Source organism: Bradyrhizobium sp. Kon10 (assembly GCF_055807395.1).
On record NZ_JBVVOZ010000026.1, the window covers coordinates 1 to 57671 of the forward strand.

At 58.0% G+C, this 57671-nt stretch carries 49 protein-coding genes and 2 pseudogenes (1 of these 51 running past the window's edge); 12 read left to right on the forward strand and 39 right to left on the reverse strand.

Annotated elements, in window-relative coordinates; all coding sequences use genetic code 11:
• A pseudogene (locus AC0L2O_RS27570) lies at positions 1 to 171 on the forward strand (IS630 family transposase); the annotation flags it as partial.
• Between the two features lie 657 nt (positions 172 to 828).
• Here AC0L2O_RS27570 and dctA read toward each other — a convergent pair.
• The 7 genes from dctA to AC0L2O_RS27605 form a co-directional block, all read right to left on the reverse strand.
• Complete coding sequence (gene dctA, locus AC0L2O_RS27575; protein WP_473371984.1) at positions 829 to 2124, reverse strand: C4-dicarboxylate transporter DctA; 1296 nt, start codon at positions 2122 to 2124, stop codon at positions 829 to 831.
• Between the two features lie 541 nt (positions 2125 to 2665).
• On the reverse strand, positions 2666 to 3880 hold the full coding sequence (locus AC0L2O_RS27580) for a TlpA disulfide reductase family protein (RefSeq protein WP_473371940.1): 1215 nt from the start codon (positions 3878 to 3880) through the stop codon (positions 2666 to 2668).
• Between the two features lie 214 nt (positions 3881 to 4094).
• The gene (locus AC0L2O_RS27585) at positions 4095 to 4733 is read right to left on the reverse strand and encodes a hypothetical protein (protein WP_473371941.1); all 639 of its coding nucleotides are present in this window, start codon (positions 4731 to 4733) and stop codon (positions 4095 to 4097) included.
• 795 nt (positions 4734 to 5528) lie between these two features.
• A complete protein-coding gene (locus AC0L2O_RS27590) occupies positions 5529 to 6536 on the reverse strand; it encodes an alpha/beta hydrolase (RefSeq protein ID WP_473371942.1) in 1008 nt (335 codons plus the stop codon).
• A gap of 348 nt (positions 6537 to 6884) precedes the next feature.
• Positions 6885 to 8039 (reverse strand): S1 family peptidase, encoded by a 1155-nt coding sequence (locus AC0L2O_RS27595; RefSeq protein ID WP_473371943.1) that lies wholly within the window; start codon positions 8037 to 8039, stop codon positions 6885 to 6887.
• A 20-nt stretch (positions 8040 to 8059) separates the two neighbouring features.
• Positions 8060 to 8734, reverse strand: a complete 675-nt coding sequence (locus tag AC0L2O_RS27600; protein ID WP_473371944.1) for a M12 family metallopeptidase — start codon at positions 8732 to 8734, stop codon at positions 8060 to 8062.
• A 4-nt stretch (positions 8735 to 8738) separates the two neighbouring features.
• Positions 8739 to 9821, reverse strand: coding sequence for a hypothetical protein (locus AC0L2O_RS27605; RefSeq protein ID WP_473371945.1), 1083 nt, complete (start codon positions 9819 to 9821; stop codon positions 8739 to 8741).
• Positions 9822 to 10072: 251 nt separating this feature from the next.
• On the opposite strand from AC0L2O_RS27605, the gene AC0L2O_RS27610 reads away from it, so the two are divergent.
• From AC0L2O_RS27610 to AC0L2O_RS27620, 3 genes are all read left to right on the forward strand, one after another.
• Positions 10073 to 11434 (forward strand): carbon-nitrogen hydrolase family protein, encoded by a 1362-nt coding sequence (locus AC0L2O_RS27610; RefSeq protein ID WP_473371946.1) that lies wholly within the window; start codon positions 10073 to 10075, stop codon positions 11432 to 11434.
• A 75-nt stretch (positions 11435 to 11509) separates the two neighbouring features.
• Complete coding sequence (locus AC0L2O_RS27615; RefSeq protein ID WP_473371947.1) at positions 11510 to 12475, forward strand: hypothetical protein; 966 nt, start codon at positions 11510 to 11512, stop codon at positions 12473 to 12475.
• The gene (locus tag AC0L2O_RS27620) at positions 12465 to 12908 is read left to right on the forward strand and encodes a hypothetical protein (RefSeq protein ID WP_409190645.1); all 444 of its coding nucleotides are present in this window, start codon (positions 12465 to 12467) and stop codon (positions 12906 to 12908) included. Before AC0L2O_RS27615 ends, AC0L2O_RS27620 begins: the two co-directional genes overlap by 11 nt.
• 267 nt (positions 12909 to 13175) lie before the next feature.
• Here AC0L2O_RS27620 and AC0L2O_RS27625 read toward each other — a convergent pair whose 3' ends face one another.
• On the reverse strand, positions 13176 to 14042 hold the full coding sequence (locus AC0L2O_RS27625; protein WP_473371948.1) for a response regulator transcription factor: 867 nt from the start codon (positions 14040 to 14042) through the stop codon (positions 13176 to 13178).
• Positions 14043 to 15599: 1557 nt separating this feature from the next.
• On the opposite strand from AC0L2O_RS27625, the gene AC0L2O_RS27630 reads away from it, so the two are divergent.
• The gene (locus AC0L2O_RS27630; protein WP_473371949.1) at positions 15600 to 16463 is read left to right on the forward strand and encodes a radical SAM/SPASM domain-containing protein; all 864 of its coding nucleotides are present in this window, start codon (positions 15600 to 15602) and stop codon (positions 16461 to 16463) included.
• 118 nt (positions 16464 to 16581) lie between these two features.
• The gene (gene sugE / locus AC0L2O_RS27635; protein WP_369726359.1) at positions 16582 to 16896 is read left to right on the forward strand and encodes a quaternary ammonium compound efflux SMR transporter SugE; all 315 of its coding nucleotides are present in this window, start codon (positions 16582 to 16584) and stop codon (positions 16894 to 16896) included.
• A 1661-nt stretch (positions 16897 to 18557) separates the two neighbouring features.
• On the opposite strand, the gene AC0L2O_RS27640 is transcribed toward sugE, so the two are convergent.
• Together AC0L2O_RS27640 and AC0L2O_RS27645 are read right to left on the reverse strand one after the other, a co-directional pair.
• The gene (locus tag AC0L2O_RS27640; RefSeq protein WP_409190649.1) at positions 18558 to 19079 is read right to left on the reverse strand and encodes a thermonuclease family protein; all 522 of its coding nucleotides are present in this window, start codon (positions 19077 to 19079) and stop codon (positions 18558 to 18560) included.
• A 396-nt stretch (positions 19080 to 19475) separates the two neighbouring features.
• Positions 19476 to 20219 carry an energy-coupling factor ABC transporter permease gene (locus tag AC0L2O_RS27645; protein WP_473371950.1) on the reverse strand — a complete coding sequence of 248 codons (744 nt, stop codon included), beginning with the start codon at positions 20217 to 20219 and terminating at the stop codon, positions 19476 to 19478.
• 723 nt (positions 20220 to 20942) lie between these two features.
• Between AC0L2O_RS27645 and AC0L2O_RS27650 the strand changes: the two genes are divergently transcribed.
• On the forward strand, positions 20943 to 21782 hold the full coding sequence (locus tag AC0L2O_RS27650) for an RMD1 family protein (RefSeq protein ID WP_409193009.1): 840 nt from the start codon (positions 20943 to 20945) through the stop codon (positions 21780 to 21782).
• A gap of 1024 nt (positions 21783 to 22806) precedes the next feature.
• Here AC0L2O_RS27650 and AC0L2O_RS27655 read toward each other — a convergent pair.
• The 8 genes from AC0L2O_RS27655 to nifH all read right to left on the reverse strand — a co-directional run bounded on the left by AC0L2O_RS27655 (position 22807) and on the right by nifH (position 30586).
• A complete protein-coding gene (locus AC0L2O_RS27655) occupies positions 22807 to 23337 on the reverse strand; it encodes a hypothetical protein (RefSeq protein WP_473371951.1) in 531 nt (176 codons plus the stop codon).
• Positions 23338 to 23995: 658 nt separating this feature from the next.
• Positions 23996 to 24292, reverse strand: a complete 297-nt coding sequence (locus AC0L2O_RS27660; protein WP_473371952.1) for a ferredoxin family protein — start codon at positions 24290 to 24292, stop codon at positions 23996 to 23998.
• A 39-nt stretch (positions 24293 to 24331) separates the two neighbouring features.
• A complete protein-coding gene (locus AC0L2O_RS27665; RefSeq protein ID WP_473371953.1) occupies positions 24332 to 25639 on the reverse strand; it encodes an FAD-dependent oxidoreductase in 1308 nt (435 codons plus the stop codon).
• 11 nt (positions 25640 to 25650) lie between these two features.
• Positions 25651 to 26766 (reverse strand): electron transfer flavoprotein subunit alpha/FixB family protein, encoded by a 1116-nt coding sequence (locus AC0L2O_RS27670; RefSeq protein ID WP_473371954.1) that lies wholly within the window; start codon positions 26764 to 26766, stop codon positions 25651 to 25653.
• Between the two features lie 296 nt (positions 26767 to 27062).
• Entirely contained in the window at positions 27063 to 27401 is a 339-nt protein-coding gene (locus AC0L2O_RS27675) for a hypothetical protein (RefSeq protein WP_473371955.1), read from the reverse strand.
• 504 nt (positions 27402 to 27905) lie between these two features.
• On the reverse strand, positions 27906 to 28238 hold the full coding sequence (nifW, locus tag AC0L2O_RS27680) for a nitrogenase stabilizing/protective protein NifW (protein WP_409193010.1): 333 nt from the start codon (positions 28236 to 28238) through the stop codon (positions 27906 to 27908).
• Positions 28239 to 28916: 678 nt separating this feature from the next.
• Positions 28917 to 29624 carry a nitrogen fixation protein NifQ gene (locus AC0L2O_RS27685; protein ID WP_473371956.1) on the reverse strand — a complete coding sequence of 236 codons (708 nt, stop codon included), beginning with the start codon at positions 29622 to 29624 and terminating at the stop codon, positions 28917 to 28919.
• A gap of 71 nt (positions 29625 to 29695) precedes the next feature.
• Positions 29696 to 30586, reverse strand: a complete 891-nt coding sequence (gene nifH / locus AC0L2O_RS27690; RefSeq protein ID WP_409190657.1) for a nitrogenase iron protein — start codon at positions 30584 to 30586, stop codon at positions 29696 to 29698.
• A gap of 534 nt (positions 30587 to 31120) precedes the next feature.
• Between nifH and AC0L2O_RS27695 the strand changes: the two genes are divergently transcribed.
• Positions 31121 to 31675 (forward strand): peroxiredoxin, encoded by a 555-nt coding sequence (locus tag AC0L2O_RS27695; RefSeq protein ID WP_409190658.1) that lies wholly within the window; start codon positions 31121 to 31123, stop codon positions 31673 to 31675.
• A gap of 1814 nt (positions 31676 to 33489) precedes the next feature.
• On the opposite strand, the gene AC0L2O_RS27700 is transcribed toward AC0L2O_RS27695, so the two are convergent.
• The 10 genes from AC0L2O_RS27700 to AC0L2O_RS27745 all read right to left on the reverse strand — a co-directional run bounded on the left by AC0L2O_RS27700 (position 33490) and on the right by AC0L2O_RS27745 (position 40526).
• Positions 33490 to 33756 (reverse strand): hypothetical protein, encoded by a 267-nt coding sequence (locus tag AC0L2O_RS27700; RefSeq protein ID WP_409190659.1) that lies wholly within the window; start codon positions 33754 to 33756, stop codon positions 33490 to 33492.
• A gap of 11 nt (positions 33757 to 33767) precedes the next feature.
• Entirely contained in the window at positions 33768 to 34127 is a 360-nt protein-coding gene (locus AC0L2O_RS27705; protein WP_409190660.1) for a DUF3024 domain-containing protein, read from the reverse strand.
• An 11-nt stretch (positions 34128 to 34138) separates the two neighbouring features.
• Positions 34139 to 34378, reverse strand: coding sequence for a nitrogen fixation protein NifZ (locus AC0L2O_RS27710; RefSeq protein ID WP_369726371.1), 240 nt, complete (start codon positions 34376 to 34378; stop codon positions 34139 to 34141).
• Positions 34375 to 34695, reverse strand: coding sequence for a nitrogen fixation protein NifZ (locus AC0L2O_RS27715; protein WP_369726372.1), 321 nt, complete (start codon positions 34693 to 34695; stop codon positions 34375 to 34377). The genes AC0L2O_RS27710 and AC0L2O_RS27715 overlap by 4 nt, the downstream gene beginning before the upstream one ends.
• A gap of 1104 nt (positions 34696 to 35799) precedes the next feature.
• On the reverse strand, positions 35800 to 36024 hold the full coding sequence (locus AC0L2O_RS27720) for a 4Fe-4S binding protein (protein ID WP_473322524.1): 225 nt from the start codon (positions 36022 to 36024) through the stop codon (positions 35800 to 35802).
• A gap of 16 nt (positions 36025 to 36040) precedes the next feature.
• The gene (gene nifB / locus AC0L2O_RS27725) at positions 36041 to 37594 is read right to left on the reverse strand and encodes a nitrogenase cofactor biosynthesis protein NifB (protein ID WP_473371957.1); all 1554 of its coding nucleotides are present in this window, start codon (positions 37592 to 37594) and stop codon (positions 36041 to 36043) included.
• A gap of 848 nt (positions 37595 to 38442) precedes the next feature.
• On the reverse strand, positions 38443 to 38667 hold the full coding sequence (nifT, locus tag AC0L2O_RS27730; protein WP_473371958.1) for a putative nitrogen fixation protein NifT: 225 nt from the start codon (positions 38665 to 38667) through the stop codon (positions 38443 to 38445).
• Entirely contained in the window at positions 38664 to 39875 is a 1212-nt protein-coding gene (nifS, locus tag AC0L2O_RS27735) for a cysteine desulfurase NifS (RefSeq protein ID WP_473322529.1), read from the reverse strand. The genes nifT and nifS overlap by 4 nt, the downstream gene beginning before the upstream one ends.
• An 8-nt stretch (positions 39876 to 39883) precedes the next feature.
• The gene (locus AC0L2O_RS27740) at positions 39884 to 40045 is read right to left on the reverse strand and encodes a NifU family protein (protein ID WP_473322531.1); all 162 of its coding nucleotides are present in this window, start codon (positions 40043 to 40045) and stop codon (positions 39884 to 39886) included.
• Between the two features lie 160 nt (positions 40046 to 40205).
• Complete coding sequence (locus AC0L2O_RS27745) at positions 40206 to 40526, reverse strand: iron-sulfur cluster assembly accessory protein (protein WP_473371959.1); 321 nt, start codon at positions 40524 to 40526, stop codon at positions 40206 to 40208.
• A gap of 325 nt (positions 40527 to 40851) precedes the next feature.
• On the opposite strand from AC0L2O_RS27745, the gene AC0L2O_RS27750 reads away from it, so the two are divergent.
• Both AC0L2O_RS27750 and AC0L2O_RS27755 read left to right on the forward strand, forming a co-directional pair.
• Positions 40852 to 41442, forward strand: a complete 591-nt coding sequence (locus AC0L2O_RS27750) for a hypothetical protein (RefSeq protein WP_473371960.1) — start codon at positions 40852 to 40854, stop codon at positions 41440 to 41442.
• Between the two features lie 376 nt (positions 41443 to 41818).
• Positions 41819 to 41959: a hypothetical protein gene (locus tag AC0L2O_RS27755; RefSeq protein ID WP_473371961.1), complete on the forward strand. Its 141-nt coding sequence runs from the start codon at positions 41819 to 41821 to the stop codon at positions 41957 to 41959.
• A gap of 212 nt (positions 41960 to 42171) precedes the next feature.
• Here the strand turns inward: AC0L2O_RS27755 and AC0L2O_RS27760 are convergent.
• From AC0L2O_RS27760 to nifD, 10 genes and pseudogenes are all read right to left on the reverse strand, one after another.
• Positions 42172 to 42784 (reverse strand): annotated as a pseudogene (locus tag AC0L2O_RS27760) (Asd/ArgC dimerization domain-containing protein); the annotation flags it as partial.
• Positions 42785 to 43261: 477 nt separating this feature from the next.
• Complete coding sequence (locus AC0L2O_RS27765) at positions 43262 to 44437, reverse strand: TlpA disulfide reductase family protein (protein WP_473371962.1); 1176 nt, start codon at positions 44435 to 44437, stop codon at positions 43262 to 43264.
• A 975-nt stretch (positions 44438 to 45412) separates the two neighbouring features.
• A complete protein-coding gene (fdxB, locus tag AC0L2O_RS27770) occupies positions 45413 to 45694 on the reverse strand; it encodes a ferredoxin III, nif-specific (RefSeq protein ID WP_473371963.1) in 282 nt (93 codons plus the stop codon).
• 13 nt (positions 45695 to 45707) lie between these two features.
• Complete coding sequence (locus AC0L2O_RS27775) at positions 45708 to 45908, reverse strand: CCE_0567 family metalloprotein (protein WP_473371964.1); 201 nt, start codon at positions 45906 to 45908, stop codon at positions 45708 to 45710.
• A gap of 7 nt (positions 45909 to 45915) precedes the next feature.
• Complete coding sequence (locus AC0L2O_RS27780; RefSeq protein ID WP_473371965.1) at positions 45916 to 46386, reverse strand: NifX-associated nitrogen fixation protein; 471 nt, start codon at positions 46384 to 46386, stop codon at positions 45916 to 45918.
• Between the two features lie 10 nt (positions 46387 to 46396).
• Positions 46397 to 46792, reverse strand: coding sequence for a nitrogen fixation protein NifX (gene nifX / locus AC0L2O_RS27785; protein WP_473322586.1), 396 nt, complete (start codon positions 46790 to 46792; stop codon positions 46397 to 46399).
• A gap of 22 nt (positions 46793 to 46814) precedes the next feature.
• A complete protein-coding gene (gene nifN, locus AC0L2O_RS27790) occupies positions 46815 to 48197 on the reverse strand; it encodes a nitrogenase iron-molybdenum cofactor biosynthesis protein NifN (protein WP_369726384.1) in 1383 nt (460 codons plus the stop codon).
• A gap of 5 nt (positions 48198 to 48202) precedes the next feature.
• Positions 48203 to 49846 (reverse strand): nitrogenase iron-molybdenum cofactor biosynthesis protein NifE, encoded by a 1644-nt coding sequence (nifE, locus tag AC0L2O_RS27795; protein ID WP_473371966.1) that lies wholly within the window; start codon positions 49844 to 49846, stop codon positions 48203 to 48205.
• Positions 49847 to 49961: 115 nt separating this feature from the next.
• Entirely contained in the window at positions 49962 to 51521 is a 1560-nt protein-coding gene (gene nifK / locus AC0L2O_RS27800; RefSeq protein ID WP_473371967.1) for a nitrogenase molybdenum-iron protein subunit beta, read from the reverse strand.
• 82 nt (positions 51522 to 51603) lie between these two features.
• On the reverse strand, positions 51604 to 53106 hold the full coding sequence (gene nifD / locus AC0L2O_RS27805; protein ID WP_473371968.1) for a nitrogenase molybdenum-iron protein alpha chain: 1503 nt from the start codon (positions 53104 to 53106) through the stop codon (positions 51604 to 51606).
• 606 nt (positions 53107 to 53712) lie between these two features.
• Between nifD and AC0L2O_RS27810 the strand changes: the two genes are divergently transcribed.
• Positions 53713 to 53955 (forward strand): hypothetical protein, encoded by a 243-nt coding sequence (locus tag AC0L2O_RS27810; RefSeq protein ID WP_473371969.1) that lies wholly within the window; start codon positions 53713 to 53715, stop codon positions 53953 to 53955.
• 231 nt (positions 53956 to 54186) lie between these two features.
• Here AC0L2O_RS27810 and AC0L2O_RS27815 read toward each other — a convergent pair whose 3' ends face one another.
• Positions 54187 to 54492: a helix-turn-helix domain-containing protein gene (locus AC0L2O_RS27815; protein WP_473371970.1), complete on the reverse strand. Its 306-nt coding sequence runs from the start codon at positions 54490 to 54492 to the stop codon at positions 54187 to 54189.
• A gap of 2572 nt (positions 54493 to 57064) precedes the next feature.
• On the opposite strand from AC0L2O_RS27815, the gene AC0L2O_RS27820 reads away from it, so the two are divergent.
• Positions 57065 to 57671, forward strand: partial view of a cytochrome-c peroxidase gene (locus AC0L2O_RS27820; protein WP_473371971.1) — the 5' portion only. 461 nt of this gene lie beyond the right edge of the window; the window shows 607 of its 1068 coding nt (coding positions 1-607); it begins with the start codon at positions 57065 to 57067; its stop codon lies off the right edge, out of view.

Sequence of the window (57671 nt, forward strand, 5' to 3'; positions counted from 1 at the left end):
TCCTGCAAGGGCAGTCGCTCAGCGGCGCTTCCTTCACAAGCCTGACGCAGCTCCAGGAGCACATCGATGCCTACATTTGACGCATACAACGAAAGCGCCAAGCCCTTCGTGTGGACCAAGAAAAAAGTTCGGCAGCGCAGATTCAAAGGCCACCGTATCACTCAGCTCTGATTCCGGGTACTAGTCGCGGGCGCGTAGAGAAGCTGGCGCCACCTCGACGGTCATAACCAGTTCTCAAAACCCGTTCTCGTTGTAACATTCAACGACGGGATCGAGGTCATCGACAAGTCACCGACCGCCAGCCCACAACCGCCGCCGCCTAACCGGCTCAGGCCGTCACCAAAATTTGGCGATAGCTCTCTCCCAAGCGCAGCGTCATCGACGTCTACAGCGGTGTTCCGGTGTTCTCAAGGACGTTCGCTTTGATGACAACGATAGCCCACGCGCGCTGCAACCTCTCCTAACCATGTGATCGGCAGCGATGTCGTAGTTCGTAAACTGATGGACTGTGACCTTCGCCACAGGGTTCTCCCGCGGCCTAATCCTCGGATTTTAGTCCACGATGAGTTCGCAATGCATCACCATCACCCGATCGGGCGATCCTGGCTACTACGCCTAGATTATGCGTGATCTAAATGATGCTCATAAGGGAACGGTCGAGCCGGCTCGCTTCGAAATCGAAAGGTTAAGGGGAACCATTGGTCTGTGTGGCACTTTGGAATAAAACAAATGTCTCCACCGGATGCTCGCCTGCGACCAATCAGGACTGAACGGTACGGCTTTGTTGGCCCGCGGCATTCGTCAGCGATGTAGGCTGAGCTCGCACATTTATTTTAACTGCGCATGTAGCGAAACATTATCGAGTTCGCCTTCCCACCAGGACACAAACACCGCGGCAATACCGTTCCCGATGATGTTGGTAAGCGCACGCACCTCGCTCATGAACTTATCGATCGAGAATACGATCGCAATGCCAGGGACAAGTTCAGGACTGACCACAGTCAAGGTCGCGGCCAGGGTGACAAAGCCGGCACCGGTAACACCGCTTGCACCTTTCGAGGTGAGCATCGCCACAATGAGTATCGTGAGCTGCTGGCCGAAATTGAGATCGACCCCGAGCGCTTGCGCGATGAACAAGGTCGCCAACGTCATGTAAATGTTCGTCCCATCCAAATTGAAAGAGTATCCTGTCGGCACCACCAGGCCAACGACCGCCCTCGAACAGCCGAGCCGTTCCAGTTTTTCCATCAACTGCGGCAGCGCGCTTTCGGACGACGATGTTCCGAGCACGATCAGCAGCTCATCCTTGATGTACCTGATGAACTTTAGAATAGAAAAGCCTACCAAGCGCGCGATCAGGCCAAGCACAATGATCACGAAGAGCCCGGCTGTCACATAAAACAGGGCAACCAATCCGAGGAGTTTACCGAGCGCGGACGGTCCGAATTCGCCGATCGTGTAGGCCATGGCGCCGAACGCCCCGATTGGCGCTGCCTTCATTACGATCCTAATGACTCCAAACACCGCTTGTGCAGCATCGTCAACCAGACCGCGCATCCGCTCACCCCCGTCCCCAAGCGCCATCAGCGAGAACCCGAACAGGATGGCAAACAGTAGCACCTGGAGCACGTCACCTCGGGCCAAGGCGCCAACTACACTATCCGGAATGATATTGAGGAGGAAATCGACCGTCTTCTGCGCTTCCGCCGTCTTGACGTAGTTGGCTACGGCCGCGGCATCCCCCTTGGGAGCGAGCCCATGACCGACCTGAGCGAGATTGCCCATCAAAAGACCCAGGATGAGCGCGAAGGTTGATACGATCTCGAAGTAAAGTAGCGCCTTGACGCCGACTCGGCCGACCTTTCGCGCATCCTGAACATGCGAAATTCCGGACACAACAGTGCAGAAGATGATAGGCGCGATCACCATCTTGATTAGCTTGATGAAGCCATCTCCAAGCGCTTTGACCCAGCTACTCGTCCCCACAGCGGGCCATAGCCAGCCAACGAGAATGCCAATCAGGATCGCTATGAGTACCTGGACATAAAGAACTTTGTACCAGGGCCCAGATTTCCGGAACAGGGCGGCGGCTTTGACATAGCGGCGCTGGCGCTGATTGTACATCATGCGCGGCCCGGCGCCGTGCTAGCAAAGAGGGCGCTCAATGAAGGTAGAGCTTCGCTCAGTTTTCCTTCACTGAGGGGCGCAGGGGAATCTGACGGCTCCGAACAGCACAGTCCAGAGCCACGGACTGGCGCCTCTCCCGAATCGGCTTGCTGTCCAAGCGGAACGAAGTTCTGAACCGCTTCCGAGGGAAGCGATAGAAGGTTGAGAAAGCTTCCTTGAGAGCTGGAAAGCATCAGCGTCACCACCCATTTCTATCTTTTTGGTTGTTCGAAAATGCCATCCAGCATCTTCTAGGAGGCCAACTTTAGCAGCCGGCGACCACTCTCCCTTCAGCAGGCATTCTCGCCGCTGTCGCGTCGGAGCGCGACCAAGCTCGAGGAAACATTCGCGATAAAGAAGTTATGGTGGTGCGGCCTCGCCTGCGTTCACCGACTCGCTCCTCCTGTCCTCACTTCATGTGAATGCCCCGACATTCCCAAGAGGCTTCGATTTCGATCGCAAAACCACAACACCGAAAAGACATGCCAAGCAGCATTGCTCACGCTGCCTCCCTTGGCGATCTCGGTTCCGGCTTTTCGGGAGCCGCATTCTGCGGGGCTGAACAGCACTCCTTGTAAGAGAGTTTCTCACTCCTGTAGCTCGCCAAAGCCTGGAGAGAGCACTGCACGAGGTCGCGTTTCGCTACATCCGAGGCGGGCGCTGCATCCAGCCACTTCAGCGCCACCTCGACCAATTCGATCGCGCGGTCCCTCTTACCCGTCTCGTAATAGTACTGAGCGACCGCCCCGTACGACAGGAACTTCGCGCCCTCGCTGCCTCGGGGCGGATTCGCGGCCAGGATGTGTTCGGAGAGGTCCTTGCCCATGTCAAAGCGCTCTGCATGTGGAAAATCGGAGTAGTCTTTCGCGGAGTCGAACAGTTGGCGGATCGCCACGCTCATCCAAACCACGGATTTCTTCTCGATCGCGTCGCGAACTAATTGGCGCAACACCGGCAGGCCAGCCCGCATGTCGCGTAGTTTGTGAAGCAACAATTCCGCATGAAGCCCACGGAAAGTGACCTCGTCCGGCATCGCAGCGAGGGCCTCCTCAATAGCTGAAAGGGCTGTCGGCCAATCCTTTCGTTTCATGGCGGGCTCAAGTCTGGCAAAGATCGGCTCCACCAACGCTCGCTTCTGCGATAGTTCACGCTTTCTGCGTCGACCCTTGTTTATCCTTTCCGCATCCAGCGCTTTGGCTTCATCGCTCATTGCCCAGGATCCGTTCAGAACTTTGGGCAAGGCATTATCGAGCTGCGTCGGATGGCCAATAAAGGCGATGCGGCCGTCACGGTCGACGACGAATGACGTGGGAATCCCGACAGAAAGGCTGGGATCCATCCAAAGCTTCTTCATTTCGCCGGCGTAGTCGAATGCGATCGCGTAGTTCAGATTTGGCAAGCTCTTCGTCAACCAGGCGTCTAAGCTGGCTCGCGCTTCATTTTCCGTCGAAGCTTGTTCGTGAGCCGCGATGCCCACCACCTCAACCCCATTGTTCCTGTATTTGTCTTGCAGGACCACCAAATTTGGCATCGAGGCGATACATGGTCCGCACCACATCGCCCAAAATTCGAGGATGTATACTTTCCCAGGTTCGAACTTTCTAACCGGCTGGCCGCGTAGCCACTTCTCCACTTTGATCGAGGGGGCCCGCGAACCGACGCTCAGCACGTTCGCCGCATCGACTTGACTTGCGCTCTCAGTCAGAGTGGTCATTGCTCAAATCCGCTTTACTTGGCTTTGCGGAGAAAAATTGCAACTCGCGTGCCAACCAACGCTCATTGATATCGCGCACTTTTCGTATCATTCCTGTCGACCTTGCGACGCATGTCGCATATCCGACCAGCTGTTTGGGGCTTCTCAGGCAATCAGTCGGCCGGACGTTCTTGACGCGCCTGTAGGCGGGAAGTCGGGCAGCGCAAAGCCGAGTTCACCACTCCACATCCTGATCGGTTTCCAGGATGACCATTTCGGCCCTCGGGATCACGACCTGAACCGACCTGCTTTGGCCCTTCGACAGGGCGATCTCAGTTTCCAATTCGACTCTTTGAGCCAAGGGGCGATGAACCAAACCGGGGCGGCCAGCTGCAGCACAACATTGATGCTGAACGCCGTCTGATACGCGATTGAGGGGTAGTGTCCGTCCTTGGCCGGCCATTGCTCGAGAATTAACCCTGTGCCGTACTGGACGAGGAAGGCCCACCCGAAATGCAGAACGTTGAGCACGCCGCTTGCGCGGGCGATCAATTCGGCCGGAAAGTAATCTCCGATGATCGCCCAGCTGAGGCCGATTGCGGATCCCACCACCGCTACAATGATCCATGACCGTAGCGACAGGAAAGGTGGATTCACCGACCAGCGCGAGTGCGGCTGCAATGAACACAGAAGCTATGATCGCGAGCAACGTTTCAATGTTCTTGCCGTGTCGACGCAACGATTCGGCGACCACACCGAGCAACAATGCGCCGTTGCTTCGTGCTATCGCCATGAAGAGCAATTTTGTGACAAGGCTCGTTCCAGCCAACCCGTCCACATCGCTCAGCCAAGACGCTGCCCACAAAGACTGCAAGGCCCACGCCGACCCGATACATGTTGAAGAAATCGGCGCAATTCTCCAGACCCCCCATCCGTACTGGCGGGCGGCTGGATCACGCAGCTCGCGATGGGTGCAGAGGTCGCGCTCGTGTGCCCGTCCTCGCCAGCACGGGATTCATCGGTCCCCCGCACTACCAGCATCGCTTCCACATTCGATGGAGGACGGCCAGTGAATTGCGCTGCCGACGGCGAGCTTGGTTCCGCCAGATGGGCTGCTACGGGCTCCTCGCGGAACATTCTGCGACGGGGCCACGCTGCTCGCCCGCCTTGACGTCGGAGCTGTCGATGTACTGAAGTGCAATCCTGGTAGCGTTGTAGTGGGGGCACATCATGTATGTCGAGTTCTACAGGAGCTCTGCATAGCGGGGCCGCGCTCCAGCCGATAAGGCCGACCCGTTCACGCGAAAGCGGCTTCTGGTGCTGGCCGAGAGATACGATGCCAAGTTCTGCAAGCCGTCGCCGGCCAGCCGCAACATTCAACGCATTCTGCCGCTTCCCCCGCACCGTGCCAGCCGTCAGCTCCGCCTGCAATGCTGGCGAGGCTTGACATCGCCAACACCAGACGTGAGCCGAACCAATTGCGCGCCGCCAGTAACTGCCGCCCGTTGTTTTGGTGGGCGTACCAGACTCGAACCTGGGACCCGCTGATTAAGAGACCCCTTCGCCCTGCAATCAATCAGTTTTCGCCTCGGCTCCTTAAATTTCCGCGCTGAACGCGCCCGCATCTGCCAGTTTTGTGGCCGCCCACAATTCCGCCGAAGAGCGATACTTAATAGGGATACATCCAATAAGTCGTATTCGAATCATCGGGCATCGATCGCAGGGTCGGGGTCCGCTGCGGGGGTTTAAGATGCGTCGAAGACGAGATGATCCGGCCTATGTCATCGAGAACCGCGCGGCTGGTTGAGTACGTACTGTGATTTAGAGCAAACATTTCGCTTCCCACAGCAGAAACATCGACCGTTTCGATACCGGGCACGAGAGTTGGCCCGCTCTTGGTTACGAACCCCATTCGCGACGTGGATTGCGCTTTCTCCATGGAGGCGAGCAACGCGAGATCCGTCGAGGACGCGTATAGCGTCACCGCGCCCGCCGCTGCCTTGATTTGGCTCGCGCGCTGTAGATAAATGTCGCGATCCACGTCCGGGGCCGCAAAAATCAATTCAGTAATCCCGAGCGCCGTCTGGCTCAGCGCGGCTTGCTGCAAGGCGCCCAAAACCACCTGGCTGCCCAGACTATGCGCAATCACGATAATCCGAGAGACTTTGCCCGCCGTTTTAATGAGCTGGAGGAGATCGAACAAGCCATCCGGAGCGTACAAAGCACTCTCCCGATCGTAGTCATAGTCCTCCACTCCGCCCTTGGACGGCCACGAGTACATCATGACACGGCCTTTGTAGTTCGCGTCGAAAGCGATTTGAGCCGCCTTGAAGGCTGCGTCCGAAAAGGCAACGTTGTAGCCGTGCACAAAGAGCATCAGGCTGTCGGCCGGTTTTGCGATGGCGGAAGCAAACTCCTCACGGGAAAGACGGTCGAGCTTCTGGATTCGGAAATGCTTTCCGTCGTCCTCTGCCTCCTTGCGTATCCCAAACCATTTCTTCGGCGTTTCGACTTCTTCCATCTTGTGAACGATGGGAATGCTAACCGCAAAATTGGCACTTGTCCCGCCCTTGGTGTCGCGCAACCCTTTCCAAGGGGTTAAGGTCCACAGCAATCCACAAACCACACCGTCTTCATACAAAGAGCTTTTGTGCCGACCTCGAACAACTATTTCCATCTTCACCTCGTCTGGAATTGACCCAGATCGCAGCCAAATGTGTTGGTGGCCGCACGACCATAGGACTCCGTCGCCATGGCCGATAGCCATGATGGTGCCGGAATTGGTGATAGTACCCAGGACCATAGCGATAGCCGTATTTCTTGAACGCGCTCTCATGTTTCTGGGGCGCCGTCTGTATATGCCGGTTGGCCTGCTGCGAGGCCGGACCCTGGTGGGCGCAACCGGTTGCGAGCGCGCAAAAGGAGACGATGAGCACTGTTCGAAGCTGCTGGAAGGCGTGGCCGAGCCGATGCAACCGGTTCGAACCAAGAATTGGCAAGACGAGCATGACCATCGATCAGCTACCTACTTCGCAAGGGTTTGGGAAACGTTGACCGTAGCGCCCAGCCATCCGCGATACCTGTCGACAGCAGGTCCGCTGGTAAGTTTGTAGGTGAAGCGAACCTCCGCCCCGCCTCCGTTGATCGCGCAACCGATATTGCTGGCACCATTGGCGGTCTCGACGTGCCACGTGCACCCTGTGATGCGGTAGCCGGGCTCAGCAGGGAAAGTCTCGGCATAGTCCGCCGAATGCTCCGCAAATACGACCGGGTGATCGTCCTTAGTTTTGTCCACCGTATACGACCGCTCGATCAACTTCGGGTCGACGAGCCGCGATACCGGGACGTTCGCGATGAGGCGGCGGTCTTCGGGCAGAAGCGTATGGATCGCTCCGGCGAGGATTTCGGGGATCTTCACGCCGGCATTGGCTTGCGTCTGCACATGCGTGGAATTCAGCTTGCTCCAGTTCTCAAACGAGATCGTTGTCTCGACCCACTTCGTCCAGCAAACAGATGGCTGCGGAATGGCCGCGATCATGCTGTACAGCGGGCTTGCGGTAATCACAGTGGCGGGAATGATGAAGTTGACGCCAGAAACATCCGCGTCGTTCCACTTGATGATGCCGCCAACTGCGATCCCCAGCAGGGCGCCGAACTCGTTGAATGCGGGGCCACCGCTGTTGCCGACGTTCATGACCGTGTTCGTTTGCCAGCGACCGTTCGGGCTAGTCTGGTTGCTTATCAGACCGCTCGATATGCTCAGATCCAGATCGAGCGGATAACCGAGCAGATAAAGCTGAGTCCCCATCGGGGCTTGCTGGTTGTCATCGATCACGGGCATCGGACAACGAGAGGCGCCTCCACTGTTTCCAGCGGGCTGCGACAGCTCGAGAAGAGCCAGGTCCCTGGCATCGTCGCGATGAACCGCAGCGACCTTGATCGGGTTCGCATTGCGCGACCCAAGACGGGCATTGACTTCGAAGCTCTTGTAGTTCTCCTCGCGTCCGATCACGTGGCTGTTGGTCAGCACGAGGCTGTCGCCGATGAGCAGCCCGGAGCCGCCGCCGACGTCCTGCTTATCATTGTACATGACGCCAACGAACTGGACGTGAACCGTCCTGACGTTGTAACGCGCAGCAATTTGCACCGCCGCGCGATCCGCCTGCGCGGGAGCGCTCATGGATACGAAAAGTCCGAGTGTCAGGAGGGATAGAATGTCCTGACAGCGGCGATATCGAGTGGGCTGAGCTGTCCGTTTCCGTTCCATGCTGCATTACAATAGTTCATTATGGAATTGGGGTCGTACTTGGTGACTTTATAATCGCCGACCGAGCCAGAAGCTTTCTCGTTGCGGCACTGCTCTGGCGCATCGTCGCGATTCTGTTCGTGGGTGAAACCAAGAGCATGTCCGAACTCGTGGACTGCAACCGCACGAATGCAGAACTCGCGTCTATCTCGACAGCCTTTACTCCAATGATCGAAACTGAAATTGAGAGTCATGCCCGATGGCTTGCGGTCGAGATACTTGCCAACGACGTCGGTGTGGGCACCCACATCAGCGACCCGCACGTGCACACCCGGCGCGCCGTCGGTACAGGACGGCCAGGTCTTCGAAAACCACACGCCACCTTGCGCCGCAGTCTCCCACGTTTCCGCAACGGCTTTTCGAACCAGATCGGCATACTTTTGATCCTTCGGCTGCAGGTTTTCCCAGCAGACGGGTATCTCTTTGATGTCCCATTTCGAGCCGCGAATGACCGTGCCGTACAATTCCATTTCGGAGACTCCCGAAGGAAGCGCAGGCTGGGCGTTCGCATTCCAGCAGAACAAGAAGACGAGCAACAGAACGAGTCTGGGCAGCCACAGGCGAAACATTTTCCTACTGCGTCGGTGTAGGGGTCGGCGGGAACACAGGCACCGGCGCCACAATGAAACCATTTGTCCGAGGCCCAGCACCCGTACGGCGCCCGGTGGACCCGGCTCCTCCCGGGAATTCCTGCGACTTTTCCCCTCCCGGCGAGGGTGCCGTGTAAATTGGATTGTCCTTTGATCCAAGCGGCGGCGTTTTGTCCGCATAGCCGGCGGACCCGGATTTGGCTCCGTTAGCAAGGACGGCATTCGGACCGTTGATGTAGATTCCGAGATTACTGAACTGCTGAGCGGAGGCCGATGCCTGAACTGCGGCAGGCGTCCAGCGCGACGAAGTGAGGGAGTATTTTGCCTCGACGCCGCCAGTAACCTGGACTGAAAATGTGTACGTCATTTGCGCGGGCTCCGCACTTTCCGAAGGCATAGCCGGCGTGAGATTGTTGGCGGCTATGAGGATCGCGTTGTCCCGTAACCAAGCTGCGAGTGGCTTGGATGCATCGACAATGATGCGCTTGTAGGCGGTGCGGTCCGGATACTTATGCTCGGCGAGTCCTTCGAGCTCGATCAGGTCCGCAGGCGCTCCTCGGTAGCAGCCACGCTCATACCTTGCCGGATCCGCCGACGCCGGCACCGTATCGGACGCAAGCTGGGCGTTCTGCTTCATCAGAAATGACCAGATCAGGTCATAGGTATCCTGGGCTGAAGCAGTGGGGCCGATATGGGTCGCGTCATTACTGCTCACGCTCAGAATCCGTTTGTAGTCGAATGCCGTACCGGATCCAAGCCCGCCGGTATCGGTCACCTTCAACTCCAGCAAGAATGTGCCGTACAGGAAGGGGTCGATGTCGAAATGAGCGTACCTGTCGAACGCCTCTTCAGGCCGCCTCTTGTAGATCTTCAGGTATTCCTTTCGCCTCTCGCGTTCGACCTGGTAGAAAGTCACGACCTCACACCTGATCGACTTGAGAAAGTACGGCAGCTCACCCGCCGTGATCACACCTGTCTGCGGGTCATGAATATGATACAGGCTAGTGCACCCGCCCATGGCAAGGCAGATGCCAATGCCAGCCGCGGCTCGGCTGAATATCCACATATGAACGCCCCCGTCCGCGTGCCCCTGAGCACCCGCGGATCCCCCGTCCATATTGAAAAAGAGTCCGCATAGGTTCGTCAATAGCATCGCGACAACAATGCAGCTTTTCGTTGTTTCCACTAGGTTTTGCGCAGATTTTCGCCGGGGTCGTACACTTCTGCGAAAGCGGGTCGTTGTGGCGGCTCGGCATCGGCGATGAAGTGTGAGCAACTGGTGGAGCCGATTGCAAAATCGTCGGCGCACGCCTATGGATGGAATATATTGGTGGTGTGATTTGGACGAAAATTTTGCCTGGGCGCGTGGACAACCGAGCCGAAACGTCAGTTTTTGATGCCTGGAAGAAAGAGGCGCGGGAGCTTGCCGGACGCCAGGAGCTAATCACGAATGCCAGTCGGGATGATCTCAGGAAAGCTCTGATTGAGCTCGACGCGCTGTTTCGGAATGCTCCCGGAAGCGTGCACAAGGCCTACCGAAATCTAACAGAAAAGCGAATCGAGGACGCTCGAGAGAGCTTCACCGGTTCAATAGGAGATGGCCATCTCTCGTGGTCGCTATCCGATGAGACGGCTGAACTCGCAGCCGTAAGAATAGGCGGCCTGATACGGGAACTCGACCGCGCGCTTGCTGATCGGCGGTCTCATTGGCCGATCGTGCCGAGTGAGTGGCACGTCGAGCAGCTTAGATGCTGGTTCATTCCGCGGCAGGGCGTGAGCGCATTGCGTCCGGCTCGACGGCTGCAAGCCTACTCGAAACGGGGCCTGCTCTTTCATCGGATCCTGCCCTCAGTGATACAGGGCTACCCGGTCCAGGTCGTGGATACTCGCACATTGCATAGTACCGCACCGGATGCGAGTGAATGGAAGATGGGCGCTTGCCTGTTCAATGCACTAGAGCTCGAGCCAGAGTTCTATTCAACAGAGGGCGATAAGCGCTTCATCATCTCTGGCATTGACGCGCCGTCAGCTGAGGACACCATTTCTCAGCAGATCGATCAGGCTCTGAAGGAGAACTGCATCGCGATTGTGTGGCCCGAGTTAACCGTCTCGCCGGAATTGCGCGAGAACATCCTCAAGCTCGTTCGAGATCGCGACATTACGGATGAGCTGGAAGCTCCCGAAATTCTGATTCCAGGGACCTGGCACGAGACAACCGACCATGGGATCGTGAACCGAGCCCGGATCTACAACGGCTATGGAGAGGAGCGCCTGATCTACGACAAGATAGCCCCATACGCGGACGATGGTTGGGGAACGGAAAACATCACTGCGGGTGACCGCGTATGTGTCCTGGCCACCGAAGGTGCTTTGATCGGGGTCGCCATTTGCCTGGATTTCTGTGACGTCTGCGAAACTCCCTTCAGCGAGCTCGACCTCGACGTGATGCTTGTCCCCTCGATGGGGAACGACCGCACGATGCAGGGCCACCAAATCACTGCGGCTCAGGTTGAGGTCCGGTTCGGCACTCGTAGCTTCGTGGTGCAGCATCCAACCCAAACGGCGTTCAGAGATCACAGATTAGGTAACATCTTACCCCTTTTGAAAGAACCGAACGCGGTGTCAGTCGCGGAACTCGGTCAAAAAAGCGTTTGGGCTGCCTACAAATGGAGCCCTTGACACCTAGATTCGGAGACCAAAATCAGAGTAAAGCGTTGTAAAACGTTCTTAATGGTTGTGGTGTAGGGCTAGCCCATGTCGGACGTAGCATTGGAAAAGATAGAGACAGGCGAAGCGGCGGCGAGCGAGGCAAGGCGTGTCATTTCGGACCTCCTCAAAGAGGGCTCCGAAAAAAGCTTGGAGCGTCTCTATGCAACACTGGGGGCGTGGGTTTGGAACGCCCTTGAAAGCCGTCGGCGTGATCCTGAGCTGCGGGAATGGTTCGATATCTTGCGTCGGATGAGCGCAACGCTCGCACCAAGGAATGCTGCCTATGCGGAGCGCTTCAGAGCATTCTATGACCTTCTGCAGATGTCGATCAATACCTCGAAGCTCGCGCGTCCGAACGAGGTCATGCATCGTCAGCACGTTGTCGCAATACTGGCGTTACTCCGCGACTCTCCGTCGGGCCAGATGGAGAAGGCGGCGATCGCAAAGAGGCTGTCTCTGAGAGATGCCAATCTCAGCCGCATTCTCCGCCTCATGACGAATGCGCGTTTCCTGGAGCGAACAACGCAGGGCAAATTCGCTCATTTCGCGCTGACGCGTGACGGCTTACTTGCGCTAGAACGGCGCGAAAGGCGCGAAGCGAAGGAGCGTGGCGGGTCAACCCATCTCGTTCGAGACAATTTTCCGGCAGCCGCCCACCCGCTCCACCTAGCGGCAGATGCAGACACGGTTCTTCGTACCTTTATTGATCTGGCGATGAAGGGCTCATCGCACGCCAACACAGCTGGGACGCTGAACGCGAGCGCTGGCGGCGTCCGGCAAGCCATGGAGGACTATCTGCTCCATTTTCATGGGCCGGCACCTGCCGCGCCCGGATATATGAAGGCGAGGACGAAAAGCTCCTATCAAGCCCTTACCGTCGCTGTCGTACAGGCAAAAAAGGCCGAAGCGCACGGCTCCTACACGATAGAGTCGATGAACAGCCCCAAAGCCGTCTCATTCCCGGTGGGGATCCTGCATCTGCAGGGAGAGGAGACCGAACATGTCGAATGAAGATCTTAGTGCTTCGAAGCCGGATGAGGTGCAAAGCGATCCCGACGCCGTCATGTTGTATGGAAGCGCTCTGGTCGACCGGCTTACATATATTTCGGCGACATTCAGCTCGCTGGTCATGAGTATGGGCAGAGCTGCGCGTGACGATCGCGATGTCCTAGTCCCACTCGTTGAGGTGAAGTTCGACGGGCCGGCCGGCCAAGACGACACTGTACCCAAGACTTTTTTTTCGGGGCTAGTGCCGCTCGAAAATATAGCTTTCGTTCTCGAGGATATTTCGAACGATCTCACGACTGTTTGCCATCACCTGAGCGCGGTGGGTGCCGGCCCGGTGAAACCTGACTTCAAGAGACTGGGCGAGACGAAGAGGCTGTTGAGCGAAGCCAAAGATAACCTCGAAAAGTGTCTGGCCGATTTGGAAAGGATCGGCTGACGCTCGCGAAAGCGAGGGCTTGAGGTGGTCGGCCCAAAACCACTTACTTCTTCGAATGTGGAACGAGAGTGGCGGCACGTCAGCGATCTAAACTTTAAGCAAGATGACGCCGCTTTCCTGTTCATCCCTGAGGAGTCTCATGGAGCGGCTCGGATCTTCTTTGATGACGCCGAGCGGGAATATATCGGAGCCAACTACAAGCGCCCTTCATCCGTCCGTATTGGCATCTTCAAAAAGTGAAAACTACACTCAAGGCGCCATAGCAAACTAGAAAGAGAACACTTCTTCAACGTCCAAGAGCTTGTAAATCCCCGTTCGCCCTTGAGGAACCAAGTCGATCATGTTGTTCAACTTGGCGCGAAGCCTTGGCACGAAGACGTCCAGTCGAACGTGCTTATCACCTTTCTCTCTGCGCAGCACCTCGATGTTGAAGACTTCGCTATCGATAACATGCCCCTCCACCGCACAGAGATGGCGCAGGAAAATGTGTTCGGTTATCGAAAGCCGCTTGGAGATCCCCAAATGGCCGGTAATCCGACGATCACCGATGGTGAACATCCAATTCCCGATCCGAAACCTCCGGCCGGAATGCGACTGCTTGGAACGCCTCTCCGTGTGCGTTCTTCGCCAGACCGACATTGCCCGGGGTGCGATTGCCATGAAGCCATAGGACTTTTCGACGTAATCATCTGCCCCATACTCGATGAGAGGTGGCGCCTCCTCGTCAATTGGCAGATTGGAACATACGATGATGCCAGCGTTCGTCTTGTTGATTACAGCTTTCACGAAAGCTTTTCCCGTTTCCTTGTCGGTCGGCTTTCCCCAGAATTCCGAGATATCAAGATCAAGAAAATACAAGTCGATATCGTCTTTCTCGAGATATTGGCGAGCGCTTGCTACGTCGTTGACCCACTCTATCTTGCAATCAAGCTGCCCAATCTTCGTCAGGGGATTTTTCAACGCCGTTCCAATGCGATCTGCATCGGCCTTATCGTCATCGACGATTAGGATCCGCGGAGCGCGCATCACATCGGCTGGACCGGAAGGACTCCTGTCCGCGCCACCGCTAGGCTTTTTGTTCGAAGCCATCACTCGGTCAGCCGTCCCCGGATCAACATCGAGAACAGAAAGCACGGCATGATCGCGATCTCCGGCCTGTGCCCTGCGTGAAGCAAAACCGTGGACAGCGTGATTACCGTCAAGAAGCGATCAACATCTTCCAAGATGGCTCGTCCGCACTCATAGCGACCTCCACAATTGGGGCACATAGCCCACATACCCTACATAACGCACAATTTCTTACCCGAGACTGGTAAACGAAACACTAAGCTGCCGGCCTCCCGGCGCATCGCAGACGTGACTAAGCGCCAGCGTGCGGCAATCGAAGGCGGCTGAGGATCTGGTTGTAGGTGTTTTCATCATCATAGCTATCGAAGTAGATCCTCGGAGTCGCAGCCAAATTGCGGTTCCACCTCGAGTTTGGTCCGATTAACACCGCGATGAGCTTGTGACTGATCCCCCGTGATATCGACAATGGGCGAACCGCGCCCGAGCCAAGCGTCAGACTGTTCATCGGCACACCCTAGATGGAGGTGAAGTCGCCGTGCCCGTTGATCTTCAGACTTTACCAACAGGAGCGTCGCGTCCCCGCATGACCTCGAAAACACTCCAACATGAGCGACAGATCCCGAGGATCCCAGCGCTCGATCGCATCGCGAAGACGTTCGGCAAAGACACGTATTCGAGAGAGTCATCCATTCCTTGATCGGTAGCATTCATGTTCAGGAGCTTCAGGCCACAGACCGGCAATCAAGTGTCCCCGTATACCGGAATCGCGAGATCCGTTGCACGATCATCACCCAGGGCATTCCCGACGGAGCTTCGCATCGAAGCAGGCGTCTACTAACGCCGCGGACTTGCTCCAGCGGTTTCGAAAAAGTCGGAAGCCAGTAGGGCGGAACATTCGTACGCAACGGCCAGGGCGGCACCACTCCTGTTCCGCGTCCATTATCGAGAAGACGCCTCGCAAGTCCGACCGTAGCGCTCGCGCCCGGATGCTTATCTAGCCACCTCCCGAACATCGAAGAACACGACGACGCCGACGCCTTGCAGAGCGTTTTCAACTATTGAAATTCACCTTGCTGCATGAAGTCGTGGTGAACACCGTCGACTGCGGCAAAGGTCCCAATCGGCACTTCGCGCAGCCGCTCCCGATGCACGTCGATCATCATGATGACATGGCACTTGGGGCGGCGGCAACGCTCTCACATTTCATGGGAAAGCTGCCATTCAACCCATTTTCGAGAGAGCTTGAATCGTACGTAGCGTCATATTGTACACTATCGATCGCAGTTGCGCCTCCCTTGTGCCATTGCGCAGACAATTATCGGGATGTGTCGGGTTATGGACAATACAGCCAGTGGCATGAGTGATGCTTGTTGGGACAAGAGAGAGGTTAGATCAACGCCATCGATGCATCTGCACTCGGCAGCCACCGGATCCTGCTGAACTGGAGCTAAGGTGAGTGAGCCGTCGGCGCTGTATTGATCCATCGCGGCCGCGGCTTGCGACCGCGCCATGTCGCGGTGATGGGCGACGAACCGAGAATGGTGCATGAGCGAACCGACATGAGGAATGCAACGCGAGGGTGCCCCCTCAAGATCTCCTTGTTCCCAATGGCGGAGCGCGGACGTGGATAACATACAGTCGATGACTGCTCAGGAGCTGCGCTCTGCAATCAGTGGCGGCAGGGTCTTGGAGGTAACCACGACAACGGGCTGTGTCGTCGGATGTTCTTATTGCCCGCAGGACAAATTCGCCAAACGGCAAAGAGCTATATCCGACGTGAAGCATCTTTCTTTGCAAGATTTCAAGCGATGCCTGGCGCGCGTACCAGCAACTGTGGACATCAGCTTTTCCGGGTATTCGGAGCCTTGGCTCAATCCGGCTTGCACCGAAATGGTTGAGCATGCCTACGCGTGTGGCCACGGAATCCGGATTTTCACAACCCTCGTGGGAATGAATGGGCGGGATCTAAGACGCTTGCGCGCGTTGCAGTTCCGCGGCTTCCTGGTGCACGTTTTCGACGACGGCACGCATATGGACAGTGGTCTCGTCAGGCGCAACTATGTCGACTTGATGCGCCAACTTGTTGATGCCGGCATTTCATCGCTGCTCTTCATAGTCATGGGCGAGGTTCATCCCGAACTTGTCGACATAGTTCCTGAGGAAGCGCTGGTCCGCTCGCGTCCGCCGCGCAGCAGGGCTGGCAGCGGCGAGCTTGAGATGGTCGAAGCACGACAGCCAATCATTGGAGCACTGACATGTCCTGACGAACGACAATATCGTAATGTTCTTCTCCCAAACGGCGATGTGACTTTCTGCTGCTTGGATTTTGAGCGACGACACGTGTTGGGCAACCTTCTCCGCGACAGGTACAAGGATCTCTTTGACGGGGCGACTTTTTGCAAGATTGCCGATCGCATGAACGGAGCGGACGGCTTTCTGCTTTGTCGATCGTGTGAATTCGCCGAACGATTAACGTCGGAAAGCTGATCTTTGAGAGCAGTTATTCCTGCCTTGATCGAAGCGAATCGCTGCCTCGCGAAGACGGCCTTGCAGCTCATTATCACATAAGCTGCGGGGACGACCCTGCCGCGAACGGAGGGGCGCCATGGCCTGGAGCATTTTGTTGGTCGCCGGCCTGCTGGAGGTGGCCTGGGCAATCGGCCTCAAATACACTGAGGGCTTCACCAAGCTCGTTCCGTCCGCGCTCACGCTCGCGGCCATGGCCGGCAGCGTGATCCTGCTTGGACTTGCTCTGAAGACGCTGCCCATTGGAACTGCCTATGCGGTCTGGACCGGCATCGGTGCGGTCGGCACCGCAGCGCTCGGCATCGTCCTGTTCGGGGAGCCGGCCGCCGCGTTTCGCCTTGCCAGCATCGGACTGATCGTCGCCGGCATTGTCGGGCTGAAGCTCGTGTCCTGACGAAGACATCGAAAGCATTGACCCCCGCCAGGTCAGCGCCGCAACGATCGCCGACGCCGGCACCATGATTGTTCAGACATAGACGAGCGAGCTGGCCGCGTTCCAGCGCACGGCCGATGGCCACGGCATCGAGAATGGCGGGGGGATGGTCTGGCCGAGGAACCTCCCCGTGAACCACGATGCCGATGCAGGCCCTCTGGGCCAAGACCTGCTGCCCGCGACCCTCAGTCGCAATGCGAAGCCTTATTGCGGACGATACGCCAGCCCCCATCAGCGCCCCCCGCCACGCGTTTGGCACGACCCAGAACGGCACGAACAATTCGCTGCCGAGATCACCGTGCGAATAGAACAGCAATGGACCCCAATCTATCCGGCTGATCTCCGGGCGGCGCCCAAGGAAGATCGCTTCCCGGAGTCTTGCGACCGTGGTCTGCGGAGCAGTAGGAAGAAGATGCATCAACAGAACGATTTGATTGGCGGATCGTGTTCGTTTGCTCCGCACAGGTTCCAGCCATCCCGTGTTGGTACGATCACGGATGCCGACCAGTTCAACTCTTACATCGGATCAGTCCGGTGAGCTTGCGATCTCTGAATCAGCTCAGCTCCGAGCCTCGAACAGGGTGCGGCTTCATTGTGTCGGTCCTAAACAAGCTGGAGCACCTAATCTGTTTCACAGAAATCATCGACCTGAGCTCCGGCGCGCTTCATGCGATAGGTGTTCGACTTCAGATCGGGCGCTTGTTTGAACAATGACCGTTCTTGTCGATAGACGACATCGCGATTGAAAAAGCCCGGGACCTTGCATCGCATCCGTCGGCACAGACTCTGCACACCAGGACGGCGTGGGAGCGACGCTGCGAGTTCAGGGGCGAAAGCTTCATTGTGGAAGGCGCGCACGAGCTGTTAAGCGATCTGGCGTTCTTGTTCGGACTGCAGCACCGGTTACGCTCGTGACATGCGGTGTTGCTTATTCTGCGGCTCTCGACCCAGGGGTGAGCGGACCATGCTGTTTGCAGTATGCGGCCTTCCCGCGGCAAAGACCCCAATTCGATCACCATCGTTTTCGATGGCACCTCGGAGCCGGGGTTGAGCAAGCGCTCGCACCTGCTTGGTCCGTCAGATTTGAGTGCGAGTATAAACTTTGGGGGACAGCATCTGACAGCCTGTGGGAATCAAGCTGCGAGTTCTGGGAATGCCAAAGCCTGACAGTTACAGTCGAATGGAGTGGAGGTAGGCTGCATCCCAAGCCAAATTGGTGTTGCACTACCTTGCCCAGTGGTGCCTCGAACACCACTGGGCTTCTTTCTTTGCGCTCAACCTCTACTCGGCTGGATCCGATTGTGTCCGTGCCACGCCTTTGTCTTTTTAGACCACAGAGAACCCCGTCCTTCTTCCGCGCAATGCGCTCTCCCTCGAGCTCAAAAGGCGGTGCCTTGGCAGACAGCGAGTCCATGGTTCCCAAGAATCAACACGGCCGATGTGGGTCGTTCCTGTTGTTTCTTGCGCCGTTCGCGCTTACGAGAGTTTGAGACCATCTTACTCCTTTGAGCGTGGTCGAGAGGTAGTGGTGAGCTCGTCTCACTTCTGATCGACGCCAGCTCGCGCGTGGCTATCACCTCGCAGCGGACCCGAAATCGCATACTTTGGTGTGGAAAATGCCCTCAAGGATGTGCATTCGCATCATCGGAACAGCCGGCTGGCCCACCACCTAATCGAATGCATGCTCGATATAACCGAGGTACGGCAAAGCTGCCCGCCCATAAGCCCAGTCCGGCACGATCGGCCTCGCTTTGCGCAGCCTGGTATCGTCCGCTCGAATATCGCGTCCAATCGAGCACCAGACCCTTGCGCACCAACCATTCTCCGAGATCGCTGCCATCAGCTGAACAGGTCGCCATCGTCCGTCCACACTCATCCTCCAGGATTGACAGGCAACTGACTTCGCGATCTTCAATGAAGTCTTCAAGTTCGCTCGCGGTCCTGAGGCCACATAGATATAGACCGCCGCTGATATCTCGGCACATTTGAGTCTCGTCCGGCGCATCGATGCCCCAGAGCCGAACGCGTGTCCCTTGAATCTCAAGGGTGTCGGTGCTGATGACCTTTGCCGGCCCCCTCAACTCGCCGGCCAACACGATGCTGCACAGTACTAGCATGGTCAACATCACGACCAATCCATACATGGCGATCTTCTTTGTCGAACTGCGAACATTCGGGCCGAGTGCAGCAGAGCATGGGAAATCGCGGAACAGCGCTCCATCGCAACTGCGCATAGAAGGACACTAAGTTGCATGGGTATTGGACGAACGAATTCCAGTGTATCCGCAGCGCAAGTCGCCCCTCGGGGGTAACCTCGACCGCATGGTCTGCGACCAAGCTGCTGCGGTGACCGCATTCCGCCATTCCTCCACGTAGTTGCGGCAGTTCGCCTTGACCGCATCACGCACCAGCAGGTCGAACACGGTAGTGTGCGTCCGCTCATTGGCGAGCGGGCGGGCGCAGACGGCCGGCCGCAAGTCGGCGAGATATGCGGATAGCAGCGAGCGCGAGCCGCCGCGGATCGCTGCAGCCGGTTGCTATCAGGGAAAGCGTATGCATCGCTTGAGCAAAACGGACGACCCGGCGGCCATCGTTGTTATCGACGGCAACATGTCTTCTACAGGCCGTTGGCGAGAACTCCGCCGGCAACCACGCCGCCAAATTTGTTTCGCGAGCGCCAGTACAACCAGATCAGCCTCCGCTTGGACCAAGGCCACAAGTGCATAGGAAACTGTGAACCACGCGATGTTATAGAGGTTGGCAACCCCGAAGCCCGCGCCATAGAAGGCCCAAAACGCGACCCAGACAACGATACCAGACTGATATGCAGTCGAGAGCGCAAGAGCCTTACTGTACTGCAGATCGGGATAGGCGGTGTTGGATGGAACGAGCCGCTTGGCGAGCGCCTGGATCGCAAACAGCGGCACTAGAAGCGTCGTGACATTCATACCATACTGCGGCAGGTCGGTCGGAACAAACAGGACGCCTTGCAGCAAGAGGCCGACCGCAAGACCGGAGGCAGCCGGTGCCGCGCCGAACAACAGGAACAGCGTCGATCCGAGGATGAAGTGCACCTCGGAGACTCCAACGGCGAAGTGCGGCAGGATCTCGAAAAACGTGAACACAAGCCCCGAAGCGGCCATGGCTCGCACAGCGAATGACAGGGCGCCCTGCTCGCGCATAGTTTCGACCACAAGCTTGGCGGCGAAGCAGCCCGTCGCAAGGCCTGTCGCGTAGCTCAACACGAGCTTGGCGCCTGTTACTATTCCCGGTTCGATATGCATGGTCTCAGGTCCTTGCTGCCGTTATGCTCACGGCCTTGGTTCAAGAATTTGTCGGGCCGTCTTTTGGCCGAGGTTGGAAACGGCACTTCACCTTCCCCACCGTCGGTCAACCGGTCAACGTCCTGTCTTCGTCAATCCGATTGGGTGTGCATTGAGCCTTCGCTCGGCCTTCGATAGCAACAGCTATGCCAGCGCCGCCACCGCGCGGTTAAGGTTCTGATTTCGCCGTGAAAAGTTCCGCGGCGCGCAACATTCGAGGTGTTCTGTAGCTGACATGTTCTGGATGGAATCGAACACACATGGCGCCGCTGTGTTTTGCTCAACCTGTGCCGTTTCGAAAAATCATTCTCGCTCGCCCATTGAAGCGGAAATCCTCAGGCCGCTAGCGCGAAGCCACCGGTTCGGCATCAATCTTGCTCGACCTTGTTCGAGGACGGCGCCTTGAGCGCGGCCAAATGTTTGGCGGCTCATCGACTCGGAAGACCTCTCGTTATCTCCAAGGGCTTGCTGGGTCGTCCGATTGATCTGCGGCCAAGCACGCACGAACATGGAAATAGCGACGATCCGTTCAAACTTTGGAGCCGGCATTTGCTGGATCGTAGCATCATCTCTCAGCCACGCGCCCGCAAATTCCGCCGCACCATTGCCACGAAGTTCTGGACGTGTTTGACGGTCCCCGGGGAACGCCTATCGCGTCGCAGTGGCGGCAAACCGGATGTTAAAGTGAACATGGATCAACTTACGCCCGGTAAGCCTGCCGCGTCGGGACAGACGGCGGCCGCCTCGATGCTGCGCATTCGCGCAGTCATGCTGGGCGATCGTATCAACGCTTCGGCTGTCGAAATCGGAACGCTGGTGTCCTCGACGCCGGTCGCTTGCCGCATACATGCGGGCCTTGTCGTGATCTTCCGCTATGGGGTTGTGGTGCTCATCGGGTTGTCGCCCTCGGAGGAAACCGCTCTGATCGATACCTTGAGGTCGGGGGTCATCGGTGAACTTAGCTCCTATGAGGAGGAGAGCGCACACGTGCAGCTCTGCAATGACCAGGGCGCGGAGGTCATCCTGCCGGGCGGTCGGATTTGTCTCAGCGAGTTTACCGACGACCGGCTGCTGCTGATCGCCGATACGCTGGCCAAGAGCACGGCGCTGGAGCGAGATGAGCGCCGTGTCGCCGCAGTGTTCGACGTGATCGAACCCTTTGCACGTGAACTAGCCGAGCGCGGCCGGACGCCGCGGGGCCGCAAGGGCATTCTCCAACTGATCGGCAATGCGCTCCTGGTCCAGCAGCGCGTCGCGGGCCGCGTCGCCATTGCCGAAAAGCCCGACGCACTCTGGGACAAGCCGGAGCTCGAGCGGCTCTATTCGCGTCTGAAAGACGAGTACGAATTGAAGGAGCGTCTTGAGATGATCGAGCGCAAGCTGTCGGCCATCTCCGGAACAGCCAACGCACTGACGGACATCATCGACACCCGCCGGTCGCTGCGTCTGGAGTGGGTTATAGCCGTGCTGATCGTGATGGAAGTTGCGATCGGATGCTTTCAGATTATTGCGGTAGCTCACTGAAGTGCGGCTACCCGCAGCACGCGAGGCGCCTTCGTGGGCTTGAGCGGGCTGACTAACCGATCAGACCGGCATTTGCGGGAGACGCGCCGTTCGGCCGCACTCAGCCGCGGGACTTCGGCCATGTCTTTGCCGTGTTCGCGCTCGCGAGGTAAATCCCGGTGCGGCTCGCGAACGGAGCAATAAACGAGGCGACTTCCGGCGCATTTCCCTGGTTGTCGAAAGGATATGGGTGCATGGCATACGCGCGCGGAGCGTTTATCTCGACAGGGAAAGAAGACTCTTTTGCCCAATGTGCAGGGGACCGGCACTGAGCTTGTCTGCTATTCTCCATGGGATCGCAGAATACTTTGCCGCGCCTCTCCCGCCGTTCACCAGCGCGCACCCGCGACTACCGGCACAAGGACGCCGAGTTCGACCAAAGCGCCTCGATGAGTTGGGCGACCGCCTTTCGCTGCTCTGGGTGCATCGCCGCGGCTCGGTGGACCTCTCCTGCCGTGATTTCCCTTTCTTGAGAATTAGTGAAGAGTTCCATGAACCGCAGCATTTTCAGCGCAAGGAGCGTGCTGCAACTGAAGATGAACCTCAGAAGTGCGGACCTCGTACTCACCAACAGGGAAGTCGCCGAGCTTGGGACTGCGACCTGAAGCGCAACTGGGGATCGCACCGATCCGCTTTCTTTCGATGCGGAGATTCCACCTTGTCCGTCGCGACTACCCGCGGACCAGCCCGGCGCCGCTTGCGGGGCTGCCGGGAGACTGCTGACCTGTCCAAGCAGCCAGAACGAAACGCCACTTTCATCGGCGCGGGAAACCTGGGGAGCTCGGATCAGCGGCGCACCGATTGCGCGGTTGTGCCTGCAATAGCGGCTCCGCGTCGACGATAAACGCCAAACGGATGAAAAGGACTGCGGCAGCCAATTTCGACGCGGTTTTGACCTCGCAAGCAGGCGCCGAGATTTCCTGATGTCCCCGGTTCCGATTGGACGTTCCATCTAGAGGGACTTCCCTCAAGGCGCTCTGGACACTCACGTGCCGCCGGCAGCTCCCCTTAAATCCGCTTCCGAACGGATCCCGGCATGGCGGTCCTTCGCTGGTTCGTTCAGCAGCCCGGCGAGCCGGAGGCCTTCAAGGACCCCTTCCAGCCGCTGTACGCGAACTATGGCGGCGAGCAGCGAAACGGCCTCCTCCCGGTGGACGCTGAAGCGAATGTCGGGCGCTCGCTGAACCAAGACGTCCAGCAAAGTCGGAAGGTCAGCAAGGTGGTGGCGTAAGGTCGAGACCACATCACTCGCAAGATAGGTCGCCAAATCAGCTTTCGGCGGCGGATCAAAGTCCAACGCGACCTCGGCGCGCTTCTCGATCGCTTGTCGTATCAACTCGGCCTGCCGTCTTGCATTGACCGAGAGCATGAACACTGCATCCGCGAGCTTCTCGCGCGGCAAGCTTCTCAGTTCGGCTATGCGGGCCTGGATGTCGTCAACCGAACCCTCACGGCGTGCCTGTGCTCGCCGCGCGTTGGCGGCTGCTTCGCTCTTTTGTCCTCGAACCATCGTCATACTCTCCGCCTGACGATATATCCTGCCAATTCAGTCGAATGAAAGTGCAAAATTATGTGCTGCATGCGCGCAGCCCGGCTGACGAACACGGAACCGGCGGTCCCGAAGGAGTCAGAAGGCGCTAATTTCGTGATCTGCTTTTGCTTGGTGGCTGCGAGATCTTGGCCTGGAGCACTGGAAAGCGCCGCTTCAGGTCCGTGGCACCGCTTTCGGCACCATGTCTCGTCTCGAACTCAGTGTTCATACAGCCGCTTCGATGGCAGCCACTGGTCGGGAGATCTCGCGCTGCATTCCGCAGGCCAAGGTCTATTTCCAAGAATTGGGTCCGGTATTGTTGCGGAGCCACTCGTCTTTGATGAGATCGGTCGACCGGGCCTCGAACTCATCATTCGACGCGAGCTGAGCAGTAGATTGCAAAGTGAGTTCGAATATAGACCGTTGGCATCAAGATTGCGCTTACCGGGCTCTGCCCAGTCGTCCGTGAAGAAAGCTGATTTGACGCTGAGTTCGTCAGAGGGCCGGGGGAGAGTGCTGTCAGGAACAGACGCGCCAAGAGCCTGAGCCAGCGCATGAGGCGGCCAAGTTGTAGCCGGCGGCGGCGTTGACGGCGTTGCCGCGCCCCGCCGCATCTACCAAGGTCAGGCCGTCCCCTGAACTTTCAACCAAACTTGAATAGCACGCCGTAACCGCCGCGCGGGTAACTCCACTCGATATCACCATTTTCTTCGCACATCACCCGGCAGGTGCCGCACTCGATACATCCATCGACTGTCACCTCAACATGACCTTTATCGTTGAGCTCGTAGCACCGTGCAGGGCAGGCCTTCAGCATCGACAAGAGCCGCGAGGATGGCGTGGTGTGCGGACGCACCTTGATGTGGGCGCGGCCGGAATCAACAAGATAACGGTTGTAGAATAGTTTGTCCTCGACACGTTGGGATGGATTGCTCGGCATTGTTTCTGGCTCCGTCGTATGCGTTGTCTTAGGTTTGGATCACCGCCAGGCCCGGGCGATGCGCAGGGCATCGCTAAACAGCCCAGTCCAAGACCGCGCCTTGATGAACGAGCTCAGCATCAGCTTCTCTTTCTCGAGCTTTGGTGTGCCGTCGACGCGCACATAATCCTGCATCGCCTTGGAGAAGAGCTGCGGATATGTGAGAAAGAAGTTCTGCGAGTGGGTATGCATCAGTGCCGGCATATCCTTGTACTTCTTCAGGTCCTTGATCACGAAAGACTCAGTTAGCATTTTCTTGTAAAGTGAAAGATTTTTGGCCGTCATCGGATCTTTTCGCGATCTGATAAGGCAGATCGCTTCCGCCGCAATACGGCCCGACGTCATCGCCAAATTGGACCCCTCGCGATGGATGGCGTTGTTAAGCTGGGCGGCGTCTCCGACGACCACCCAGCCCTCCCCGCAAAGCTGCGGGATTGCCCTGTACCCTCCTTCAGGGATCAAGTGCGCGGAATATTCCTTGACTTCCGAACCTTCGATGAGCGGCGCGACGGAGGGGTGACGCTTGAAACCTTCGAGCAGGCCGTAAGGCGTCTCGCCGGTACGCTGGAAGTCGGCAACAAGACAGCCAATACCGAGCGAGATGCATTCCTTATTGGAATAGATGAAGCCCATACCGGTCATGCCGCGGGAGATGGTTCCGGCCGCTTCGATGACGAGCCCCTCGTCGCCTTTGAGATTGAAGCGAGCGTCGATTGTCTCGCGCGACAAAAAATGCATCTCCTTAACCGCGAGTGCGACCTTGTCCGGTTTTGGTCGCCCTCTTAAGCCCGCACTCGTCCCGAGCACTCCGTTCACCCCCTCGGCCAGCACGACGACATCTGCATGGATTTCACCCCCATCGCGGTCTGTGCGCACCCCGACGACCCTGCCATGGGAATCCTGGAGGAGCTCGGTCACCGTGGTCTCGCACAGCACCGTAGCGCCGGCCTCGCGGACCTTCTGCGAGAACCATTTATCGAACTGGGCGCGGATGATGGTGTAGCGGTTCGGCTTCTCCTCGTTGAAATCATCGGATCGATAGTGAATTCCGGTGTGCGAACGCTCGTCCACCATCCAGAAGCGTTGCTCGACGAGATGCCGCTCAAGCGGCGCATCTTCTCGGAAATTCGGGATCAGCTTCTCGAGCATATCGGCATAAAGGATGGCCCCTTGCACGTTCTTCGACCCGGAATACTCGCCGCGTTCCAGCTGCAGCACTTTCAGTCCCCGCTCGGCCATTGTAAGCGCCGCTGCGTTCCCGCCCATGCCAGCACCGACGACGATGGCGTCGAATCTTTCCTCAATCATAACAAGCTCCCCTAGCCAGCGATGCGGTCGTGTGAGTGCGGCGATAGCTGCGCGCGGAATGCAGAGGTCAATGCCGGCAACAGTCGAATGGCGTCGGTGACGATGCCGATATGGGCGAAGTCGAAGATCGGAGCGTTCTTGTCGGTGTTGATGGCAACGATGAGGTCGCTCCCCTCCACGCCGACGCGATGCTGGATAGCGCCGGAAATGCCGGCCGCGATATAGAGCTTTGGCCGGATGGTTTTCCCGGTCTGGCCGATTTGTCGGTCCGAGGTGGCCCAGCCCTTCTGGACCAGCGGCCGCGAGCAGCCATATTCGGCGCCAAGCACGTCCGCGAGTTGGTGTACCAGTTGGAAATTTTCAGGCGATCCCAGACCGAGCCCTGCAGCGACGACCACGTCGGCATAGGCAAGGTTGGACTTTGTAGAATCGCGGTCTGGCAGGAAGGACAGGACCTTTGTGACGACATCTTCTTCTACAAGCCCGAGCGGATGCGAGATGACGCGCGAGACGGCGCCTGTCACGCGCTCGGGCATCGGCATCACGCGAGGACGGACGGTTGCCATCTGTGGACGATAGTTGAGTGTGTAGATCGTGCACAACAGTGAGCCGCCAAACGTCGGCCGGGTCGCCGCAAGCGAGCCGTCGGCATCGACATCGAGCTCGGTACAGTCGGCAGTTAGGCCGGTGAGCAGTGTGGTGGCCACTGAGCCGGCGAGATCGCGGCCGAGTGTTGTTGCCCCTAGGAGTAGGATTTCCGGCTTGTAAGTGTTGACCAGCTCTGACAGGGCCTTGGTATAGGACTGGTTGCGATAATCGGCCAAGAGATTGTCCGCGACGATATAGGCGAGGTCGGCGCCGTAGCAGAAGGATTCGGCGACCGCCTGCTGCGTTGTCTCCCCGACCGGACCGATGACAACCGCGGCGAGGTCAACATTGAGCTTATCGGCGAGCCGCCGCCCGGCACCCATCAGCTCCCAGGAGACGGGGTGCACAACCCCGCGTTCCTGCTCGATGAAGACCCAGACGTGCTTATACGCCCTAAATCGTTCGGGCAGCTCCCTCTTGGTCGCCGCGCGACCACCAGCCGCGGCCGGAGCTGCACTTTTCGGTGCGGTGCTCATCATCTGTACTCCCATTCGCATTCAGTAGCGGCTGCGGAGCATGCTCCGCCTCCAGGTTGAAATTCGCGTTTGAAGATTGCTTCAGTTAAAACTTGGGCCGGGTGCCCGCCGCCATTGTGTCAGCACCGCTTGGCAGCAGCGCGGGGTCGAGACACCCGTTGCTGGACCTTTTGTCGACGAGCCCGGAAGCACGGACTTCTGGTTCGTTCCGGATGCGGCATTCTGGGGCGACCGTTTGGTTGCGGGCACTGGTAAGGCACCAACCGGGCCGGTCAGGCGTGCCGAGCGATTGGTCTTCCTCATTTTAGAGATGCAGCCGAGGTGCAACAGATCGAGAAGTTGCGAGAGGCTCGGCTGGTACGATTGTCGAGCGCGTGCTTGCCGTTGGAAACGCGATCCCATTGGTCCGAATGCCCTCGATTCTTGCCGATCACAGCGACACGTCCGCAACTCCGGGCGAGGACACGAGGGCCGGCGCCGCTCAAGGCGCCCGTCAACAGCGCCGCGCGGCCGGCGCTGTTGAGCAACGGCTCGCCCCGCGAAGCCTCCGCCAGGGATGGGCCAACGGGGGTGCACGGATCAAACGCACCATTCAGCTCAGCCAGGTATGCGACCATCGCTTTGGCGTCGCGACGCATTATGGTTCCGGCAGGCAGCGCGCGCGAACCTGCGCGGCGTCAAAAACAAAATCGATGCGGACCAAGATGTGCATGCGCTTCTCCAGACTAGCTGAGCATCAGTCAGCAATTGTCGTACCAATTGCGCAAGCCATGAAAATTGACCGCCAATACAAAATCTTACTGAAGAAAATCGGATTGGCGGCCACTCACGAGCATCGGGCTATTCGATACCGTGCTGACCTGTGTCGGGAATGCGACAGAAGACAGTCATCCCAAACTTGGTGCGCTTTCCTCGCCAAATCTGCGCTCCCGCGCTGCCAGCGTACATTGCAGCAGATAGGTGCGCACCGGCTTGGAACGATGGAAACACCAAGGCTGAGTCGGGCTTGGTATTAAGCAGCCGAGTGTTGACGCTGCGGATCGGCGAGGCCGCAACTGCAACTTCGGTTTGAATTCAAAGCCATGGATGGCTGTCAGGCTCTCCGAACCCTCACGATGCAGAGCCCGACATATAAACTCAATTCACTCCAAGGAACCGAGCTGGACCAATGCTGGATGCTTTTTCGCTTGTGGTGCGGCCGCATCCTTCAGCACCTTGAATACGCGCTGTTCGATCGGGGAGGACGTGACGAAGTCGGCATAGGCGCGCTCAAGCGTGGCCTTGCAACGCGCGGCGATCTCAGGATCAGATGCACCGGTCAACTCCTCGCCTGCGAGATATTGGCCCATGCGACGAAGAATGTGAAGCCGTGCCACATCGACGATTTTCGCATCGTACTCGACGCCGAGCAATGCAAAAAAATCCTCTGCGGCCGAGGCCTTGTTCAATCGCGCAAGGATCCCATCCATCGTCATTCTCAACCTCCATCTCGATCCGCGCCCAGAAACGACCAGGCGGGAATGTTTCAACCCGATCGCGCGACGCGCGTGGCTGATTCGCTGTTGACGCCCGAGCTCTCGTGAATGTCGAGCCAGCTCGCCAACACCGTTTCCTGCGCAACCAGACTTGGTGCTCGATGGCATGCTTGCAGACGGGCCGGGGATGGTCGCTTTGCTCCGCGCCGAAAGAAAGCTGCACGACGGCAGCAAGTGATCGCGGCAAGCCCTGAATGCTTGCAGATCACAATGCCGTGGGAGGAGCAGCTCCGGGTCTAGCCCTTCGTAGGTGCGCCGGCTCCTTTAACAGCCCGTGGACGTGGATGCCGGATTCATCGGTAAAGACATGCTCGTCTCGCCTTGTTGAGCAGGATGGTACGGGACGCAGCGGCTGCAACGGCGCCTCGCCTTTTTGCAGTTCGGATAGCAGCACGCCGGTATCGTCGCAACAGAGCTGTCTGAGTGCGACGGCAGCTTCCTTCAGCGGCGCATTGTCGGCTCCGCCAGGTATCAACTCGATTATCAGACGCCGCGTCGGCCCTAGGTGGGGCCGCGCAAGCGTTTGCCCTGGCCTGTTTTCACCCCCAATGCGACAGGTGGCAGAAAGCTCGTCGGATATACCCGCAATGGCGCCAAGGAGGGGTATCAATAGTGAACTCAGCCTCTCAAGCTTGGGACGGCTTGGACGGAGTCATCGAGACGACCCAGATGATCTCGCCGGCGTCCGGCCATCCGGCTCTCGCCGCTCTCTTCGCCGAAGCAAAGATCAAAGTCATTGCATTCCGTGCAGACCGGCGTGGTACACATCACCAGACCGTCGTCTTCGCATAGCATGCGATAGAAGAAGCGCTTCCAGCGCATGTTCTTCGTGTTGCGAGCCGCCAGCGGCCCGAAATGGCGCATCAGAAGGCGGGACAATTCGTCCCGCTTCCGTAGACCGAGATCCTCCCACAAGTGATTAGGCTCCATGGCGCGCCGCGCGATCATCGTCGCCAACCAGCCGCCGACCTCGCCAAAGGTGGAACGTTGCGCAAGTAGGAGGTCGCGCACCATATTTGTCTCGTCATCAGCCGGTAACGCGGACTGTTCGCGCCAGATACAGCTCCTGATCGGGCTGGATGGGAAGTATTGCACCAAAAGAGCATTGAGCTCCTGGTTGGTCAAGCCAGCCCGTTCGGGAAGTTGGCCGCCATCCATGGCGGATGCGGCGAGAACGCAAGCGAGCACATGCCGATCGAAATCGTCATTGTCGCTGATGTCAACTTCTGTTGGGTGGCGCCCGGTCAGGAGGCCGTAGAGCTTATTCACATCGCGCTGCTCGGCGACGTGAGCTGCCGGCACGGAAGCTGAGATCGTATCGGCCAATTTCTTTGTCTGCCAATCATGAAGGGTGGACGATGTCGGCCTTCCCGGATCGAGAAGGCCGACAACATGAACTATGCGGAAATAGCGGCAAGCTCGGCAGCAGTTTTGCCGACCAGGGTCTCGTCGACAGGCTTGATGATGCCGTGCTCCATGAGCATATCCTCGAGCTCGTCCATGCTGATTGGCGTCGGGATAGCGCCTTTTCCCGCATTGTTGTGGATCTTGGTCGCGAGATTGCGATAGTGATCCGCCTGCTTCGAGTCCGGCGCGTATTCCAGCACAGTCATACGCCGCAGCTCCGCGTGCTGCACGACGTTGTCGCGCGGCACGAAGTAGATCAGCCGGCTGCCAAGCTTCTTGGCAAGAGCATCTGCAAGCTCCAGCTCCTTGTCGGTCTGCCGCTCGTTGCAGATCAGGCCGCCGAGGCGGACGCCGCCGGAATTCGCATACTTCAGAATACCCTTGGAGATGTTGTTGGCGGCATACATTGCCATCATCTCGCCGGACATCACGATGTAGATTTCCTGTGCCTTATTCTCGCGAATAGGCATCGCGAAGCCACCGCAGACGACGTCGCCGAGCACGTCGTAAGAGACGTAGTCAATGTCCTCATAAGCGCCGTTCTCTTCCAGAAAGTTGATGGAAGTGATCACGCCCCGTCCGGCGCAGCCGACCCCCGGCTCCGGACCACCGGACTCGACGCATCGAATGTCCCTGTAGCCGAGCTTGATGACGTCCTCGATTTCGAGGTCCTCGACGCTGCCGGCATTCGCCGCCAGGCTCAGAATGGTGTCTTGCGCTTTGGCGTGCAGAATGAGGCGAGTCGAATCCGCTTTGGGATCGCAGCCGACGATCAGAATCCTTTGGCCCAGCTCAGCAAGGGCCGCCAGCGTATTTTGCGAGGTTGTCGATTTGCCGATGCCGCCCTTGCCATAAAACGCGATTTGTCTCAGCGCAGACATGTTGCTCTCCATCACCGATTTGCCAATTTTTCGCGCCGAATGCGCGATCCTGTTTCTGTCGTAGAAACCATGGGCACACGAGTGTCGGGAAGGAGGCCATCGCTCGCCATCAGCGTCGGCGTGCCCTCAGCCCTCACTCGTTGTTGCTGCATCCAGGTAGCAACTGGCGTGCCATTTCCTTCGCACCCGCATTAAGCCTCTGATCACCCTCAACTAACAGCGTGGCCTCGGACACCGGCGTGTTGTGGCGGACCGGACAGCCGCGAGGGCTCTGACAGAAACCCGACAAAGCCTCGGCTCGAATTCCACCACGAGCGCCGGCCAAGGAGCACAAACGGGAAATCCCGCGCCTTACGCCCGGGACGATTGAGGAGATCACATGTTGCAGATCGGACTCGAGGACATCGCCACCATCAAAGGCGAATGTTCCACGAGGGTCCTGGCGGGCACTTGTCGCCAGATCGGGTGGCATATTGCTTGCTCAGTCAGTCGCGGAACGCTGTTCCGTGTGACTCGATGTTGTGAGGACAATACATGCTTGGAATTGGAAGTAAGTTGCCGCCGTTCGACATCATAGGCGTGAAGCCCGGCTTTCACCTGCAGGAGGAGGACGGGCAGAGCGCTTTCGAGACGCTGAGTGAGAGAAGCTTCCCCGGCAAATGGAAAGTCATCTTCTTTTACCCGAAGGATTTCACATTCGTCTGCCCGACCGAAATCGCCGAGTTTGCCCGCCTGTCGAAGGATTTCGCCGAACGCGACGCAATCGTGCTTGGTGGGTCGACCGATAACGAGTTTTGCAAGCTCGCCTGGCGGCGTGACCACAAGGACCTGCACCGTCTATCGATCTGGCAGTTTGCCGACACCAAGGGCGCACTTGTCGATGGCCTTGGAGTGCGCTCGCGTGATGGCATCGCACATCGCTATACCTTCATCGTCGATCCTGAGAATACGATCCAGCATGTCTATGCGACTAGCCTCAATGTCGGCCGCAGCCCCACGGACACGTTACGCGTTCTGGATGCGATACAGACTGATGAGCTCTGCCCTTGCAACCGCGAAATCGGCGGCGACACGCTTAAAATTGCCTGAGTCAACATAACGATCGTACAGTTGCACGAGCGGTTCCGGCCGCAGGACGCCAGACGCAATCGTTCTTCGATGATTTCAGGTGAGACGATGCTACCGCAAACACCGCAAGCGAGTGCGACCCGCAATTCAGTTCTCTTTACCGGTCATGAACTCTGACGCCGCCGTCGCGATATTCGCGCGGCACTCGCGGCGGCGATATCGACGGTCTCGATCACGGTGATGAACAGCGTTCACCCGCCGCTTTGCTCACCTCACATCATCCCGAACACAAGGGGATGACGGCGCGGCCCATGAACATACAAATGCTTGTACACTTCTGCGCCTGCTGGACGCACATCTCTCGCCGGAGTTCCTTATATTTCGTCGTAGGCCGGACCGCGGTTCTCCTTTGCCTGCGGCTTACCGGCATGCAACTTCAAGGGGACGATCCAGCGCCCACGGGGTCGGAAACCGTGTACCAATCTCTCCCTCTTGGGGCATTCTAGGTTCCAGTCGCCGCCTCGAGAAGCGTGGACGCAGCGGCAGATGGCTCACCATCGAATGACGTGTGCCCAACGAGTTGATGATCCGCCGCCGCGCTCGCACACCGTATTTTCCGAGCTCACCAATCTATATTCAGCGCCTAAGCAGCACGATGCGACGAGCGATTCGCTTGAGTCGCTGATTGAACACGACAATCGGTCGGGTTTAGGTCAAGTGACCGGATCGACGGAGAAGCCGGTCAGCTCGTTCGCCGCGAGACCTAACCGTCGGCGCCGAGCCTGAGACGACCAACTAGCCAGCAATCGCAAGCCGCCTGACGGCCTCGATCATCACGCCGGTCGATTTCCGAAACTGAATCACATCTCAGCGCTGGTGACCCAAGCCAATCCCCAAGGTAGACGCTTTCTGCCTTAGGGAGCCTTCGGAGCGCTTCATAAGCTTTGAAACCCTAGCTACAGGGGTGCGGGCCCTTGAGTGCGCCTTGAGCAGCTTGACCTCGTCCTTACTATATTCTTTGCGCTTGGTGCTTTTTGCCACGTGACGTTCTCCGATTTCGCTTTGCACATTTATCTGCAGCGCCTTGTTTTTGAAAAACGACGCAACTGCTTCCCATTACCATATCAATGACCATCGGCAACTATTCAAGCGGGCTTTTATCTTCCAGATAAGAACATGAACTACACGCGAATTTGTTCTCTGTCCTTCTGTATCTTTATCCGCGTGACAAACCCGATTCCCGACGCACGCCAGGCGGTTCAACATGGAAGCAAGCTATCGAGACAGGGATGTCTCGATTCGGTCCTTCAAAAAAACAACTCGAAAGCGCTTCTTGCTTAAATACATCAACTTCACTCACCAAGACGTTTCGTAGAGCAATATTCTGGCGCCGGTATTGATGGAGTAGCGCTGGATCGGCCAGGACAATCGTGGTGCTCCCGCGCATGATGAACCGGCCTTCACGAGTGTACGGCGTTACCGCGCGAAGAATAAACGTTCTTTCATACTTGCTGGGCTTCTGCGGACCTAGGTCGAGTACTCACAAATACGAATCCTGCGACGGCTGAGGTTTGCTTCGTCAACTGATCGAGCACGGCTTGCTCTTTCTTATTTGACAGCCGCAGTATCCTTGATCGAAGAGGCCACGTAGAGATAGCCAGGCAATTCCATCCTCAGCGAACAAGATGCCAGACCATCGCCTGCCCCGTGTCATGGACCCGGTGAACGAGCGAGCGATCTGATCGTGACATTTCGCTAGGCCCGGCACGACGGCATGGCAAACAACCCGCGGGCTTAGCGCCCTGTGAGCCTGGCACCGGCAGGCGATTGCTTGATCATGACATGGCAGAGCGCTTGGCCAGCACGATGCCGGTGGCGCGCTCCGGATCATTCGTGATCTGTGCACATTGAGCTCCACTGTCGAGCAGATGCAGGTCAAACTGTCCAAAACGGCGGAACGGAGTGTGTGTCATGTCGGAGGCGTCGCAACAAATCCAGGCAAGATGTGGAAATTTCTGCCGGAGCGTCGGGCAAGGCTCAGAGGCTGCATCAATAGAGGTGAGCGTCTGCCCGATGTTCGTCAACTCGCCTTCGAGCACCATTTCCAGAATCCTTATTGCCAAAACAAACGTTCAGGGTCGGCGTTCAGAACCGCTGTCGCCAAGCCAAGCCGTTGATGGGTCGAATGCCACTCCCAGACGCCCTTGCGGTGATCTTTGCGGAACAGCTGCCATGCCGCCCCAGTCGTATCGTGGTGCAGCAGCGCAACCTCGACGAGGCCGCGCTCCGCATTGATATTGCCTGAGCAACACGGGCTCTCGACCAGATAGCCGCCAGGAACCGCAGTCACCTCTGGCGAGACATATCGGTAGCGCTCGCGCTTCGTGAGTGCGCGCACGATTCGCCATCGGTCGAGCTCGTTGGGATGGGCAGGCAAGCCGGAATGATGTCTTCTGATGATTGCCGCGTTCATTGCGCAATCTCCTAGACTGCAGAGATTTCTGCCTCGATGCAGCCAACCACCAACTGCTTGCCGAAGTCGACCATATAAATGAATAGGTTCGCTTCCGTATGGCAACCGATCTGGACGATCTCACCAATGTGCCCGACGCTGACCAAACACTCTTCCGGCGACGCGTCCGGAAAGGAACCGTCGTTGAGCAGATCTATCGCCGCCTTGACACGTTGGCCTGACTGGTATCTTGGCAGTCTTGGTTCGATCATCGGGCTGCCGCTCCTGGCAAGGAAGGCCCCTCGCCTTCGTGGCTTCGCCTGACTAGATCGAGCTCCTTGCCTTTCATGCCGACGCGATGGCCGGAGCCGAGGAATTCAACCCCATAGATATAAAATTGTTGTAGGAACGTGCCGATCGAGACGACATAGCCAAGCTCACCTTTCTTGACCAGAACCTCACCAATCTCCTTGCCCACATAGGTGCCGTCGTTGCGGATGGTGCGGTTGGCCCGCACCTTGTCGCCATAATCAAACAAGGGGCTGTCCGTCAGCTCGACGATCTCACTATCGCGGGCGATGTTGCTCATGCTATCGTCCCCGTTCCACAGTTCGATACAACGTCTCGCCAACGCCCTGCCTCACCGACCGCCCTATCATTATCCCCGATCAGCCGCGTCGATCCCCGCACGGCGGCGCGGTTTGCGATCACGGCTTGCATGAGCCTTTCGAGCCGGTGCAGCGCAACGCCCGCAACTGAAATCCAGATGCTCGAGATAACTATCCATGAGCCCATGGTTGATGTTGAACAAGCCCTCGATGCGGCACGCGCGTCCGTCATCGACGGAGGCATGGTTGAGCCGGCGGCGCGGCGAGCCGCGTGTTTCAGCGCCGGATGCGCACAGCCGGCGGAGTCGGCCTGATTACCCCGGCAACTGAGGGCATTGTGGACGTCACCATTCACGGTCCTGCCCATAGGCTCAAGCGCCCCATAATAACACCTCGGCGCCGATCTTGTGCGTGGTAGCGAGCCCCACCAGTCTCTGGACAGCTGCGTCGGTTGTCGGGTTGCCCGTAACGCAAGCAGGCGCAAGAGCATTGAACGAGAACAGGACGGCGCACGCCAGGGCCATTGCGGCCAAACTCGGGCTTGCTGGCGCCGAGAGCGCCACTCGGCAGGAAATCGTCTGCGCATCACGTGATCGGGTGCGAACGCGTTGGCTTGACGCAGGTAGATTTTCGGCAGGCTGATAGGATTACCCTGCCGCCCTGAGATGATGCTAGGTCGGCTCGACACCGCACGACCAACGCAGGAGTCGGTGAGGACACCCTCGTTTCTCTCGGATGGCGGACTGAAGAACGACCTGGACATGAATGTCGCCCGTTCAAGGATGGCTGCAGGGGAATGGATCGATGTCCCGGAACACGCGTCCGCTCTTCGTGGGCCCATCAGCGAATTCGATCCGCGACGCTCAAGACAGCGGGATTCGGGCGGACCGGAATCGTTTGACGCAGTCCCGCCGACGCCCGCGTCGCCAGAATATGGCTCGGTAGCTGGCGAATAGCTTGGCGACGAGGGCGAGCCTTCCATCCGGTTTGAGAAGGCGACAGCCGCGGTCGCCGCCGTTCAATGCGGAGCATCAACCGCCCGAGTTTCTGAACGGCTAGTGTCGTCATGACATCCATCGTGGCCCTCAAGCAGGCTCCTGCTGACGCGGCAGCGCCGCGTCGAGCACGCATGTATTGTCAACGGGGCAAACCGCCACGCATTGTGGCTCGTCAAAGTAGCCGGCGCACTCGGTGCATTTCTCAGGATCAATCAGGAAAACGCCGGCTCGCTCGGAAATAGCGAGGTTCGGGCATTGCGTTTCGCACGCCGAACAGCCCGTGCATTGCGACACGATGATCTTGAATGGCATTATCTCGAACCCATCCTCAGGCGGCGGAAGTCAGCGAGTTGGAGCAGGCCGCCGCATCGACCCTTTCAACGTGATTGATCTTCCCCTCATTGACTTTATCGAGATAGAGTTGGAACCAGGCGGTGACCGAGCCATCGATGAACTCGCAGGCGTACCGATCGACCGGCTCTATGCCGGCCTTGATCAATTCGGCCTTCGGGCAGCCGCCGATCTTTGACACGAATATGGCGTGGCAATCCTTGATGGCGCCGATGGCGATTTCGAGCTTGCTGTCCTCGCCGTGACCACCTTGGCAATAGGAATGGATTGCTCGATGACCAACGTATTTTGCGCCTGAAGTCGAGAGCTCGTAGACCTGGAACTCCTTGGCATGACCGAAGTGCTGGTTGATCAATCCCGAGCCCTTGGTTGCAACCGCCACCAGCACCTTGATTTCGCTGGACGCGCTGGCGAGCCGCGCAAGCGCCTCCTGCTTGGCCACAAGGTTCGCGGTGCGCGCCTTCTCAACCTTAGCCTGATACTCCTTCCGGGCCTGCTCGTCGTATTTGATGTCCATCGCCATGATTTTCTCCATGGTGAACTCCGCGCCACGGTCCTCCCCGAGCAGTCCGACGGCGTCGGCCCGGCACTGGCGACAGTGACGCATCATGTTCATCTCGCTTTCGCAGCTATCCTGCAATGCTGTCACTTCCTGTGCAGTCGGGCCGCGTTGCCCCCTGAGGCCGAAGACGGTCCCATGCTCCGGCGACGATATCAGCGGCATCACATTATGCAGGAAGGCGCCGCGCGACTTCACGGCCTTGTTAACCTCGACCAGATGCTGATCGTTAATCCCGGGGATCATCACCGAGTTGACCTTGCACAGGACGCCGCGCGCGGTGAGCATCTCCAGCCCTTGGAGCTGTCGATTGCTGAGTATTCTCGCGGCTTCGATGCCGGTGTAACGCTTGTGGCCGTAAAAGATCCAGGGATGGATCTTTGCACCAATTTCTGGATCGATCATGTTGATCGTGATCGTCACGTGGTCGACCTTGAGTCTCGCAATCGTGTCGACATGATCGGGTAGCGCAAGACCGTTCGTCGAGAGGCACAGCTTGATATCTGGCGCGAGCTTATTGACGAGCTCGAACGTCCTGAATGTCTTGTCCGGGTTCGCGAGCGGATCGCCAGGACCCGCAACGCCGACCACGCTCATCTGAGGGATCGCGGAAGCGACCGCCAGCACCTTCTTGGCGGCCTGCTCCGGCGTCAACTTTTCGCTGACAATGCCAGGACGCGATTCATTCGCGCAATCGTACTTGCGATTGCAGTAATTGCATTGGATATTGCAGGCGGGTGCGACCGCGACATGCATGCGGGCATAATGGTGGTGCGCCTCCTCGCTGTAACAGGGATGGTTCTTCACTTTTTCCCAGATCTCAATTGGCAGATTAGCGATGCCAGCCTGAGATCCGCAGCTTGCCTTACCGCTGCCACCGATCGTACCGCAGCCCTTGTGCTTCACCATGACTTGCATGGTCTCGCTGATCTTGCCGCTGCAGGATACCTGGTGTTGCGCTGAAGTACTCATTATTCCAATTCTTTTCGCAAGCCGAACCCTTTCGGTTTCTGAAAAGCCAAAAGCAAATGGCGTGCCATTCCGGCCACAATGATTTTTACAGTTCGCTTCAAGCAGTTAGCTAATGCCTGGTCGAATGTCAGATTTATCAAGTCATGTTGGAAAGCTGACAGGGATTGCGATCACAACAGCGCTGACACCATTGTTTTGAGGAGCGGTAGGCTGCTTCAGCGTATAGCTTCGGCGAACCGCATGCGGGCGTCGCTTGAAAGTTGATCTTCCGTCAGAATGTGACGCCTAGGCAAAGCACAATGCGCAAAAGACGTTCCGGACGCTTTGAAGGACACCTTGATAAGGCGAGCCCTCCTAGAAGCAGAGAAAACGCAGTCCAGTGACTGACCTATGCCATGGAAGATCACGCGGACCCCTGCGTGATGTTCGGAAGGGCATTGTCAACGAGCTGAAGAGAAACGCCCCCTCGCCAGGGTCGGGGATCATCACGAAGGTTGATACTTCTGAGCCTGCGATCTGGGCCGGCGCGCGACTCAACTATTCAAAGCTGAACCTTATGGAGTCCAGCCATTGGCCTGACGCTGTTAAGACGCGTGGAATGCAACGAGCGGCCTGGCGGTCGCCGAAAAGGGGGAGGTCGCGAAGGCCTCCCATCAACGCTATCGCGCTGGCCGGATGCCTCGATGCTGCGCCCCGGCCAAGATACTGCCTTTGGCATCGTGCGGCAGCACGATCTTGGTTCCGAACAAGGCTGCAAGGACTGTCGCGTTGACCGGTATGCCCGCACCGCGCCCGCCAAGACTTCCCTGGACATCGCCTGTTTGACGACGTCTGTAGACTCGGAGCGTTCATTTTTCGGTTGCTTCGCCGCCGCGCTTCTTGGCGTTTATGGTGATTGGTAGGGTGGTGTCGCTCGCCATCGCCGGTAGGTCGAGCACCCAGCCGTTTGCGATTTTAATCCAACCACCCCACAGCGTCTCGTGCTCCCAGTCGACGATCGGCTCCTCAAGATCTTTCTTGGGTACATAAATCGAAAGGCCTCTCTCGGGTGAACGACGAATCATGACTTTCACAGGGGCTCTGCAGGTTGCGAACTCTCGCCCGCACGCTCCTGACACGCACGCCACAAGGCTCTCTGTTTGGAAGTAATGTGCGCCAGGACTTGCAGCACACGATCGATCTCATCCGTCGCCGTCTCTCGCGAGAGCGAGAAGCGAACCGCACCCCGCAAAAAGGCCGGTGCTACTCTCATCGCGCGCAGGACATGGGACGGCTCCATCGAGCCGCACGCGCAGGCTGAACCGAGTGAGGTGGCAATTCCGTCACGATTCAGGTGGTGGACGATGGCCTCCGCTTCGAGATGCTCGAAGGCAATATTAGAGGTATTTGGCAGGCGGTTTTTGATATCACCAAGCGCGATGCATCCGCCGAGAGCGAGAATGCCTCGCTCCAGCCGGTCGCGAAGGGCGCAAATCTGGATCTGATCTTGTATGAGGTGTGCCGCCGCGAGTTCCGCCGCCTTGCCGAGCCCAACAATGCCTGGGACATTTTCGGTGCCAGCGCGGCGACGCCGCTCTTGCACGCCGCCGAAGATCAGCGGCCGGAACTTAATGTCCTTGCGCACATACAGCGCGCCGACGCCCTTCGGACCATGGAGCTTGTGGCCGGAGAGCGACAGCATATCGATGTCCGTCGTCTTCAGGTCAATGGGAATCCGACCGACGGCCTGGACTGCATCGGTGTGAAAGAGCGCGCCGACTGAGCGCGCCATCTTGGCGAGGGACTTCACCGGAAAGATCGTACCGGTCTCATTATTAGCCCACATAATCGAGGCGACTGACGTACGCTCCGACAAGACGTTGCCATAGCTCTCGATGTCCAATCGACCGCTTGCATCGACCGGAATGACGTGGATCTTGAATCCTCGTCGGCCCAGCTCCTCGGCAAGAGACAGCACGGCCGAATGCTCAACTGCGGTTGTGACGATCTCGTCGCGTCCTTCCTGCACGGCGAGCGCGGACAGGATCGCAGTGTTGTCAGATTCCGTCGCGCCGGAGGTGAAAACGATCTCGTGATCGAATGCCGCGCCAATGAGAGCCTGCACATTTCGGCGCGCCTGCGTCAATGCGGGTGCAACCTCAATGCCGAATGCATGCCCGGACGACGCATTGCCGAATTGCTCAGAGAAGAACGGCAGCATCGCGGCGACCACCAAGGGATGTGCAGGGGTCGTGGCGTTATTGTCCAGGTAAATCGACCGCACGGAGAGTTCGCTCTGCATTTAAGCCCTCACTTTGGCAGCTCCGGGGAACGGATCAGGCGGACAAACTTTCCGAGCCGCTCGATCAGGCGCGCCTGAATGGCGGCGAGCGTCGTGCCCGCAAGCTTGCATACCATGCAAGCGCCGGTTAGCCCGACCATGATCTTGTTGCCGTCTATCGATGAGGTCACAATGTCCCCGATCGCGCCTGAGGCTTGGCCGACTCTCATCGAGCACGGCGCGGACAATCCGCTCGCGATCGGAAGGCTCGATGGTCGAAGACTGCTTCGTCCGTTCAGCCTTCAGGCCCATGTTCGATGCTCATTCCATTGCCAAGCGTACCAAGGCGACTCAGCTGAACGATTTGCCGCAGGAACAGCTCGCTTTGGCATTTGGGTTATCGAAGCGGAATCCTGATCCTTCGAGCGACACCACGAAATCGATCGTGGTGCCGTTGAGATGCGCCCGGCTCGCGTTGTCGACAAACACTTTAATCCCGCCTTGCTCGAACACGGTCTCATCGGAGCTTGGCTCATGAGCAAGACCCATTTTATATGTGAATCCCTGGCAGCCGCCGCCTTCGATCATGATCCGCAAACCGCTTGTCGGCTGCGCTGTCGAGGAGATTGCGGCCTTCAATGCGGTGATGGCGCTGTCCGTTAGGTTGATCATCTCTGGCTCGTTCTCAGTTCTGTCGCAAAGCACAAATGGCAAATCCCATGCCAGTCGAGATGCAGATGAAACCAGCTTCTGTTGCAGAGGCCCACCATTCGATTTGCGACCTGTCGGGTTCGCGACAGGCGGTTTTCCGGCAGCAGGATGTCATGCAGGCGAGGCCTCGTGATGGTGGCAGCAGGTATCCACGCAAATCGCGCCAAGCCGCCGTTTACGCTCTACGTCGCCGCAGACATCGCGGACGGCAAACAACTTGCAGGAAGGTGGGGGACACGTCGCATTGGGCGACCCGTGCACACCACAAACTGATGAGGAGCCTGCCATGACCTCGATCGCCAACACCGCTCTTGGCCCGCTGGACAAGGAGGGGCGGTTGCTGAATGCGGTGCTTAAGAGTGCAACAACGAAGTCGGGCCGGTTTGGATTTCGAGGCGACATCGCGCTGAAGTTCCAAGCCCAGCTCGCCGACGAAAAAAGACCGCCGGATTATTCCATCGAACAAGTTCTTGCAATTGCACAGGAAGGCGAACCAACCATCCCAGTCCTTGCCGGATATCTGCATTCTTTCGCTTATCTACCCGAGGCCGCGAAGGTGCTGGATGGCAGGCTGAGCCCCAAAGGCAGCTATTTCATCTTCTGCAGCAACATTGATCTGCTCGCGAAGTACCGCACGAAAATAGGGGACATCACCTTCCGGATTCTGCCATGCAACGAATCAACCGTATGGAAGGAGATGATGGACCTCGCCGGCATCGACAAGAACGATCTCAAAAAGCTCGGTACCGCCGCGAGGCTCGACTACTTGCTTGATGCCGCCAAGGAAATCGATGGATCATACACGGAGATCTCATACGAGGACGGCCTAGCCAAAATGGAGCCGGTGAAGAACAGAAGCGAAAACCGCCCAGTCTGAGGCATCGCCTCAGCCCCCTTTCTCGCCAGCTCGACAGTCCGCCGCAAAGAGATTCACTGCAAACGCTTCGCCTGCGGCGGGCTCCTTCAAAAACGTTGGCCATGCACTTCCGGCCCAGCTTTTCGGGCAGGTGACATGCCCACTCTGCTGGTCGTGTGATGGCCAAGAGCACTGTCGTCATCACGGTGAGGCCGGCTCACCGCGACGGTCCGACTGACAGGGTCTATCGTGATCAGGACATTCCAAGTCTGACCGGTTCATGGTCGCGGTCACACTTCAAAGGGCCGATCGACGGTGTGTGGATTGGCTTTGGCGTTGTGCTCCAGGCCTTTGCCGGCCTCAGCGGCGCTGAGATGTCGCGCGAGGAGCGATCACTATGCTGATGTTCAAGGAAGGGCCACCGGTGATCCGGACATTCCGGGGCTGCGCGATACCCGTGCTGCGGAAAGCCAGCGCCATCCGCGACTGGAGCGACCACGATGGATGCAGAACTCGCGCCGACCCGGATGCGCGGTAGCGCACGTGCGAAATCGCCCGGCAGAATCCGCCGCAGGGAGTGTGGAGGACGAAGTGGTCGCCGAAGGGGTGGAGGTGCGGCAACTGTGTAGGAGTGCCCGAGTACCCGTCGCTGTAATCAGCAGCACCCGCGAGGTCGAGCAGGCGGGTGGATTTCCCGTCAGCCTCGGCTTCGGCCACCCAGGCTTAGACCTATCGTCGGTGTGCGCCTGATTACAGGCCCAGCAACAGCCCTGCGATCTGCATGGCGTTCAGCGCCGCGCCTTTGAGCAGTTGATCCGCCGCCACGAACATCGAGATCTGATGCCCTGAGGGATCGCCAAGGTCCTTGTGGATGCGGCCGACCAGAACATCACCCTGGCCAGCCGCGTCGATCGGTATCGGACTTCGTTTTTTGGTGCGGTCGGACGACCTTCACGCCGGGCGCTTGCGCCATGATCGGGCGCACATGCTCCTCGCTGATCGGCTTCTCGCATTCGAAGTTGATGGGCGCGCAGCACGGGTACGCGGATGCAGGTCACGCCAGTCACGATTATCCCGTCATCGAAGGTCTTGAAAGTTGGCAATTGAGATTGACACGCGTGAACTTCAGGAACCTCTTCCTTCGCAGCGGCGCCGGCCCCGCTGGCGGCCCGGTAAGTTGCGCTTATCACGCGCTGATGCGGTTCTTCTGGTGGATCGGCCAAAGCAGCACCAGCGCGGTGATCGCGGCGCACTTCGGGTTAGCGATGATACCCTTGCGGTCGCGGACGCGGGCCGCATTGATCTCGAGGATCACCAGCGGCAGGTTCGGATCCATTCGGAAAGCGGAGGAGTTGTCGATCAAGAAGCATTCGAGATCGGACACTCTCAAGTCGCCTTCAGCATTTTCTAAAGCGGCCACCTCCTTTTCTAGAACAACAAGTTCTGTTCATTATGCTAGCCCAATAGAGCATGGGATTCACGTCTGCGGCGGCGCAACCGGTAGAAGACTGCTAGATCGAACCTCGATGCTGGATTTCAATTCTTCGAAGGTGCGGTTTGTGCCGGCAAAGACGAACATAACTGCGTGAGTAATGCTTGATGTGAGCAGCAGATCGATAGTATCGAGCTACAAACCAGAGTATGTAAAAACGGCGGAGCCGGCATCGCTTGAATACAGGCACTAACGAGACACCAAGCAACGAAGGGCCGCAGGGCGTGGCATCGCTCGTTGTCGGCTAGGTTTTCCTTGTGAACTGCGTGTCGCAATCGCCCTGAATGATTCTGCTGGTCGCGAGCGTTTCGAAGGCGCTTAATTGGGCCCGATGGCGCGTTTTTCTGATTAACATTTCTCTTCATGTCTCCTCCTGCGGCTGGACGTGGGAGCTCCAGGAGACTTCTCTCGCGGAACCGAACAAGACCCGCCGCAAGAAACCTTGTCGTCCCTGTAGTTGGCCAAGGCTTGGAGCAGCCCCGGCATATAATACTTCTTCGCACCCTCCCTCATTGATTCCGGCATAGCTTTCGGATCGTCTAGCCATGCCATCGCCCGCTCGATCAGCTCGATCGCATGTTGCTTGTCACCACTCTCGTGGTAGTACTGAGCGACCACCATATAAGAAGAGCAGTTGAGGCCGCCGAAGGCCTGCCCAGGATTGAGGATGTGTTCCGAAACATCCCTGCCGATCGCAAAGCGTTCCGCACGCGGAAGGTGCGTGTTGTCGTTCTCCGCATAAAAGAGTTGCCTCATCGCGCCAACCAGCGCACTCAAAGCCTCTGACTGTTTCTCAATCGCATCTCGAACCAGTTGGCGTAAGACCTGGAAACCAGTCGCCGTGTCGCGCATTTTGTGAAGCAAAAGATGCGCATGAATCTCCCGGAAGTGGAGATTGTCCGGCGTCGCGGCAATGCCCTCTTCGACGGCTAATAGCGCTGTCGGCCAGTCCTTTGCTTCCATCGCTGCTCCAATTCTCCGGCGCATTGAGCGTTCGCGCGCTAGGCGCTGGCCTTCCGCAATCCGTTTCGCATCAGCGGCTTTAGCTTGATAGCTGCTGCGCCAAGTGCCGTTTATTATTTTCGGCAAGACGTCGTCGAGTGTGATCGGATGACCGATAAAGGCAATGTGGCCGTCGCGGTCGACGACGAACGATGTCGGAATCCCAACAGATGAGCTGGCATCCATCCAAACCTTGTTCATTTCGCCCGTACTGTCGAACCCGATTCGATAGTTCAAATTTGAGAACTTCTCAGTCAACCATGCGTCCAACTTGGTGCGAGCCTCATCCGCCGTTGGTGCTTGTTCCCTAGCTGCGACTCCGACGACCTCAAGCCCCTCGTCTTTGTATTTTGCTTGCAGCTCAATGAGATGGGGCATCGCCTCCTCACATGGACCGCACCAGCTTGCCCAAAATTCGACGATGTACACTTTCCCTGGCTGGAAGTTCGTAAGGGGGTCGCCACGCAGCCAGTTCTCGACTTTGAGCGAAGGAGCCGGGGTCGCCATGCACAGCACCATCATTTCTTCTCCAAAGTCAGTTGTTGCGAGAGCTTGCCTCTACACTGAGTTAGCAATCACCGTGCCAGGCGCTCCGCGCTCACTAAGCACATGAAAAAGCTTTAAGAAAAACATCCGCACGCCCAATAGGTCCACTGTAGCCTGACATGCTTTGCGTGAGCGTCAGGTTTCGGGCACGCAACGCGCCCTTCGGGTCGCCAAAACGCGAATGCGCATCCGCAAGCCGCGACGTAGGCTTCGCCGTAACGCTCAGCGGCGGGCTCAGGGCGCTCACCGAGTTAAGGATCACCCCTTACTGCCGCGCGATCTAGCCGGGGTGCCCAAGGCCGCTCACATCAAGTGCCGAGCGTCTCTTGATCTGGCGCAAAGGCGGAGACTGCGCGCGCAGCCCTGAACCAGGCTATGCTAGCCAGCCGACAGGCTGCTCACGAGCATTTCTGCCGCACTGATGGGCGGTGACCTGTCCATTGATTGGCACGTGCATCGATCAGTTCGACCCAGCGCTCCCGTGTTATGCGGGTTGCCTTGGACGTGCGGTTCCTGACAATCTCAAATTGGGTGGCCGCGTACTGGTTGCTCCAACCTGGCTCGGGGGATGGTGGAGCAGAGTTAGCCGCGCGTACTCAATACAGTGAGAACGACGTGAAACCATGCAGAATGTCGCAACCAAAGTCACCTAGCCCATCAACTCCTTGCGCCGTGGTCACTGTAGTCCGCGAGCACGAGACGGCGTGGTCTTGTCATTTGACCGATCCCCGAAGGACAGCCGACAGTCCATGTTCGGGCACGGTCAACTCAGGAAAGCTGGGTTGGCGCCAACAGCGCAGGTTGGATGTCGCACGTTGGCAAATAGCAAATGAATCTCCGACTGGGCTTCGATATTGAACATCGCACAGTAGATGTCGTCGGCTCCACCGGATCTCCCGACTTGCCTTCGTCTCTGACAAAGCAGCCCTATTGATAGCGGAGAAAGTCGCTTCAAGCCCGTGACGCGTGCGTCTGACAGTTTGTTGGACACACCCGCGCGCAGGCGGTGCAGCCGATGCAAGCGCCTTCGTCATTCAGCACCATGACCTTTTTTTCGAGCTCATCGTCCTCATCGAGATCGATGATTTGGCCACCCTCGCTTAGCCCCTTCAGCGTCATGACCTCGCGGCCGCAAGCCTTATAGCAGCGGCCGCAGCCGATGCACTTCTTGAGATCGATAGAAACCAGGTAATCCGGTTCCCAACTGCGGCCGTCGCGGGTCCTAAATGACATGGCTTGAGATCCGCTATGCTTTGTCTAGCGCTTGGAGATCTTGGCGCTTGCTTTCGAGCTCGCTGAAAGCAGCGTGGGCCTTCTGCGCCACACTCAGGATCGAGCACCAGTTGACCGGCAGCTCCTCGGAGAGGTCGTGGAGGTCCATCTTGGCTTGGGTCGCCTTCGCCGACAGCTTCTTTATTTCCGCTTTCAGCGCTTCAACATCGTTCATGCTTGCCTCAATAATTCGACACTTCCGGGAACTTACGGATCATCTCAACGCCACTGCTGACGAATTTGTCGCCTTGATCAGCGAGATCAGAGAAATGGTCGAAACCAAAGCGATGCACGTCGCGCAGCTGCTTGCTCACGACAACGAGCCGGCCGCCGATCAACACGATCCGACCGAACCCTTCGTTGTGCATCTTCAGCATTGGGGAGATCATCACTCCGGTCGCCTTCTCGATCGAGAGCGCAACCGCGTTAAAGAACAGCTCCAGCCGCCATGTCGTCTCGGGGTCGGGATTGCCGACAATAGGCAGCGCACGGCGCTTGTGCTTGTCGAGAACGTAGGGCTCGAGCAAATCGAGATCCTTCTTGCCCTCCCAGGCACCGTGGGAGTCCTGGGCGCGCCAGATCTTGACGAGCTCTTTCAGAAATGGCTGCTCCGCCACCGCGGCGGCTGGAGTGACTTCGGACATACCTCCCATCCTAGTTCCTTCAGGTTTCGAAATCCACTGTACGTTCCGGGTCTTTGGCGAGCAGCTTCCGCAGCCAGGGCGGCGGCGAGCCCTTCAGCACGGTTTCGAGTTTAACGCAAAGTTCGATGATGGGCTCTGGTTGCAGCACCTTCATCGGATGGATCTTGCTCGCGACGACTCGTGCGGCACCCGAGCCGCCGATCGCCGCAACATAGAGGATTGCGCAGTCCCTGATCGCCTCGATCTTGGGCGCGAGCTTATCCTCATTGCCGTCTTCCGTGAGGTCACCACCGAACTGGATCGCCTCAATGAACCGATGCCCCTCCGGGCCAACCTCGTAGATCGCGATGTTCTTGGCCCAACCGAAGTGCGCATCGACATGCTTCAAGTCCTGAGTGGCGAATGCAACTTTCATCCGATGTTGTTTTCTTTCCTGCTCAATGCAACCCAGGCGAAACGACCTGCAGGTCAGAGTTGGTGGATCGCCAGGTGTCAGGCGTCGGCCCATGGTTGAGTTCGCGGTCGGTGATGATGAGATTGGCGATGTCAAAGATCAGGTCGCGCGTGCCGCGATAGCCAACCGTTGTGAGGTGCGCAGCGCCAACGCGATCGAACATCGGAAAGCCCACCCGGAAGAATGGAATATTGAGTCGCGAAGCGGCCTGGCGGCCATGTGAATGCGACATCAAGAGGTCGCAGTCACGCGACCTGGCAAGCTCTTCAAGATCCTCCAGATCGCCGATCAGGACATTCTCGGTCCTGACCCGCTGCAGCACCGGGGAGTTCGTCGTCGTCACCGCAGCAGTGACCTGCGCCCCCATCTCATGGAGCGAGTTGGAGAGGTCAAATAACAAATCCGGCTCGGCGCCGATCGCGAGCTTGCGGCCGCCGATATGGAAATGAGCATCCAGCATGGCGTCTGCCAGCTGTCCACGCTGCCGGCGATATTTCGAGGGTACTGACCGGCCGGTGATCTGGCTCAAGAACGCCATAAAATCGTCGTTTGGGATAAGGCCACAGAGCCGCTCGAACAGACGGAACGGCGCGCCTGTCCGCACCTGCATGGTCTCGGCCGCACGGCGCATTTGCGCGCCGATCGCGATCGTCCAGGCCACCTGCCCCATGGTCGCAATTTCGTCCACTCCAATCCCCCCGATTGTAGTCGGCGTGAATTCGTCGGGGATGTGGCCGTCCAGGGACCCTGCAAGGTCCGGCAGGAAGGAGGGCTTGAGACCGAAATCCTCAAAGATCGTGCGAAGCTCGTCGAGGTCGCCGGGCGTGAGGTGGCAACCAGGTAGCACGTTAACGCGGGAGGCATCGCGCGGTCTGGCTGGGTCGAACGGTGCCACAAGCACCTCGATCATCCGCGCCACCGTCTTCCCCCAGCCATCCTGAAAGGCATCCTTGAAATCCGGGGTCGAGACGTAGACAAGGGGGAGCTTTTCGAGCTGCGGGTGCTTCTGTCGGATCAACCGGATGAAGGCTTCGACGTCATCGCCGTTGGTCTCGGTGACCCCAGTTGAATTGATGCCAATGATCTCGGGCTCGGCGCGATTGTAGATGTTGAGGATCGCTTGTTCGAGATTCTCGTGGCCGCCGAGCACGGTTGCAACCTCGCTCATAGCAGTTGTCTGCATCGGCACGGCTTCATTGAAATGGCGCACGAACAGCGTCAGCCCAAAGGAGGCGCAACCTTGCGGGCCGTGCAAAAGCGGCATCGCGCCGCGCAACCCCATGAAGGCAAATGAGCCGCCGATCGGCTGACTCATCTTGAGCGGATTGACCGAACAGGCTTTCTTCGAGGTAGTGACGATCGCCATGTCCCCTACTCCGCCGCCTGCAGTGCCGGCGGCTGGAGATCGGATGGAATGTCCCTACAAGCAATGCACCGCCCGCTGGAACTGGTGCACGGCGTGTTGGGCTCGGCGAGCTTCGGGCCATGCGCCGCAATCGCGCTCTCACGCTCGCTGGCCTCAGCTTGATTGGAGAAACTTATCGCCCTGACGCCGTTCCTGCTTGGGTCCCGAACTGGATTCGCGGCTTGCGCATTCATCTGGGCAACCGTCCTTCCCTGAGGCTTCCGGTCGAACTCATCCCATGGCGCGCCTTGGCGGAGCTGATCCCATATCGGACTGTAGAGCGCCTTCTCGATCTCTTCCATGAGCTTGAGGATCCCGACATAGCCCATATAGGCGTGGCAGCGCTCCTGGTTGATATCGAGCCACGGCATCGCCGCCTTCAGTGCGACAAATTGCGACTTGCCGCCCGAGAGCATGATATCGGCTTTTGCGTCCTTGAGCATCTTGTAGATCTCGCGAGGCGACATGTCCTCGATCATATGGGCCTCCTGGCCCATTAATTCCTTGATACGTTCCTTGTCCTTCTTGGTCGATTTCTTCACGGACGTGCCGACGATCTCGAGCCCGGCCTCCTGCAAGGCGGCCACCATCGACCAGGATTTCACACCGCCGGTGATGAGAACAACCCTCTTGCCGGCAAAGCGCGGCTTGAAACGTTCAATCGCAGCCCAGGCCTTGGTCTCTTCCCGTGCGATCAGGGCTTGCGTGCGTTCCATCAGCTCAGCCGGCGCGCCACTTTCGATCAGCATGCGCGCGATCTGGCGGAGTGAATCGCTGGTATCGTCGATACCGTAGAAGGAGCCTTCAAAAAACGGGATGCCGTAGCGCTGCCTCATCTTGCGTGCGACGTTGATCATTGCCCTTGAGCAAACCATCATCGCGGCTTTGGCCCGGTGCGAATAAGCGACCTCGCGATACTTGCCGTCCCCCGAGATGCACGACAGGATCCGAATTCCGAGCTCATCGAGCAGGGGCTTGACCTGCCAGAGCTCGCCGGAGAGATTGTATTCGCCGATGATGTTGACATCATACGGCGTCGTGTAATCGGGCTCTCCGGTACCGATGACATGCTCCAGCAGTGCTTCGCCAGCAAGCTTGTTACCAAGGTTCTTCGACCCGACAAATCCCGGTGAATTGATGGGAATGACCGGTTTGCCGAACTTGGCGGAGGCCGCCTTGCAGACCATATCGATGTCGTCACCGATCATTGCGGGCACGCATGTCTGGTAGACGAAGATGGCCTGCGGGTCGTATTTCTCTGTGATCTCCTTGACTGCCCTGTACAGCCGCTTCTCGCCGCCGAAGACGATATCGGTCTCGCTCATGTCTGTGGTGAAGCTTCTGCGCCACAGATCGGAGCCGGACGAGACCGAACCACGATTGTCCCAGGAATTGCCCTCACAGGCGATTGGACCATGCACAAGATGGGCGACATCGGTGAAGGGCTGCAGCGCGACTTTGGCGCCATCGAAGGCACATCCGCCGGCGGCGCCGCCCGGCTTGAGCTGCTTGGTGCAACCATTCTTGCGCTCGACCCTCGACTTGCTCGCGTTCCTGGCGCAGCCCGGTTCGTTAAAAACGTCCTGTATGGTCGTGGGAAGCGAAGTCATGGTGTCTCTCTCGGGGATGTCAACACACCGCAGACCACAAGGATGGACGGCGGACAACCTGTGATCCCCGCCGCAGCGCCGCTGGTCCTGCGGACGATGAAGCGGGGAGCTCGCCTTAGCGTATGATGTCGAAGCTGTAGTCTGTCTTGCCAACCGAGCTGGTCTTTCGATCGACCTCATCAAAGATCTTGTCGAGAATCTTGACCAGCACATTCATGCTCCCCTGATAGCCCCACACTGGATAACGATGGTGATGATGGCGGTCGAAGATGGGAAAACCGATGCGGATTAGCGGCGTTCCAGTGTCGCGCTCGAGATACTTGCCGTAGGTGTTACCGATCAGGAAATCGACCGGCTCTGTGAACAGGAGCGATCGCATGTGCCAGAGATCCTTGCCTGGGAAGGCGCGGCAGTTTTGACCGAAGGGCGAGCTCGCGAACAGCGCCTGCATCTTCTGCTCCCAGGCCTTATTCGCGTTGGTCGACAGCACGTGGATCGGTTCAGCGCCGAGCTCCAGCAAGAATGCGGCCAGGCCATAGCAGAGGTCTGGATCCCCGTAGATCGCGAACTTCTTGCCGTGAACATGCGCGCTGGAGTCAGCCATTGCGTCTACCAGACGCCCACGCTCCTGCTCCAGCGCATCTGGTATTGCCTTGTTGGTGACACGCGACAGGGTCATCAGGAAATCGTCCGTGGCGCTGACGCCCAGCGGGTGATTGAAAGCGACGACCTCCTGATCGTGTCCCTTGATGAAGGACAACGTCTTCTCCGTGCAATATTGCTGCATGGAAATGGTTGCCTTGGCGTGGACTGCGTTCGCGGCATCCTTTAGTGTAGTGCCCCCATCATACATGCGGAACTCGCCGTCCGTGGGGGTATCGAACACGTCACTGTTATCCGCGAGGATGGTGTAGCCGATGCCCATCAGATCGAAGATACGCTTTATCTCACGGACGTTTCCGACAGTGTAGCCGTCGAAGCCACCGATGAAGTTGATCGTGTTGTTCGCTTTGCGCTCGAGTTTTGGGGCCGTGCCGGCTTTGCCATCCCAGAAATGCTCGAGGATGCCCTTGAGCGTGTTGTCGTAGCCAGTAACGTGGCTGCCGACGAACGCAGGAGTGTGAGCGAATGGTACGTCGTAGTCCGCTGGGACTGAACCTTTTTCCTTTGATGTTTTAATGAAGGCATTGAGATCGTCGCCGATGACTTCCGCCATGCAGGTCGTGGCGACCGCGATCATCTTCGGCTTGTACATGTTATAGCTGTTGGCAAGCCCGTCGGTAAGATTGTTAAGCCCGCCGAACACGGCCGCGTCTTCCGTCATGGACGAGGAGACGCACGATGTCGGCTCCTTGAAGTGCCGTGACAGATGGCTGCGATAATACGCGACGCAGCCCTGTGAGCCGTGGACGAACGGCAGTGTGCGCTCGAACCCGAGGGCGGCGAACACCGCACCCAGCGGCTGGCAAGCCTTCGCCGGATTAACGGTTAGCGCCTCGCGGGCGAAGTTCTTCTCGCGGTACTCGGATGTCTTGGACCATTCTTTGATGCGATCGACGTCGGCGGGATCATGCGGATTCTCAAATAGTGCCTTCTTCTTGGCCAGCATCTGCTGGTATTCGTCTCCCTGGAAAAGCTCAGAGTGGTCGAGTATGTGTTCGGCGTTCTGTGTCATCATGGCACTCTTTGGGTTCTTGTGTTCGTTCTCCTGCCCCTTCCCTCCTCTGCGGGAAAGAAACGGCCAGGGCGTCGGTTTCTTATTCCGCTGCCATGAGGCTCGGCTGCGGAGCGTCCTTCCAAGGTGCGGTGGTCTTCCCCCAGATCGGGGAGTTGATCGCCATGTCCATGTCGCGGGCGAAGATCGCGAAGCCGTCATAGCCGTGGTAAGGACCCGAGTAGTCCCAGGAATGCATTTGGCGGAACGGCACGCCCATTTTTTGGAAGACGTATTTTTCCTTGATACCGGAACCTACGAGGTCTGGCCGGATCTTTTCGACGAAGCGCTCGAATTCGTAGCCGGTGACATCGTCGTAGATCAGCGTGCCATCTTTGACGTAGTGCTGGGCGGTGCGTTGGTAGTCATCGTTATGCCCGAACTCATAGCCCGTGCCGACAACATCCATGCCGAGGTCCTCATAGGCGCCGATGACGTGGCGGGGACGTAAGCCGCCGACGAACAGCATTACGGTCTTGCCTTCGAGCCGCGGCCGGTATTTCTCGGTCACCGCGTCGACAAGCGGTTGATATTTCGCGATGACGCGCTCGGCGCCTTCTTTGATCTTATCATCGAAAAAGCTTGCAATTTTTCGCAGCGACTCCGCAATTTTGGAAGGACCGAAGAAGTTGTACTCGCACCAGGGAATCCCGAATTTTTCCTCCATGTGCCGTGAGATGTAGTTCATCGAGCGATAGCAATGCAGTATGTTGAGCTTTGCCTTCGGCGTCGCCTCCAATTCAGCGAGAGATCCATCCCCGGACCACTGCGCGATGACGCGCAGGCCCATTTCTTCGAGCAGGATTCGTGACGACCAGGCGTCACCGCCGATGTTGTAGTCGCCGATGATCGCAACATCATATGGTGTCGGCTCAAATTTCGAGCTGCTCTCTGTGGCGCTCTTGTCAAAGATCCAATCCCGAACGGCGTCGTTCGCGATGTGATGGCCGAGCGATTGCGACACGCCACGGAAACCCTCGCACCGCACAGGCACGATGGTTTTGCCCCCATATTCCTTCGACTTTTCGCGGGAGACCGCCTCGATATCGTCACCGATCAAGCCAATCGGACATTCGGACTGAATGGTGATGCCCCTGTTGAGAGGAAATAGCTCCTGGAGCTCATCGATGAGTTTCGTGACCTTTTTATCGCCGCCGAACACGATGTCCTTCTCCTGGAAATCGGAGGTGAACTGCAGTGTCACGAACGTGTCGATGCCGGTCGTGCCGACGTAGTAGTTGCGCCGCGAGCCCCACGAGTACTGACCACAGCCGACCGGACCGTGGCTGATGTGGATCATGTCCTTGATGGGTCCCCAGACCACGCCCTTGGAGCCCGCATAGGCGCAGCCGCGGATGGTCATCACGCCGGGAATGGACTTGATATTCGACTTGACGCCACAATCCGACTTCCCCGCCTCGTGAACACTGAGATGCTTGGCGCGCCTTTTGGCGGTCTTCTCGGGGTAGACCTTCAACACCTCGTCGATTAGCTGCTTGTTGCGCGCCTTGATCTCTGCAACGCCTTGGGTAGATGCTCGGCTCATACACGTTTCCTTTTCGATTGTGGTCTCAACAAGAAGCGACGCTTTTGTGGTGGACCGACGGATTTCCGATCCGGCGTTCAGGTGTAAAGCGTGCAATCTTCGTGAGCGGTCCTACCGATCGCAAGTTCGCGGCGTTCTGGACCATGTCGCAGCCGTCGTTCACGACCTTGTAGCTCATCTCGGCTAAGCGCTTAGGAGCGCCATGTTTGACGCTGTTGATCGATGACCAAAACGCGTCTCGGTGAAGTCATACCTGCTCTCCAGCGGTTAATCATATCGGCTTCTTTACTCGCGTACGATCACGAGGCATGTCCCTGTGCATGGCGATGCAAAGGACTAACAGACGCTTCTTGCGCAGGGGTCTGCAACGAGTGTGCCAGCGCCGGTTGAATACAAAAAGCAACGTCGGTAGAGCCAGATAGCCGGCCGGCTGCGGATTGTTATAAAGCTGACTCTGTCTGGCAGCGACAAGAGTAGCCGCTAACGCCTGTCTGAAACAAAACAATCGGTTACGCGCTCTGCGAACGCCGCCAAAGATCGGTTACTCGCCGCATGAAGGTCGAGTCAGGGACGAAGAAAGTATCGCCAAGGAGACAATCACTCACCTTGAACATCAACGAGCACCGGCATTTCGGGATCGGGCTCATCGCTGCCATCGTCGCGCTTTCCGCTTTTATGAGCACGTCCGTCGGAATGCTTGGAATGATCCCACTTGCCGCGGCGTACCTGCTGGCGACCATCATCGCCGTCTGGGGTCGGGATCCCTACGCCTGGGTATTGGCCATCCTGAACGTCGTCTTCGGCTTCACGGTGCTCGGCCGGTTTGAGCACCTCCTGTGTGGGCGCTGATTGGTGCTCGAAAATCGGCGTTGGACGTAACAGAATTCGGCCCTCGGCCTGGGGAAGACTCCAGCCGCGGATCCCGCTCTAACGATGTCCGATCACGATCTCCGCGCGAAGAGCGGCGGCGAAGGATTCAGTCAGCCGAATCTCGATTGCAGATCGGGCACTGCAGGGTGGGTTCATGAGCGCTTGGCTGCCGTCGGCCTAGATGTCATGAACCCTCCGTTTCGGCGGCTCTTAGGCCCGAATAAACGTGATCCGGCCCGCTTCGCCACGCTTCCGATGTCGCTTTACTTTTATTTCGACGTCCCGATCGAACCCCGTCAGCATGCGCAGCAGCTTTTCGGCCGAAACCAACTTGAACTGCCCCGAAGCAGCTTGGACGGGTTGGACTGCTTCACGCCCACCAGCTTCGCCGCTTCGGTTTGAGTGATCTCCCGCTCCCGTCAACCGCTTCAGTTGTACGATGAGGGCTGCCTTGAGTTCGTGCTCGTCGGCGTTCGGTAGCCGGTGGGCCGGCAGCTTCTTCTTCTTCGTGCTCATGATCGGGCTGCGCGTTTTGTTCCGTGTTGATAGCTTCGGTGTCGCGCAGGCGCCGCCATGCGAGGCCAGTTCGTCCCTGAATGCGGATCGCCGGCCAAAAGAGCTGCCGATCGGACCGGGAGAACGTCAATTTGAACGCTCTACCGCGCTCGAGTGCCTTTGGAGTTTTGCCTAAACTTTTGCGGGTGTGCTCGTCTTGGAGGACGGCATATATAGCCCCGGGAGCACATATGTGTGTGCCTAAGAATATGGACAGTAATTCGTGTGCGCGCGCCTGCGGAATTCAGCGTAAGACACGTCACTTGGATAGAAGAGATTCTGGCCAATCTGTGAATTCCAACTCGAAGCTACGTAGGCCAGTGGGTTTTGTCGTGAATTTAAGGGTCTTCCCTGAAAGGCCGGCCAATGAACCAGATGCGAACTTGAAAACTGTCGTGCCGGAAGTTGCGACCCCAATGCCTTGCTCGCCTTCCATGCTAGAGAAGTCGGTCGCCTCGGAGAGTTGCCCAATTGCAACTCCCTCCAGCGCGTGGTGAAATTCCATGGACGCCAAGTATGTCCTTTTGTCAGCAGCCCACTCGCTGACCGACACTGCTGTGATCCCCGCGTCGGTCAAGAGACCACCTGCAATCCGGCAGCCATATTGAACGGTGAGAATGACCCGCTCATTCCGAACTCCGGCCGGCTCTCGATCGGCGGCAGTGATCGTGCACGCGTACCGCCTTGTTTCCGCAACCGCCCCCATGCTTAGCCCGATCCACTCGAGAGCGGAACATAGTACAAAAGCGAGAGCGGGTCTTATCATTCGACTGCACCTGATCTGAAATATCGTTCGCCTGCTCTGTACAATCTGACGTTACGGGCGATTCAAGCTCCTTCGATCGCTCTGCCGGATCAACGTTACTCAGGTGACTGCGGTGTTCGCAGAAACGAGGCGAGCGGTATCCCCCGGCAGCGCCCTTTGATGGGGGCCGGAACGATTTCATTATCGGTGCGCAGCGGGCAGCACGTCGGTGAACCAAGGCTATGGGCCGAGCTTTTCAGGTCGGCGGCGGCCATGAGGGGCGCGACGGCCCGCGGCGCCGGAGCGCTACATTCCTGACTCAGGCGCAGGCGCTCTGTGAGCGGACGCTATTTAACGCGGAATGCTCCCGCGGCACGGTCCCGAAATTTTGCTTCACAATCTCAATGTAAAAGGAAACGTGGCCGAGACGAGCCGTTCAAAGGCAGACTGCCGCTCAAGCAGACGCTCTTCGAGCATCTTACGCTGGAGATCATCTAGCTCGCTTTGAAGCCTTCTGCGACAACGCCAAATGTCATTCCGTACGGATCTGATCTCATTCAAGCGATCGTCAATCGAAGCCATCACGGATACCGTATCCCAACTTGAACCAGCCATGGACAAGTGCTCAATCGCTCCTTCCTCGGATCTCAGGACTTGGGCCATCTGCGGACATGATGTCACGATCTCCTCCCAGCGTGTCCTCTTGTATCGGCGTCTTTCAACGCAAGAGCACGAAGTAGCGGCTGCTCCTGCAGAAGTTCAGCTTATTTTGCCCTCAGCGCGCAGGATTTCAAAAGCTAGCAGCAGCCCGTGAGTGGGCCGACTAGGTAATTCAGCCAACACCGGCCGGATCAGGGGTCAGGCCGGTCACCTGTCGAATTGGCTAGGACGGTCGCACCGTCAGACTCTGGGCAGCCGCGCCTTTCAGACTTGAGCATGGCAATTGCCATGCCACCGAACCTCAGGTGGAATTGAAACAAGCCATGTTCGGTTCGGAGGCTCGTCCTTGCAAACGAGCCGGGGCTTCGCGGCGGCGGCGCGCCAGAGCGCCCCGCATATGAGTCGGAGAGGCTTCAGTCGGCGGGACTCGGCGAAATCGTGAACAACGCGCACCGCCGGGCGCCTTGGGTCAGTGTCTCGCCCAGCTGCGTAGGTCTTGTTACTGCCATTCCCGCGTACGGCCGGCAAGCTGGCAAGCGAACCTCACCACAAAAGTATCTGCGGTCATCTCTAGCCGTGCCTGGCGCTTGTGGCATCTGTGACACTGAATGTAGTGATCAAACCAACACATGCGACTTTGCTTGTTCGTCCGGACTCGTTGTACAATTAAATCAGCGACTTGCATCTCGGACGCAACTGGCATCGCAGTTGCTAAACGTCCAATGACACCGTGATCGCTGAGCGCGCCCAGCGGTATAAGACGGATACATCAACTTTGCGGGGGCGTATTGACCAACCAATCGCTCGATGGAGCACCGATGCGGCCACCGGACAGCTTACTGCTTGCGGCACGCTTGTCGTTGACAGATCGACCATCACGCCGAACGTTGAGGCGCTAGTCTGATCCACCAACAGAAAGGCCGCGACTAGCTCGAAGCGAACTCGCGAATCACATAAGCCCCTCAAGCCCGTGCGTGAACGCCGGCGGCGAGCACCTCGAACTCGCACATTTTGATGCAGCCTCGCTTCAGAGGATCCGGTGCATGCTGCGCCGGACCGTCGAGGAACGCGGGGCTTCGCCTTCGACTCTTTCCTTGTTTAACAATCAGAACTAATGAGGCGGGTGGTATGAACAAATCGATCCGGGAGCTTCGACTCGTGGCTGAGGCATCTATTTTAGCTGTTGGGCTGCTGATGTCGTCAGGAGCTAACGCCGACGATGATCTGATGAGAAATGCCAGGCAGATCTTCCATCCGATTCCCTCGGTCATTCCTGCGGTAAAAGACAATCCAGTGACGCATGGAAAGGTCGAGCTCGGCAAGATGCTGTTCTTCGATCCGCGGCTATCGGCCAGCGGGATCATTAGCTGCAATACGTGCCACAATCTCGGGACCGGCGGAGTCGATGTCGGTCCGACTTCCGTTGGCCACGGCTGGAAGGTCGGCCTACGTCGGGCCCCAACCGTCTACAACGCAGTGTTCAATGCGGCCCAATTCTGGGACGGACGTGCCGCGGACCTCAAGGCGCAAGCCACCGGTCCTGTGCAGGCGAGCGCCGAAATGAATGCGACTCCGGATCATGTGCTCGGTATCTTGAACTCAATGCCCAGCTATGTCGTCTTGTTCAAGAACGCTTTTCCGACCGAAGCGAGACCGGTCACCTTTGAAAACTTTGCGAAGGCGATCGAGGCTTTTGAAGCGACTCTCATTACGCCTGCGGCTCCATTCGATCAGT

Coding starts and splice junctions, on each gene's coding strand:
- dctA (WP_473371984.1), bottom strand. CDS start 2,124: ATGTACAATCAGCGCCAGCGCCGCTATGTCAAAGCCGCCGCCCTGTTC.
- AC0L2O_RS27580 (WP_473371940.1), bottom strand. CDS start 3,880: ATGACCACTCTGACTGAGAGCGCAAGTCAAGTCGATGCGGCGAACGTG.
- AC0L2O_RS27590 (WP_473371942.1), bottom strand. CDS start 6,536: ATGGAAATAGTTGTTCGAGGTCGGCACAAAAGCTCTTTGTATGAAGAC.
- AC0L2O_RS27595 (WP_473371943.1), bottom strand. CDS start 8,039: ATGAGCGCTCCCGCGCAGGCGGATCGCGCGGCGGTGCAAATTGCTGCG.
- AC0L2O_RS27600 (WP_473371944.1), bottom strand. CDS start 8,734: ATGTTTCGCCTGTGGCTGCCCAGACTCGTTCTGTTGCTCGTCTTCTTG.
- AC0L2O_RS27605 (WP_473371945.1), bottom strand. CDS start 9,821: ATGTGGATATTCAGCCGAGCCGCGGCTGGCATTGGCATCTGCCTTGCC.
- AC0L2O_RS27610 (WP_473371946.1), top strand. CDS start 10,073: ATGGAATATATTGGTGGTGTGATTTGGACGAAAATTTTGCCTGGGCGC.
- AC0L2O_RS27615 (WP_473371947.1), top strand. CDS start 11,510: ATGTCGGACGTAGCATTGGAAAAGATAGAGACAGGCGAAGCGGCGGCG.
- AC0L2O_RS27620 (WP_409190645.1), top strand. CDS start 12,465: ATGTCGAATGAAGATCTTAGTGCTTCGAAGCCGGATGAGGTGCAAAGC.
- sugE (WP_369726359.1), top strand. CDS start 16,582: ATGGCCTGGAGCATTTTGTTGGTCGCCGGCCTGCTGGAGGTGGCCTGG.
- AC0L2O_RS27640 (WP_409190649.1), bottom strand. CDS start 19,079: ATGTATGGATTGGTCGTGATGTTGACCATGCTAGTACTGTGCAGCATC.
- AC0L2O_RS27645 (WP_473371950.1), bottom strand. CDS start 20,219: ATGCATATCGAACCGGGAATAGTAACAGGCGCCAAGCTCGTGTTGAGC.
- AC0L2O_RS27655 (WP_473371951.1), bottom strand. CDS start 23,337: ATGACGATGGTTCGAGGACAAAAGAGCGAAGCAGCCGCCAACGCGCGG.
- AC0L2O_RS27660 (WP_473371952.1), bottom strand. CDS start 24,292: ATGCCGAGCAATCCATCCCAACGTGTCGAGGACAAACTATTCTACAAC.
- AC0L2O_RS27665 (WP_473371953.1), bottom strand. CDS start 25,639: ATGATTGAGGAAAGATTCGACGCCATCGTCGTCGGTGCTGGCATGGGC.
- AC0L2O_RS27670 (WP_473371954.1), bottom strand. CDS start 26,766: ATGATGAGCACCGCACCGAAAAGTGCAGCTCCGGCCGCGGCTGGTGGT.
- AC0L2O_RS27675 (WP_473371955.1), bottom strand. CDS start 27,401: ATGCGTCGCGACGCCAAAGCGATGGTCGCATACCTGGCTGAGCTGAAT.
- nifW (WP_409193010.1), bottom strand. CDS start 28,238: ATGACGATGGATGGGATCCTTGCGCGATTGAACAAGGCCTCGGCCGCA.
- nifH (WP_409190657.1), bottom strand. CDS start 30,586: ATGTCTGCGCTGAGACAAATCGCGTTTTATGGCAAGGGCGGCATCGGC.
- AC0L2O_RS27695 (WP_409190658.1), top strand. CDS start 31,121: ATGCTTGGAATTGGAAGTAAGTTGCCGCCGTTCGACATCATAGGCGTG.
- AC0L2O_RS27700 (WP_409190659.1), bottom strand. CDS start 33,756: ATGGTGCTCGAAGGCGAGTTGACGAACATCGGGCAGACGCTCACCTCT.
- AC0L2O_RS27705 (WP_409190660.1), bottom strand. CDS start 34,127: ATGAACGCGGCAATCATCAGAAGACATCATTCCGGCTTGCCTGCCCAT.
- AC0L2O_RS27710 (WP_369726371.1), bottom strand. CDS start 34,378: ATGATCGAACCAAGACTGCCAAGATACCAGTCAGGCCAACGTGTCAAG.
- AC0L2O_RS27715 (WP_369726372.1), bottom strand. CDS start 34,695: ATGAGCAACATCGCCCGCGATAGTGAGATCGTCGAGCTGACGGACAGC.
- AC0L2O_RS27720 (WP_473322524.1), bottom strand. CDS start 36,024: ATGCCATTCAAGATCATCGTGTCGCAATGCACGGGCTGTTCGGCGTGC.
- nifB (WP_473371957.1), bottom strand. CDS start 37,594: ATGAGTACTTCAGCGCAACACCAGGTATCCTGCAGCGGCAAGATCAGC.
- nifS (WP_473322529.1), bottom strand. CDS start 39,875: ATGCAGAGCGAACTCTCCGTGCGGTCGATTTACCTGGACAATAACGCC.
- AC0L2O_RS27745 (WP_473371959.1), bottom strand. CDS start 40,526: ATGATCAACCTAACGGACAGCGCCATCACCGCATTGAAGGCCGCAATC.
- AC0L2O_RS27750 (WP_473371960.1), top strand. CDS start 40,852: ATGACCTCGATCGCCAACACCGCTCTTGGCCCGCTGGACAAGGAGGGG.
- AC0L2O_RS27755 (WP_473371961.1), top strand. CDS start 41,819: ATGCTGATGTTCAAGGAAGGGCCACCGGTGATCCGGACATTCCGGGGC.
- AC0L2O_RS27765 (WP_473371962.1), bottom strand. CDS start 44,437: ATGATGGTGCTGTGCATGGCGACCCCGGCTCCTTCGCTCAAAGTCGAG.
- fdxB (WP_473371963.1), bottom strand. CDS start 45,694: ATGTCATTTAGGACCCGCGACGGCCGCAGTTGGGAACCGGATTACCTG.
- AC0L2O_RS27775 (WP_473371964.1), bottom strand. CDS start 45,908: ATGAACGATGTTGAAGCGCTGAAAGCGGAAATAAAGAAGCTGTCGGCG.
- AC0L2O_RS27780 (WP_473371965.1), bottom strand. CDS start 46,386: ATGGGAGGTATGTCCGAAGTCACTCCAGCCGCCGCGGTGGCGGAGCAG.
- nifX (WP_473322586.1), bottom strand. CDS start 46,792: ATGAAAGTTGCATTCGCCACTCAGGACTTGAAGCATGTCGATGCGCAC.
- nifN (WP_369726384.1), bottom strand. CDS start 48,197: ATGGCGATCGTCACTACCTCGAAGAAAGCCTGTTCGGTCAATCCGCTC.
- nifE (WP_473371966.1), bottom strand. CDS start 49,846: ATGACTTCGCTTCCCACGACCATACAGGACGTTTTTAACGAACCGGGC.
- nifK (WP_473371967.1), bottom strand. CDS start 51,521: ATGACACAGAACGCCGAACACATACTCGACCACTCTGAGCTTTTCCAG.
- nifD (WP_473371968.1), bottom strand. CDS start 53,106: ATGAGCCGAGCATCTACCCAAGGCGTTGCAGAGATCAAGGCGCGCAAC.
- AC0L2O_RS27815 (WP_473371970.1), bottom strand. CDS start 54,492: ATGAGCACGAAGAAGAAGAAGCTGCCGGCCCACCGGCTACCGAACGCC.